This window comes from Frankia sp. CpI1-P, assembly GCF_001421075.1.
In the GTDB taxonomy this organism is placed as follows: Bacteria; Actinomycetota; Actinomycetes; order Frankiales; family Frankiaceae; genus Frankia; species Frankia torreyi.
The window spans coordinates 1-57671 of record NZ_LJJX01000013.1; the positions used below are offsets into that span (position 1 = coordinate 1).

The 57671-nt window shown below is 73.0% G+C and carries 45 protein-coding genes, 26 pseudogenes and 1 riboswitch (1 of these 72 running past the window's edge); of the genes and pseudogenes, 48 read left to right on the forward strand and 23 right to left on the reverse strand.

The window, feature by feature from the left end; all coding sequences use genetic code 11:
- The coding region (locus tag FF86_RS10990) for a zinc ribbon domain-containing protein (RefSeq protein WP_157866940.1) at positions 1-329 on the forward strand (329 nt) is incomplete at its 5' end.
- Positions 330-651: 322 nt separating this feature from the next.
- Here the strand turns inward: FF86_RS10990 and FF86_RS10995 are convergent.
- From FF86_RS10995 to FF86_RS11005, 3 genes are all read right to left on the reverse strand, one after another.
- Positions 652-1419, reverse strand: a complete 768-nt coding sequence (locus FF86_RS10995) for a class I SAM-dependent methyltransferase (protein ID WP_044884442.1) — start codon at positions 1417-1419, stop codon at positions 652-654.
- A 90-nt stretch (positions 1420-1509) separates the two neighbouring features.
- The gene (locus FF86_RS11000) at positions 1510-1824 is read right to left on the reverse strand and encodes a transcriptional regulator (RefSeq protein WP_044884443.1); all 315 of its coding nucleotides are present in this window, start codon (positions 1822-1824) and stop codon (positions 1510-1512) included.
- A gap of 162 nt (positions 1825-1986) precedes the next feature.
- On the reverse strand, positions 1987-2358 hold the full coding sequence (locus tag FF86_RS11005) for a hypothetical protein (protein WP_044884521.1): 372 nt from the start codon (positions 2356-2358) through the stop codon (positions 1987-1989).
- Between the two features lie 192 nt (positions 2359-2550).
- On the opposite strand from FF86_RS11005, the gene FF86_RS11010 reads away from it, so the two are divergent.
- The 4 genes and pseudogenes from FF86_RS11010 to FF86_RS65820 form a co-directional block, all read left to right on the forward strand.
- Positions 2551-3786 carry a helix-turn-helix transcriptional regulator gene (locus FF86_RS11010; RefSeq protein ID WP_044884444.1) on the forward strand — a complete coding sequence of 412 codons (1236 nt, stop codon included), beginning with the start codon at positions 2551-2553 and terminating at the stop codon, positions 3784-3786.
- Complete coding sequence (locus tag FF86_RS11015) at positions 3783-4349, forward strand: GNAT family N-acetyltransferase (RefSeq protein WP_044884445.1); 567 nt, start codon at positions 3783-3785, stop codon at positions 4347-4349. Before FF86_RS11010 ends, FF86_RS11015 begins: the two co-directional genes overlap by 4 nt.
- Before the next feature lie 225 nt (positions 4350-4574).
- The coding region (locus FF86_RS45895; RefSeq protein ID WP_396229832.1) for a lamin tail domain-containing protein at positions 4575-5068 on the forward strand (494 nt) is incomplete at its 3' end.
- 1 nt (position 5069) lies between these two features.
- A pseudogene (locus FF86_RS65820) lies at positions 5070-5942 on the forward strand (hypothetical protein); the annotation flags it as partial.
- A 69-nt stretch (positions 5943-6011) separates the two neighbouring features.
- Here the strand turns inward: FF86_RS65820 and FF86_RS45900 are convergent.
- The 8 genes and pseudogenes from FF86_RS45900 to FF86_RS34710 all read right to left on the reverse strand — a co-directional run.
- Positions 6012-6668, reverse strand: a 657-nt coding sequence (locus tag FF86_RS45900) for a S8 family peptidase (protein ID WP_242418554.1), incomplete at its 5' end; no start/stop codon positions are given.
- Position 6669: 1 nt separating this feature from the next.
- A pseudogene (locus tag FF86_RS64060) lies at positions 6670-6869 on the reverse strand (S8 family peptidase); the annotation flags it as partial.
- 1 nt (position 6870) lies between these two features.
- Positions 6871-7184, reverse strand: a pseudogene (locus tag FF86_RS45910) (protease inhibitor I9 family protein); the annotation flags it as partial.
- 68 nt (positions 7185-7252) lie between these two features.
- On the reverse strand, positions 7253-8230 hold the full coding sequence (locus FF86_RS11030; protein WP_044884523.1) for a hypothetical protein: 978 nt from the start codon (positions 8228-8230) through the stop codon (positions 7253-7255).
- 137 nt (positions 8231-8367) lie between these two features.
- The gene (locus FF86_RS45915; protein ID WP_255355759.1) at positions 8368-8670 is read right to left on the reverse strand and encodes a peptidase inhibitor family I36 protein; all 303 of its coding nucleotides are present in this window, start codon (positions 8668-8670) and stop codon (positions 8368-8370) included.
- 1200 nt (positions 8671-9870) lie between these two features.
- Positions 9871-10248, reverse strand: a complete 378-nt coding sequence (locus tag FF86_RS33225) for a hypothetical protein (RefSeq protein ID WP_128423271.1) — start codon at positions 10246-10248, stop codon at positions 9871-9873.
- Between the two features lie 110 nt (positions 10249-10358).
- Positions 10359-10682 carry a TetR family transcriptional regulator C-terminal domain-containing protein gene (locus FF86_RS34705; RefSeq protein WP_199865354.1) on the reverse strand — a complete coding sequence of 108 codons (324 nt, stop codon included), beginning with the start codon at positions 10680-10682 and terminating at the stop codon, positions 10359-10361.
- A gap of 117 nt (positions 10683-10799) precedes the next feature.
- A complete protein-coding gene (locus tag FF86_RS34710; RefSeq protein WP_199865355.1) occupies positions 10800-10952 on the reverse strand; it encodes a TetR/AcrR family transcriptional regulator in 153 nt (50 codons plus the stop codon).
- A 167-nt stretch (positions 10953-11119) separates the two neighbouring features.
- Positions 11120-11201: riboswitch (cobalamin riboswitch) on the forward strand.
- Positions 11202-11254: 53 nt separating this feature from the next.
- Here FF86_RS34710 and FF86_RS11050 point away from each other — a divergent pair.
- The 6 genes and pseudogenes from FF86_RS11050 to FF86_RS45925 all read left to right on the forward strand — a co-directional run.
- Entirely contained in the window at positions 11255-11467 is a 213-nt protein-coding gene (locus tag FF86_RS11050) for a CbtB-domain containing protein (protein WP_044884448.1), read from the forward strand.
- 14 nt (positions 11468-11481) lie between these two features.
- Entirely contained in the window at positions 11482-12393 is a 912-nt protein-coding gene (locus FF86_RS11055; RefSeq protein ID WP_044884449.1) for a CbtA family protein, read from the forward strand.
- An 82-nt stretch (positions 12394-12475) separates the two neighbouring features.
- The coding region (locus FF86_RS11060; RefSeq protein WP_242418555.1) for an MmgE/PrpD family protein at positions 12476-13485 on the forward strand (1010 nt) is incomplete at its 3' end.
- Between the two features lies 1 nt (position 13486).
- Positions 13487-13885 (forward strand): annotated as a pseudogene (locus FF86_RS45920) (MmgE/PrpD family protein); the annotation flags it as partial.
- A 98-nt stretch (positions 13886-13983) separates the two neighbouring features.
- On the forward strand, positions 13984-14686 hold a 703-nt coding region (locus tag FF86_RS11065), incomplete at its 3' end, for an isocitrate lyase/phosphoenolpyruvate mutase family protein (protein WP_242418556.1).
- A 1-nt stretch (position 14687) separates the two neighbouring features.
- A pseudogene (locus FF86_RS45925) lies at positions 14688-14898 on the forward strand (methylisocitrate lyase); the annotation flags it as partial.
- Between the two features lie 55 nt (positions 14899-14953).
- Here FF86_RS45925 and FF86_RS11070 read toward each other — a convergent pair.
- The 3 genes from FF86_RS11070 to FF86_RS11085 form a co-directional block, all read right to left on the reverse strand.
- Positions 14954-15667: a VIT family protein gene (locus tag FF86_RS11070; RefSeq protein WP_236705415.1), complete on the reverse strand. Its 714-nt coding sequence runs from the start codon at positions 15665-15667 to the stop codon at positions 14954-14956.
- A gap of 185 nt (positions 15668-15852) precedes the next feature.
- On the reverse strand, positions 15853-16359 hold the full coding sequence (locus tag FF86_RS11075; protein ID WP_044884452.1) for a hypothetical protein: 507 nt from the start codon (positions 16357-16359) through the stop codon (positions 15853-15855).
- Between the two features lie 759 nt (positions 16360-17118).
- Complete coding sequence (locus tag FF86_RS11085; RefSeq protein ID WP_044884454.1) at positions 17119-17754, reverse strand: TetR/AcrR family transcriptional regulator; 636 nt, start codon at positions 17752-17754, stop codon at positions 17119-17121.
- A 125-nt stretch (positions 17755-17879) separates the two neighbouring features.
- Between FF86_RS11085 and FF86_RS45930 the strand changes: the two genes are divergently transcribed.
- The 4 genes and pseudogenes from FF86_RS45930 to FF86_RS45945 all read left to right on the forward strand — a co-directional run.
- Positions 17880-18253: aldo/keto reductase (locus tag FF86_RS45930; protein WP_242418557.1), on the forward strand; the 374-nt coding region annotated here is incomplete at its 3' end.
- Between the two features lies 1 nt (position 18254).
- Positions 18255-18400, forward strand: a pseudogene (locus tag FF86_RS45935) (aldo/keto reductase); the annotation flags it as partial.
- A gap of 1 nt (position 18401) precedes the next feature.
- A pseudogene (locus tag FF86_RS45940) lies at positions 18402-18932 on the forward strand (aldo/keto reductase); the annotation flags it as partial.
- Positions 18933-19086: 154 nt separating this feature from the next.
- Positions 19087-19813, forward strand: a 727-nt coding sequence (locus tag FF86_RS45945) for a toll/interleukin-1 receptor domain-containing protein (protein ID WP_242418558.1), incomplete at its 3' end; no start/stop codon positions are given.
- A gap of 6094 nt (positions 19814-25907) precedes the next feature.
- Here FF86_RS45945 and FF86_RS11100 read toward each other — a convergent pair.
- Positions 25908-27167, reverse strand: coding sequence for a globin domain-containing protein (locus FF86_RS11100; RefSeq protein ID WP_044884455.1), 1260 nt, complete (start codon positions 27165-27167; stop codon positions 25908-25910).
- 510 nt (positions 27168-27677) lie between these two features.
- On the opposite strand from FF86_RS11100, the gene FF86_RS63660 reads away from it, so the two are divergent.
- On the forward strand, positions 27678-27756 hold a 79-nt coding region (locus FF86_RS63660), incomplete at its 3' end, for a hypothetical protein (protein ID WP_304438131.1).
- A 1-nt stretch (position 27757) separates the two neighbouring features.
- Positions 27758-28559 (forward strand): annotated as a pseudogene (locus FF86_RS11105) (SDR family NAD(P)-dependent oxidoreductase); the annotation flags it as partial.
- Positions 28560-28820: 261 nt separating this feature from the next.
- Here FF86_RS11105 and FF86_RS11110 read toward each other — a convergent pair.
- The 7 genes and pseudogenes from FF86_RS11110 to FF86_RS45965 form a co-directional block, all read right to left on the reverse strand.
- Positions 28821-29264, reverse strand: a complete 444-nt coding sequence (locus FF86_RS11110) for a carboxymuconolactone decarboxylase family protein (RefSeq protein ID WP_044884457.1) — start codon at positions 29262-29264, stop codon at positions 28821-28823.
- Positions 29265-29393: 129 nt separating this feature from the next.
- Positions 29394-29684, reverse strand: a 291-nt coding sequence (locus FF86_RS45950) for an O-methyltransferase (protein WP_396229833.1), incomplete at its 5' end; no start/stop codon positions are given.
- A 1-nt stretch (position 29685) separates the two neighbouring features.
- A pseudogene (locus FF86_RS45955) lies at positions 29686-30155 on the reverse strand (O-methyltransferase); the annotation flags it as partial.
- Positions 30156-30303: 148 nt separating this feature from the next.
- Positions 30304-31944: a HAMP domain-containing sensor histidine kinase gene (locus FF86_RS11120; RefSeq protein WP_044884458.1), complete on the reverse strand. Its 1641-nt coding sequence runs from the start codon at positions 31942-31944 to the stop codon at positions 30304-30306.
- On the reverse strand, positions 31941-32206 hold a 266-nt coding region (locus FF86_RS45960; RefSeq protein WP_242418559.1), incomplete at its 5' end, for a winged helix-turn-helix domain-containing protein. The genes FF86_RS11120 and FF86_RS45960, both read right to left, overlap by 4 nt.
- Position 32207: 1 nt before the next feature.
- A pseudogene (locus FF86_RS11125) lies at positions 32208-32840 on the reverse strand (response regulator transcription factor); the annotation flags it as partial.
- A 481-nt stretch (positions 32841-33321) separates the two neighbouring features.
- Positions 33322-34446 (reverse strand): annotated as a pseudogene (locus FF86_RS45965) (bis-aminopropyl spermidine synthase family protein); the annotation flags it as partial.
- Positions 34447-34811: 365 nt separating this feature from the next.
- Between FF86_RS45965 and hisD the strand changes: the two are divergent.
- The 19 genes and pseudogenes from hisD to FF86_RS11190 all read left to right on the forward strand — a co-directional run bounded on the left by hisD (position 34812) and on the right by FF86_RS11190 (position 47707).
- Complete coding sequence (hisD, locus tag FF86_RS11135) at positions 34812-36107, forward strand: histidinol dehydrogenase (RefSeq protein WP_044884460.1); 1296 nt, start codon at positions 34812-34814, stop codon at positions 36105-36107.
- Positions 36104-37312: a histidinol-phosphate transaminase gene (locus FF86_RS11140; RefSeq protein WP_044884461.1), complete on the forward strand. Its 1209-nt coding sequence runs from the start codon at positions 36104-36106 to the stop codon at positions 37310-37312. Before hisD ends, FF86_RS11140 begins: the two co-directional genes overlap by 4 nt.
- Positions 37313-37439: 127 nt before the next feature.
- Positions 37440-37958: imidazoleglycerol-phosphate dehydratase HisB (gene hisB, locus FF86_RS11145; protein ID WP_242418560.1), on the forward strand; the 519-nt coding region annotated here is incomplete at its 3' end.
- Positions 37959-38023: 65 nt separating this feature from the next.
- A pseudogene (locus FF86_RS45970) lies at positions 38024-38118 on the forward strand (imidazole glycerol phosphate synthase subunit HisH); the annotation flags it as partial.
- 1 nt (position 38119) lies between these two features.
- Positions 38120-38530 (forward strand): annotated as a pseudogene (gene hisH, locus FF86_RS11150) (imidazole glycerol phosphate synthase subunit HisH); the annotation flags it as partial.
- A 1-nt stretch (position 38531) separates the two neighbouring features.
- Positions 38532-38653: pseudogene (locus FF86_RS45975) on the forward strand (imidazole glycerol phosphate synthase subunit HisH); the annotation flags it as partial.
- An 862-nt stretch (positions 38654-39515) separates the two neighbouring features.
- Positions 39516-39625, forward strand: a 110-nt coding sequence (locus tag FF86_RS45980; RefSeq protein WP_242418588.1) for a HisA/HisF-related TIM barrel protein, incomplete at its 3' end; no start/stop codon positions are given.
- A gap of 1 nt (position 39626) precedes the next feature.
- Positions 39627-40244 (forward strand): annotated as a pseudogene (priA, locus tag FF86_RS11160) (bifunctional 1-(5-phosphoribosyl)-5-((5-phosphoribosylamino)methylideneamino)imidazole-4-carboxamide isomerase/phosphoribosylanthranilate isomerase PriA); the annotation flags it as partial.
- A partial coding sequence (locus tag FF86_RS45985) for a HisA/HisF-related TIM barrel protein (protein ID WP_242418589.1) occupies positions 40241-40384 on the forward strand: 144 nt, incomplete at its 3' end. The pseudogene priA and the gene FF86_RS45985, both read left to right, overlap by 4 nt.
- A 1-nt stretch (position 40385) precedes the next feature.
- Positions 40386-40564 (forward strand): annotated as a pseudogene (locus tag FF86_RS45990) (HisA/HisF-related TIM barrel protein); the annotation flags it as partial.
- Between the two features lies 1 nt (position 40565).
- Positions 40566-40876, forward strand: a pseudogene (locus FF86_RS45995) (HisA/HisF-related TIM barrel protein); the annotation flags it as partial.
- A 1-nt stretch (position 40877) separates the two neighbouring features.
- Positions 40878-41005: pseudogene (locus FF86_RS46000) on the forward strand (imidazole glycerol phosphate synthase subunit HisF); the annotation flags it as partial.
- 52 nt (positions 41006-41057) lie between these two features.
- Positions 41058-41899: ABC transporter transmembrane domain-containing protein (locus tag FF86_RS46005; protein ID WP_242418561.1), on the forward strand; the 842-nt coding region annotated here is incomplete at its 3' end.
- Position 41900: 1 nt separating this feature from the next.
- Positions 41901-43070, forward strand: a pseudogene (locus FF86_RS46010) (ABC transporter ATP-binding protein); the annotation flags it as partial.
- A 122-nt stretch (positions 43071-43192) separates the two neighbouring features.
- The coding region (locus FF86_RS46015) for an ABC transporter ATP-binding protein (protein WP_242418590.1) at positions 43193-44369 on the forward strand (1177 nt) is incomplete at its 3' end.
- Between the two features lies 1 nt (position 44370).
- Positions 44371-45133 (forward strand): annotated as a pseudogene (locus tag FF86_RS46020) (ABC transporter ATP-binding protein); the annotation flags it as partial.
- On the forward strand, positions 45130-45528 hold the full coding sequence (gene hisI / locus FF86_RS11180) for a phosphoribosyl-AMP cyclohydrolase (protein ID WP_044884468.1): 399 nt from the start codon (positions 45130-45132) through the stop codon (positions 45526-45528). The pseudogene FF86_RS46020 and the gene hisI, both read left to right, overlap by 4 nt.
- Positions 45525-47063 carry an anthranilate synthase component I gene (locus FF86_RS11185; protein ID WP_055406181.1) on the forward strand — a complete coding sequence of 513 codons (1539 nt, stop codon included), beginning with the start codon at positions 45525-45527 and terminating at the stop codon, positions 47061-47063. The genes hisI and FF86_RS11185 overlap by 4 nt, the downstream gene beginning before the upstream one ends.
- A complete protein-coding gene (locus FF86_RS11190) occupies positions 47060-47707 on the forward strand; it encodes a Trp biosynthesis-associated membrane protein (protein WP_044884470.1) in 648 nt (215 codons plus the stop codon). The genes FF86_RS11185 and FF86_RS11190 overlap by 4 nt, the downstream gene beginning before the upstream one ends.
- A gap of 3 nt (positions 47708-47710) precedes the next feature.
- Here FF86_RS11190 and FF86_RS11195 read toward each other — a convergent pair whose 3' ends face one another.
- Positions 47711-48079, reverse strand: coding sequence for a hypothetical protein (locus FF86_RS11195; RefSeq protein ID WP_044884471.1), 369 nt, complete (start codon positions 48077-48079; stop codon positions 47711-47713).
- Between the two features lie 242 nt (positions 48080-48321).
- Between FF86_RS11195 and FF86_RS46025 the strand changes: the two are divergent.
- The 12 genes and pseudogenes from FF86_RS46025 to FF86_RS11225 form a co-directional block, all read left to right on the forward strand.
- Positions 48322-48519: pseudogene (locus FF86_RS46025) on the forward strand (indole-3-glycerol-phosphate synthase TrpC); the annotation flags it as partial.
- A gap of 49 nt (positions 48520-48568) precedes the next feature.
- Positions 48569-49125, forward strand: a pseudogene (locus FF86_RS11200) (indole-3-glycerol-phosphate synthase); the annotation flags it as partial.
- Positions 49126-49277: 152 nt separating this feature from the next.
- The coding region (locus FF86_RS46040; RefSeq protein ID WP_242418591.1) for a pyridoxal-phosphate dependent enzyme at positions 49278-49848 on the forward strand (571 nt) is incomplete at its 3' end.
- A 1-nt stretch (position 49849) separates the two neighbouring features.
- Positions 49850-50504, forward strand: a pseudogene (locus FF86_RS46045) (pyridoxal-phosphate dependent enzyme); the annotation flags it as partial.
- Between the two features lie 48 nt (positions 50505-50552).
- A partial coding sequence (gene trpA, locus FF86_RS46050) for a tryptophan synthase subunit alpha (RefSeq protein ID WP_242418562.1) occupies positions 50553-51060 on the forward strand: 508 nt, incomplete at its 3' end.
- A 1-nt stretch (position 51061) separates the two neighbouring features.
- A pseudogene (locus tag FF86_RS46055) lies at positions 51062-51380 on the forward strand (tryptophan synthase subunit alpha); the annotation flags it as partial.
- Positions 51381-51440: 60 nt separating this feature from the next.
- Positions 51441-52060, forward strand: a 620-nt coding sequence (locus tag FF86_RS46060; protein WP_242418563.1) for a prolipoprotein diacylglyceryl transferase family protein, incomplete at its 3' end; no start/stop codon positions are given.
- Between the two features lies 1 nt (position 52061).
- Positions 52062-52544 (forward strand): prolipoprotein diacylglyceryl transferase family protein, encoded by a 483-nt coding sequence (locus FF86_RS46065; RefSeq protein WP_396229834.1) that lies wholly within the window; start codon positions 52062-52064, stop codon positions 52542-52544.
- 267 nt (positions 52545-52811) lie between these two features.
- Positions 52812-54528 (forward strand): glutamate synthase central domain-containing protein (locus FF86_RS46070; protein WP_304438129.1); only part of this gene is annotated, 1717 nt, incomplete at its 3' end.
- A gap of 1 nt (position 54529) precedes the next feature.
- Positions 54530-57248: pseudogene (gene gltB / locus FF86_RS46075) on the forward strand (glutamate synthase large subunit); the annotation flags it as partial.
- 1 nt (position 57249) lies between these two features.
- A pseudogene (locus FF86_RS46080) lies at positions 57250-57395 on the forward strand (hypothetical protein); the annotation flags it as partial.
- Between the two features lie 119 nt (positions 57396-57514).
- Positions 57515-57671 carry part of the coding region annotated (locus FF86_RS11225; protein ID WP_242418564.1) for a glutamate synthase subunit beta on the forward strand (this coding region is incomplete at its 3' end). The annotated region continues 925 nt past the right edge of the window, so 157 of the 1082 annotated nt are shown.

Here is a 57671-nt window from a genome sequence, read left to right on the forward strand (position 1 = left end):
ACGCCGGATGGTCCGCGTTCGTCGGGATGCTGGAGTACAAGGCCACCCGGTACGGCCGGGTGTTCGTCCGGATCGGTCGCTTCGAGCCCACCTCGCAGGTGTGTTCGACCTGCGGTGTGAAGGACGGCCCGAAGCCGCTGGACGTCCGGGAGTGGACGTGCGCGGCCTGCGGGTCGCATCTCGACAGGGACGTGAACGCGGCGGTCAACGTCGCGAAGGCCGCCGGACTGGCGGCGTCTGCCCGTGGAGCGCAGGTAAGACCGGCACCCGTGCCGGCACCGCGCGGCGAAGCGGGAACCCACCCGAAGCTTGCCCCCGTCGGGGTGTAGCAGGCGGGAATCTCCGCCCTTCAGGGCGGAGAGGATGTCAATCGTGCGCCCACTCCACCTGCTGATCGAGTCTCTCGGCGCGCAGGGTGGGAGGGCCGTCGTCACCGGCCTCGGGGCGACGAGATGGTCGCGGTCTCGCGTGAGGGGTGCCCGAACCCGGATCCGCCGGTCCGGCCCACCCGTTCACATACCCTGGACTGATCGACTTGGGGAGCAGATGCCGGACGACTGGCAGCAACTCAAGAATCTTGAACGGCGCCAGCTCGCCTCCCCGAAAGCGTCGCGTTCCTGACGACCGGAAGAATGTCGAGCCGGGCGGAGATCAGCAGGTAGCGGGACGCTGATCCGTGGCTCGCGGGGGCTTGCGCCAGACGGAGACGTGACTTTCGCTGTCGGTGGTGAAAGGGCTGCCGTCCCAGTCGGCGAACCGGCTCTCCGGCTCCAGGCCGGCGAGTTGCGCCATGAGGTCGCATTCGGCCGGCCAGATGTATCGGAACTCGCCGGAGCCGTGGCGCACCGTCCCGTCGGCCTCGTGCCAGTAGTGGTGGGAGGTGCACCGCTGGGTGGCGAGGTCGTAGGTGTCGAGCACGAGGTGTCGATCATCGGTGCGGATCGGGACCGCGGACTGGCCGGGAGGCAGGCGCCGTAGCGGCGGCACCCACAGCTCAACGACAAACCGCCCGCCGGGGGCGAGATGCCGGGCGGCGTTGCGGAAGCATGCCACCTGCTCCGCCTGGGTGCGCAGGTTGGAGATGCTGTTCCACACCAGAAAGACGAGGGAGAACTCGCCGGGCACAGCGGTCGTGGCCATGTCGCCGACGACCACGGGCAGGGTCGCCTCATCGACCTTGCGGCGCAGTCGGGCGGCCATCGAGGCCGACAACTCGATGCCGGTCACGGGAACGCCTCGGGCGGCCAGCGGGATTCCGACGCGACCGGTGCCGATCGCGAACTCCAATGCCGCGCCCGAACCGGCGAGACGGGCCAGCAGATCGACGGTCGGACCGAGCACCTCCGGCGCGAACTTCTCGGCGGAGATGGTGTCGTAGTGCTCTGCCGTTTCGTCGTCCCACACCTCGCTGCTCGTCACGGCGCCGCAGGCTAACGGGCGGAAAGCAGCTCTGTCGACCCATTTTCCATGCCTGGTTCGCCTGCTCCGCGAGGCAGGCACGCTATGGGCTTAGGCGATCTGACGAAGATCATCGCCGTAGTCAAAGATGATCCGCATCCGGGCGCCCAGCGCTCGGGCGTACCGGCTCAGCGTCGCGACCTCATTGACCTCGAGGTCACCGTTTTCGATCTGGCTCACCCGTCCGGGGGAGACGCCCATCAGCTCGGCCACCTGGCGCTGGGTCAGCCCGAGCCGTTTGCGCTCCTCGGCGAGATGGAAGGCGCCGACCCAGGCCTCGGTACGCGCCCGCTCGACGGCGAGCGCCTCGTCGTCGCCGTCATGCAGGTCGGCACGGATGTCCTGCCAATCATGGAACTCGGTCATGAGCCTTCCCGCCGTTTCCGCTCGAAAGCCAGCCATCCGTCGTATGCGGCCTCCGCAGCCGGGATCGCAGTCTTGTACCACCGCGACCAGTCGCTGGCCTTGTTGCCGGCGATCAACAGCGCCGCCTGCGACTCCGCCGCATTGTGACGCAGCCAGTCGGTCTCAGTCGGTGAGGTGGTTGATCGCGCCGGTGCGGACGGCGGCGCAGATCTGGCGCCAGACGGCGGCGGGGATCTCGATGTGGTGGCTGCCGAGGTAGCCGTAGCGGAGGTGGACGTGCCCGTCCCGCTCGGCGGCGAGGCCGCCGCTGGCGGCGGTCCAGGGGGTCCAGGCGGCGTTCAGCCGGTGGAACGCTCCCCGGTCGCCGGCGCGGATCTCCGCCCGCAGGGCGAACCAGATCGCCCTGGGCATCCGCAGGTCCGGGTCGGTGCCGGCCGTGTAGCTGATGGCGACGGTCTCACCGTCACGGGCGAACGCGACGTCGGGACTGACAGCGGGCCGGCGCCAGGCGAGCTGGTCCGGGGGGCTGGCCATGGTCGCTCCTGCGTAGTGGTCTCCGGTGACCCGTCGGCGCGGGACCATCCGGGTTCCTCGCCGACATGGGCAGTCTGTGCACGTGACCGGGTGACCGCCAGGTGTGCGCACGATGCGTGCGGTGCCGTGCCGTGCTGTGCGCCGCTGCGGCCGCGGACCCGACGTCAGGCGAACGGGGAGGAACAGCGACGGGTGAACGAGGACAGGACCGGCGCGGCGGCGCTGGGGCGGCGGATTCGGAGTCTGCGCGGCCGGATGAGTCAGGACACGCTGAGCCGACGGATCGGGTTTCATCGGACCCGGATCTCCAAGGCCGAGAACGGGGAGCTGCCCTCCGCCGATCTGTGCGCCGCTCTCGACGACTACTGGCGGACCGGCGGGGAGATCGCCGCCTGGCAGGCCCGACTCGAGGCGGCACGAGACGGCGACGGCGACGGCGCGGCCGGGACCGACCGCAGGCAGGTTTTCGAGTTCTCCGCGGCCGGGTTGATCGCCGCGGACACCTACCGGCGGCGCGCGCGCCGCAACCCGGACGTGCTCACCCTGACCGAACTCGACGACGAGCTCGACGGTCATGCGGCGGTGTTCACGACCACGCCCCATGCGATCCTCGCCCCGCGGGTGTATCGCACCTGGCAGTCCGCCGAGCGGCTCCTCGACGCGGGCGCCAAGACCAGGGCACAGGCGAAACTCACCCAGATAGCCGGCTACTCGGCGTACATGCTGTCGCGGCTGGCGTTCAATCTCGGCGATCAGGCCGCCTCGCGGCGCTTCGTCACCCAGGCCGGCGACCACTCCGACCAGATCGACGACCCGGTGCTGACCGCCTCCATGGCGGCGATGTCCTCCACCCTGGCGTTCTACGGCCACCAGTACGCCGAAGCCGTCGAAGCCGCGTGCCGGGCACCCGACCATCCCTACACCCGGGCCAGGCTCGCGGCCTATGAGGCGCGGGCCCTGGCCGCCCTCGGCGATCCGGCCGGCACCCGGGAGGCGCTGGAACGGATGCGGCGCGCCGTGATCGATGTCCCGGCCCGGCCGGGAAGCTCGCCGTTCGGACCTGCGACGGCCGAATCGTTCACCGCCGGGGTTCTGGCCCGTCTCGGCGCGGGCGACGAGGCGGAGCCGATCGCCCGCGGCGCCGTCGACGCCTTCGAGCGCGGTCGGGCCGTCGGCTTCGAGGACCACGGCCACGCCGTCATGGTTCTCGCGACCGCCCTCGTGCGCCGCCCGCGACCTGATACGGCCGAGGCGGCCCGGCTCGGGATGCGGGCCCTGGCGATCCTGGCCGCGAGCCCGACCCAGACGCTGATCAGCCGCGCGGGACGGCTCGCGGCCGATCTCGCCGGGCAGGCTCCCCTCCCGGAGGTCGTGGACTTCCGTGAACGGCTCAACGCCGTTACCCGGCCGGCTTTGATGGATGGATGATCCTCGACATAGGCGAGTCGCTCCCCGCGGTCATGGTGCCGACCGTGCGTACCGAGCGGCTCATCCTGCGCGGGTGGACCGCCGATGACATCCCCGCCTACACCCGGATGGCGTTGAACCCGCAGATGAGCCGCTACACCGGATCGCCGTCGAGTGAGGGCGCGGTCTGGAACATGTTCGCGTTGCAGATCGGGCACTGGGCCCTCAACGGCTTCGGTATGTGGCTCGCGCACGAGCGGGCCACCGGGGAGTTCATCGGACGCGCCGGCCTTTACCGGGAGTACGGCTGGCCCGGCCTGGAAGCCGCCTGGACCATCCGCCCGGAGCGGTGGGGGGAGGGATTCGCGACCGAGGGCGGTGCCGCCGCGATCGAGTACGCCTTCGTCGGTCTCCGCGCCGACCGGGTCATCTCGATCATTCACCCGGAGAACGCGGCGTCCATCCGGGTCGCGGGCAAGCTCGGCATGACGTTAGCGGAAGCCACCGAGCGTAACGGTCAGCCGCGGCACATCTACGCGATCAGCCGTCCCGACTGGCGGCCGCTCAGCGCGGGATCTCGGTGAGCTGTCCGTACGTGTGTACCTGTGCTAGGGGCCGTCCGTGCTGTGTGGTCATCCGTGCTATGTGGTCATCCGTGCTGCCCATGCCGTTNGTTGCGTGTTCAACCTCTGGTCGTCGGTGTGCAGGAGGCTCCGCGAGGAGCGCGAGCTCGCCTCCGCCTGCCCATGACGCCTGCCCATGACCCTGCACGAGGAGCAACTGCATTGCGTAGATATTCGCGTGGGAAAATGCGACTCGCTGTCGCCACAGTTCTGGCCGTCGCCGCCCTCGGCCTGTTCGGTATGCCGGCGGTGGCGCAGGGGCCGGCGGACGTGCGGATCAACGAGGTCGAGTCGAGCGGTGGATCGCCCGGCGACTGGGTGGAGCTGACGAACATCGGTTCGGCGGCTGTGGACGTCTCCGGCTGGGTCGTCAAGGACAACGACGACTCGCACGTGTTCACGGTGGCGTCGGGCACGTCGCTGGCGGCCGGGGGACATCTGGTTCTCGATGTCGATCCGGTGTTCGGCCTCGGTAGTTCCGATTCGGTGCGGCTGTATCAGCCGGGTGGTACGACGCTGGTCGATTCCTACACCTGGACCTCGCATGCGTCGACGACCTACGGGCGCTGCCCGGACGGCACCGGTTCGTTCACGACGACCACCGCGTCGACCCGAGGCGCGGCGAACGCCTGCCCCGCCAGCGCGTGGCCCGGCGGCTCGGCCGTCGCCACCGCGGACGANGCGAACGTGTTCGGCACGAACCTCAGCGGCCTGTCGTTCCAGAGCTCCGGTGTTCTGTGGGCGGTGAAGAACGGCCCCGGCACGCTGTACCGGCTCGTGCCGAACGGCGCGAAGTGGCAGCCCGACACGACCGGCGGCTGGGCCTCGGGCAAGGCGCTGCACTACGCCAGTGGGACCGGTGATCCCGACGCGGAGGGCGTGGTCACCACCCCTGACGGCGTGGTCGTCTCCACGGAACGGGACAACAGCAACAACGGCGTCAGCCTGCTGAAGGTCCTGCGGTACGACGGCTCCGCCACGGGCACCTCGCTGAACGCGACCGCGGAATGGAACCTCACCTCCGACCTGCCTGCCGTGGCGGCCAACAGCGGGCTCGAGGCCATCTCGTGGATCCCCGACACGTACCTCACCGCGCACGGCTTCCACGACGAGCACACCAACACCGCCTACGACCCGGGCGCCTATCCCGGCCACGGCAGCGGCCTGTATTTCGTCGGTCTTGAAGCGAACGGCACTGTCTACGCCTACGCGCTCAACCAGAGCGGCGGCGGCTACACCCGGATCGCCACCGTTTCGAGCGGCTTCGCCGGGGTCATGGACCTCGAGTACGAGCCCGCGACCGGCCACCTGTGGGCCGAATGCGACGACACCTGCCAGGGTCGCACCGCGACGCTCGACATCAACGCCGCCGGCCGGCTCGCCGTCACCGCCGTGTACGCCCGCCCCTCCGGGATGTCCAACTACAACAACGAGGGGTTCGCCCTCGCCCCGCAGGACACCTGCTCGGCCGGGCACAAGCCGGTCGTCTGGTCCGACGACGACAACGACTCCAGCCACGCGCTGCGCAGCGGCACCCTGACCTGCACACCCTGACGTCCCGACAGGGGTGGGCGGCCCGGCCGAGCCGCCCACCCCCATCACTCCCGTCGGGCGCAGGGTGGGTCAGCGGGCCGTCGTCCGGGAGTAGAGCAGGGCGTTCGGGGAACCGTCGCCGACGTTGGTCAGCGCGCCTTGGGTGGCGGCGTTCACGATGGCGGTGCGGACCCGGTCGGGGCCGGCGCCGGGATGGGTGCTCAGGAAGAGGGCGGCGGCTCCGGTGACGTGCGGGGCCGCCATGGAGGTCCCGCTGATGGTGTTGGTGGCGGTGTCGGAGGCGTTCCAGTCGGACGTGATGGCGGTGCCGGGGGCGAACAGGTCCACGCACCTGCCGAAGTTGGAGTACGAGATGTCGCGGCTGTCGTCGGCGGTCGTCGCGCCCACGGTGATGGCGCGGGGAAGTCGGGCGGGGGAGAAGTCGCACGCGTCGCTGCCGCCGTTGCCGGCCGAGACGGAGTAGGTCAGGCCGGCGTTGATGGACTGGCGTACCGCCAGGTCCAGCGCCCGGGACGCGTCGCCCTCCAGGCTCATGTTCACCACGGCGGGGCTGGCGTGGTGGGCGGTGATCCAGTCGATGCCCGCGATGACGCCGCTCACTGTGCCGAAACCGTCGCAGTCCAGCACCCGTACCGCGACCAGGCGGACCGACTTGGCGACGCCGTACGTCGATCCACCCACGGTCCCGGCAACGTGCGTGCCGTGGCCGTTGCAGTCGTCGGTGCCNTTACCGTCGCTGATGGACGAGAAGCCGCCCGAGGCACGGCCGCCGAAGTCCTTGTGGCTGGTCCGGATGCCGGTGTCGACGATGTACGCGGTGACGCGGGCACCGGTCGAGTCGTAGGTGTACTTGTGATCCAGCGGGCGGTCGCGCTGGTCGATGCGGTCCAGTCCCCAGTCGGGCCGCCGCTGCGTGATGTCGGCCCGNACCACCTGGTCGGCCTCGACGTAGGCGACGTCGGGGTCGGCGCGCACTGCGGTGAGCTGCTGGGCGTCGAGCCGCGCCGCGTATCCGTTCACGGTCTGGCGGAACTCCCGGTCGACCCGCACGCCCATACCCCGGGCACGGCCGACGGCGGGCGCCGGACCGCTCGGCGACGCGGCGGATTTCAGCACGACGATGTACTGGCCGGCGGGGTCGGATGGGGCTGCGAGGGCGGCGTCCACCGCGGCCGTCTGCGCCACGACGAAAGCGGTGACGAGCCCGCCGGTCGCCGCGAGTCGACAAAGGCTTCTTCTCATTGGTTCTACTCCTCCGGGCCGCGCCGGATCGGCGCGCCGGTCGCGGGGCGGGTGCACCGGGAGGCGGATCAGCCGAGCCCGAGGCCGCGCGCGACCGTCAACTGGATCTGGTTGGTCTGCCGGATGCCCTCCAGCGCCTTCCGGTTGGCGGCGAGGTCGGGGCGTTGGAGCTCCGACTCGACGTCGAACCAGACGCCGACCAGATTGGTCTGTTTCTTACAGGTGATGTCGGTCGCCGCCACGGCGGTTTCCGTCGCCGACACCGGGCCCGTGCGGAACCGCGGATCGGCGGCGGCGTCCAGCGGCGACGAATAGTGCAATCCATGCCTGCCCATGCAGGCCGACCAGGCGCGCAGGACCTCCTGCACGCGCCCGTCGCGGCCGGATGCGAAATAGCTGGTCTGGGAGAGCCGCTGCGCCAGGTCCGGGTCCGTGCCGGCGGGTGCGCCCGCATTCAACCGGCGTTTCGCCTCACCGGCACAGCCGCCGGCCGGGATGGGGCGCCCGTCGACGGCGCCTGGATGCCGGCCGGTGAGGATGTCGAGGGTCCCGGGATCCGGTGTCGTCGCCGATTCCGCGGGCGTCGGGGGTTCGCCGGCCGGTCGAGGCTTCGACACGCGGTAGCCGGCCGTCGCGGCCAGTGCCGCGTCGGTGATGCCGTAGCGGCGTTCGTTCAACGTGGCCGGCAGGTCCGAGGCGACGGGCCGCGGCCGCGGATCGGGCAACCCGAAGCGGCGCGTGCACTGGGCGAGCAACGCCCGGTACGCCCGGGCGACCGACGCGGATTCGCGCGGGCTGAGCAGGTACCGGTCGAGGGGAAGGTGCAGCGCGGCGCCGTCGAGAAGCACCGGCGGCCGGACCGCCGCCACGGCGGCGGGCGCGCTGGAGCGCGTGCCCCCGCAGCCGGCGACGAAGGCCGAGACGAGGGCTACGGAGAGGGCCAGCGCCGCCGCCGGCGCCCACCGGGAGGCGAGGTCGGGCCATTCGGGGGCGGCCCGCCGGCGGGGGGCATGATGCCGGCCGAAACGGCCCGCCTGGTGGGGCATCGGTCTCCTGTCGGTCACCGCGGCCGGCACAGCCGATCAGGGCCGATCCTGATCGTCCGGTTGGGGACGGGACCGGCCCTGAAACGGCGCGTTGTCGGCGGGAGCGGTCTAGCGATTGGATCGGTTTTCTAGCGGGCTCAGACCCAGATGAAGGACTCGACGTTGTTGATGAACGTGCTGGTGAAGTTGCCGCCGCTGCTGGGGGCGATGGTGCCCCAGGTGCCGGTGCTGTTCACGCCGGTGTAGACGCGGGCGGTGAGGTGCTGGTCGTAGTTCCAGGCGGATTCCGAGTTGTTTCCGACCCGGGCGCCCTGCCCGGCGCCGGGCGAGCTGAAGGTGTTGTTGTTGAGGTTGTTGTCCGAGAAGAAGAAGTCCGCGTGGCTGCCCCCGTAGTTCCGGAAGTACCACAGACAGAGGTCGCCGTCGCCGTTGCTGTACAGGTTGCAGGCCCCGTCGAGGTGCTGCGCGCTGACGCCCCCGCCGTNGCGGCCGGACCTGGTCGTCGCGGCGGCGCTGAGACCCGAGCTGCTCTTGGCCACCGGTGCGCTGGTCCCCGGAGTGGTGGCCGATCCGCCGCCGCTGGCGGCGAGGGCGGGTTGCCCGACGGCGACGACGCCGGCGACTGCCACCCCGCCAACGGCGACGGCGAGGCTCCGGCGAAGGGAGGTCCTGTTCATGTCCATGCTCCTTGCGTCGATGAGAAAATGTTTGAACGCCGCTCCCNCAACGACGTNACGTTGCCCCGGACGCCCTTCCCAGGCACGTCAGATGAATCGCCCGCGCGGCACGCGCATCGTGGTCTCCGGGTGCCCCGGCGGGTCTGGTCGTGACCTGATGAAAGTTGCTTCAACAATGAGGCTTCGTCGCTGGACTTGGTTTCGGTGGTAAAGCGACTGCCTGGTTGGGGAGAATGCTGGGTGCGGATTGAAAGTATGGCGTCGGGTCCGCGGTGTCCAGGATGCCGCCGTAGCGCGTGTCGAGCTGGAGTCGCGGGTTGTCGAGTGGCGCATGTCCCGTCTAATCGGGGAAATTCCGGCTGCTTTTCCCGTGCTGGCGGGCGTATCCGGGTGGTGGTCGGGGCAGGAACGGCGGCGGTGACGGATACCTGACACCGCCGGCCGCCGGGAGTTTCGGCAAACGGACTCGTTCCGTCCGTCTTGCCGGCGCACCAGGGTGTCTCGTGTGGCCGATCGGCGGCCGTCGACGGCGCCGGCAGCCTTCTCGAGGCCCCTCTTCCGCTGTCCTAAAGCCCCTGACNAGGCAAGGCGTGAAGCCGTCGAGTGGGCGAGCCGTTCGGCGTGCTCCCGTGGGGCGGATCGCCGACGCGGGCACACCCGGCGTGCCCGCAGCCGTCGGGGATCGGGCATCGAAGGCTGGGCGACTGGGGCCGACGGCGCCCGTCCGCGGTATCCCGTCCGCGGTATCCCGCCCGCGGCATCCCGCCCGCGCCGGGCCCTGTGGTGTGGCGGGCTCTGCGGGTGTGGCGCGTGAACGAGCGTCGATGAAGGAGTGCCGTCCGAACAGGACGGATGCGGGCGTCGTTCGAACGACTATTCGGCGCGGCTTCCGCGCGCCACCGAAGATCGCCGTTCTTTGACTATCGAAATAGTCGGGAACATCTTGTCTGACTCTTTGTATGGTTATACTTTTTCGCGGTCATCCCTGACAACGATGAGAGCGGTGGCGACATGGGCGAGCGTGCTGGCGATCAGTTGGTCGAGGTCCGGTTGTGCGGGCGGCCGACCCGGTCCGGAAAACCGTGCCGGATGCGCCTCTACGGGCCCGAGATCGCCTGCCGCACGCACCTCACCGAGCACGAGCGCGACGTCGCCGAGGCGTACCAGCGGGGGATGGGCGACGGTCATCGTTGCGGCTGGGAAAACGGTCAGGAAATTGGAAAGCAGCAGGTCGAGCGGCTCCAGCGGCGGATCCGGGAGCTCGAGGGGCTGCTCGGCCGCGGGCCGCTGCGCCACGAGGCCGGCGCCGAGCGGATCGTCGAGATCGACGGGTAGCGGCATCGTCCGGCGCCTCGACGAGGGGCGTTCGGAACCGGCACGTGATCGGTCCGCCGGGCCCGGATATCAGCGACGGCTAGTGGCGGGCGCTGGTATCCGAAAGGTCGGTGGTGTCAGCGGCGTCGGCGGGGGGGCAGGGCGAGGACTTGCTCGGCGGCGTCGCGGATCATCGAGGGCGGGGCGCCGCACGCGCCGACCGTCTCCAGCCCGCGCAGCACGACCAGCACGAGGCCGGCCAGCCGGGCGGGATCGTGGCCGGCGGCGAGCTCACCGGCTCGCTGCGCCTCGCTGACGCACTCGGTCAGCAACGCGTGCGCCTCGGTGAGAACCCGGTTCACCCGCTGCGCCACCTCGGGGTCCGTGCCGGCGAGCTCTGCGGCGCTCTTGGCCATCAGGCAGCCGCGTCGCTCGACGTCGCCGACGATGATCGCCACCATCCCGTGGACGTGCCCCGCCAGCCGCTCGAACGGGCTGCCCGCTGCGCGCAGATCGGCCCGGATCGCGGCGGCCGCCTCGTCGCAGTAGCGGTCCAGGGCGCGCAGGAACAGCGCGTGCTAGTCGCCGAAGGCGCCGTACAAGCTGCCCCGGCCGAGCCCGGTGGCCGCCGTCAGGTCGTCGAGCGAGGTGGCGGTGTAGCCGGTCGCCCAGAACTGGTCGCGCGCCGCGCACACGACCTGGTCCTCGTCGAATGTGCGTGGTCGTGCCATGCAATTGAGGCTACCGTATAGTTTACCGTATGGTCCATAACGGGCTCCGGGGTAGGTGGGCATTGTGTGCCCGATCGGTCCGTTACCTGGGCGATTGCGCGCTTCGCGCGGTTCGTCGGCGTTGACAGGGGCCTGGCGCGAACCGCATACTCCGATCGCTTGTGTGAGGAAGCCGGTGGGAATCCGGCGCGGTCGCGCCACTGTGACCGGTCTGCCTGTCCGTGTGGGCGGCGGTACCGGGAGTCAGACCCGAGCACAGGTGGTCCGAACAACCGGGACGCACGATCCCTGAGGGGGCTTCCATGACCACACCCGTTGCCCAGCCACGGCAGCGATCCATCTCCTTCCCGCTGACCGCCCGCCGGGCGGCGCTCGGGCTCACCGCGCTGCTGTCGCTGCTGCTGCTCTACTTCATCGGTGTCGACCAGGGCGCCACGTCGCTGTTCGGCTCGGATACCCACCTCCACGAGTTCGTCCACGACGCGCGCCACTTCCTCGGGTTCCCCTGCCACTGAGCGGGGGCGGGAAGATGGAGTTCCGCTACATCTACCGCGGTCTGGGGGCCGGCCTGCTGGGCGGGCTGCTGGCGTTCGTCTTCGCCCGCATCTTCGCCGAGCCCCTCGTCCAGGAGGCGATCGACTACGAGGACGGGCGGCACGAGGCGCAGGAGGCGCTGGACGCCGCGGCGGGTCTCACCGCCGGCGCCCACGACCACGGCGAGGTCTTCAGCCGCTCGGTGCAGCGCAACCTGGGCATCGGCGTAGGGATGGCGCTGTTCGGGCTGGCGGTGGGCGGCCTGTTCGTCGTCGTCTACCTGATCGTCTCGCGCCGCTACCCGAACATCCGGCCAAGGGTGCTGGCCGCGCTGCTCGCCGGGGCCGGCTTCGTCGGTCTCTACCTCGTCCCGTTCGCGAAGTATCCGGCCAACCCGCCGGCGATCGGGCACGAGGAGACGATCGGCGCCCGCAGCGCCCTGTACGTGACGATGGTCGCGGTCTCGGTGGTCGCGTTGGGGCTCGCGGTCGTGGTGGGCCGGTGGCTGGCGGGTCGCGTCGGCACCTGGAACGCGAGCCTGGTCGCGGGGGTCGTGTTCCTGGTGCTCGTCGGCGTCGCGATGGCCCTGCTGCCCGCCTACGGGCATCTCGGTGCGAACCGGGCGGAGTTCGGTGACTTCGCCACCGAGACCCCGCAGCCGCTCACGGCCCCGAACGGCACGATCGTCTACCCGGGTTTCCCCGCCGACGTGCTGTTCCGGTTCCGGTTCTACTCGGTGGTCAGCCAGCTCGTCCTCTGGGCGACGATCGCGCTCGCCTTCGGCCAGCTTGCCGAACGCCTCGCCGTCGCGCCGGCCCGCCGGCAGGCGCGGACCGCCGCGTCCGCAGCCGACCGGCCCGCCCCCGCACCGACCACCGCCCCCGCACCGACCACCGCCGCCGGCTGAGCCCTGGCCCGTTCCCGGACGCCGGCTGTTGCCCGGGCGTCCGGGAACGGGGAACACGACGGGGAGGACGGGGGCGCGCAGGATGATCGATCACGAGGTGCGGGTACACCGCAGCGCCGAGCGGTTGGAGCGGCCGGACCAGCTTGCCTGGAAGATCGCCGCGGTGGCGGCGGACTCGGTGGAGGTGGTGCCCGAGGTCGCGGAGATGGTGATCAATCGGGTGATCGACAACGCCGGGGTCGCGGCGGCGTCGCTGCGCCGTCCGCCGGTTGCCGCCGCCCGCGATCAGGCGGTGCGCCATCCGGCTGCGCCGGGGCGGGTCGGCTCGACGGTGTTCGGCCTGCCGCGCGAGGTTCGGGTGTCGCCGGAGTGGGCGGCGTGGGCAAACGGCGTTGCGGTGCGGGAGCTGGACTTCCATGACACGTTCCTCGCCGCCGACTACTCCCATCCCGGTGACAACATCCCGCCGATCCTCGCCGCCGCGCAGCATCTCGGTCTCGGTGGCCGGGACCTCGTCCGGGGGATCGTCACCGGCTACGAGATCCAGGTCGCCCTGGTCCGTGGGATCTGCCTGCACCAGCACAGGATCGACCACATAGCGCACCTCGGCCCGTCGGTCGCCGCCGGTCTCGGGTCGCTGCTCGGCCTGTCCACCGAGGTCGTCTACCAGGCGGTGCAGCAGGCGCTGCACACGACGACGACGACCCGACAGTCCCGCAAGGGGCAGATCTCGAGCTGGAAGGCGTACGCCCCGGCGTTCGCCGGCAAGCTCGCCGTCGAGGCGGTCGACCGGGCGATGCGCGGGCAGGGTGCGCCGTCACCGGCCTACGAGGGTGAGGACGGGTTCGTGGCCTGGCTGCTCGACGGACCGGGCGCCCGGTATGTCGTGTCGCTGCCCGGATCGGGCGAGGCCCGGCGCGCCATCCTCGACACCTACACCAAGGAGCATTCGGCCGAGTACCAGAGCCAGGCGCTGATCGATCTGGCCCGCCGGCTCGGCCCCCGCCTCGGTGACCTGTCTCGCATCAGGAAGATCACGATTCACACCAGTCACCACACCCACCAGGTGATCGGCTCGGGTGCGGGTGACCCNGAGAAGTACTCGCCGACGGCCAGCCGGGAGACGCTCGACCACTCGATCCCCTACATCGTCGCGGTGGCGTTGCAGGACGGCGACTGGCATCACGAGCGGTCCTACGCCCCGCAGCGGGCGGCGCGGCCGGACACCGTGGCCCTGTGGCGGAAGATCGTCACGGTGGAGGATGAGGAGTGGACGCGCCGCTACCACGCGGCGGACCCGGCGGAGAAGGCGTTCGGCGGTCGGGTCGTCGTCGAACGGGACGACGGTGACCCGGTCATCGACGAGATCGCCGTCGCCGACGCCCATCCGCTCGGCGCGCGGCCGTTCGGACGGGCGGAGTACCTCGCGAAGTTCCGCCGGCTGACCGAGGGCGTGGTGTCCGCCGAGGAGCAGGACCGTTTCCTCGACGTCNCCGTCCGCCTACCCGAGCTCGCCCCGGACGAGCTCGGTGGGCTCACCCTGGTGCCCGAGCGGCCGCCGGCCACCGGCGAGACGGCGGGGATCTTCTGATGCTGCATGCCCGCACCCCACCCCACGCCCGCCGGGCCGCGCTGCGCGCCGCTTTGGCGTCGGGCCGGCTGCTGCGTTTCCCCGGGGCGTTCAATCCGTTGACCGCCGTCCTCATCACCGAGCTGGGCTTCGACGGGGTCTACGTCTCCGGCGCGGTGCTGGCCGCGGACCTGGCCCTGCCCGACATCGGCCTGACCACGCTGACCGAGGTCGCCGGCCGGGCCGGGCAGATCGCCCGGGTCACCGACCTGCCGACGCTCGTCGACGCCGACACCGGCTTCGGTGAGCCGATGAACGTCGCCCGCAGTGTCCAGGTCCTCGAGGACGCCGGGCTCGCGGGCTGCCACCTCGAGGATCAGGTCAATCCGAAGCGCTGCGGCCACCTCGACGGCAAGACGGTCGTGCGGGTCGAGGAGATGGTCCGCCGGATCCACGCGGCCGTCGTCGCCCGCCGCGACCCGAACTTCGTCCTGTGCGCCCGCACCGACGCCTGCGGTGTCGAGGGCCTCGACGCCGCGATCGAGCGGGCCCGCGTCTACGTCGAGGCCGGCGCCGACATGATCTTTCCTGAGGGGTTGGCGGATGCCGCCGAGTTCGAAGCCGTCCGTGCGGCCGTGGACGTGCCGATCCTCGCGAACATGACCGAGTTCGGCAAGAGCGAGCTGCTCACCGCCGCCACGTTGGAATCGGTCGGGGTCAACGNCGTCATCTACCCGGTCACCCTGCTACGCCTCGCCATGGGCGCCGCCGAGGACGGCCTGCGCCGCCTCGCCGCCGACGGCACCCAGACCGGGCTCCTCGACCGAATGCAACACCGATCCCGGCTCTACGAACTCCTCGACTACGCCGCCTACAACACCTTCGACGACAGCGTCTTCACCTTCCGCATTCCGGGATCGCCCGACGGCGCGTGATTGCAGGCGGGCGCGTGACTCTAGGCTGGCTGGTGACCCGGCGGGGGCCCGGCTCTCAGCCGCCGGCGGCGTCGGCAAGGACGCCGACCAGGGCGGTCACCGCCATCGCCACGCAGCCGCCCAGCACGACGCGCAGCGTGGGGCGCAGCAGCGCGGTGCCCGCGGCGCGCGCCGCCAGCGCCCCCGCGACCGCCAGGCCGAGCACGGTCACCGCGACGATGAGCAGGAGCCGGGCGGTGCCCGCGGGCGCCGCCATCCCGATGAACGGCACCAGCGCGCCGAGGGTGAAGCTACCCGCCGACGCCGACGCCGCCTGCAGGGGCCGGGCCTCGTTGATCTCGTTGTGGCCGAGCTCGTCGCGCAGGTGGGCGCCGAGGGCGTCACGCTCAGTAAGTTCCTCGGCGACCTTCTCCGCCAGGTCACGCGGCAGGCCGCGGCGCTCGTAGATGCCGACCAGCTCCGCGAACTCCGCCGCCGGGCTCGCCGCGAGCTCCGCCCGCTCCAGGGCGATGTCGGCGCGCTCGATGTCGGCCTGGGCGCTGACCGAGACGAACTCGCCGGCGGCCATGGACAGCGCCCCCGCCGTCAGCCCGGCGAGGCCCGCGGTGAGGATCGCGCCGCTCGACGCGCCGCTTGCAGCCACACCGACGACGAGGCTGGAGGTGGACACCAGCCCGTCGTTCGCGCCGAGGACAGCCGCGCGCAGCCAGCCGGCCCGCTGCGCGCCGTGACGCTCCCGGTGCCGGGCCATCGTGCTCGCTGCCGCCATGCCGAGCATTTCAGCATGGGCAGACCGGACCGGACACCCGCGAATGCCCTTCCTCACTGTGACAATCGCCCCGCGGCGCGAGGCCGTTGCCGGCTCTGCCCGCCGCTGCTCACTGGCCGCGCCACCGCTCACTGTCGGTGCCGCCGCTCACTGTCGGTGCCGCCGCTCACTGTCGGTGCCGCCGCTCACGCGCGGTCGGGTCGACCCATCCCCCTGCTCGCCGGCCGGCGGTCGAGCCAGGTTACGTACTGGCGCAGCCCCATGACCTCCCACAGCGTGTGCCGGCTCCAGCCACCACCGTCATGCACCCGGGCGTGGTGGGCGACCATGCGCAGCCCCTGCCCGCCGGCCGACTCGGGTCGCAGGGCGGCGCCGAGGGTCACCACCGGGGAGTTCCAGCCGGCTGCGGACCGCTCGATCCGCAGTTGGCGCCCGATGAAGAACGCCAGCCGGGTCCGTGCCGGCGGATGCCGGCGCGGGTGCACGGTGACGGATCCGACGTGCGGCCAGGCGGCGGCGTCCACCGCGGCCCGCAGCAGCACGTCCGGTTCCACCGGCAGGAAGTCGACCTCGACGCACGCCTCGCCGGCCGGGGCGGCGGGCGGGCCGGCGAGGATGAGGCCGTCGGTGTCCGGCAGCACCAGGGTCGGCAGGTCGGCGCCGTCAATCTCCCATTCCGTGCCGGCGGTCATGCCGGCCGGCCGCGGCCGGGGGAGCGGTCGTGTCGGCGGGTCACCTCCAGCATTCTGCCGACCGGCAGCTGTCCCATCCGTCACCTTTCCCACAGCGTCCATCGAGCATGGCAAACATCGGTCGGCCGGCCCAAGGGGGAAAACCCGGGGCGTCGCTCGTCCCGACCGGGACGATCCGGGCGGTGCCCCACGCGGCCGCACCGGCGGGTCGGCGTCCGGGTGGTGGAATCGACAGCCCTCCCGGCTGTTTCCGGCCACCCGACCGCACGGACGGCGCCCCCACCGATATCACCCGCCGTCAGCGCCAGGCCGATTCCGTTTCGACCGCGCCGTGCTCCCCGCCACCGATCGAATCCGCCGCCCCGAGACCGGGCTCTGCCGCGCCGGAACAGNGGCCGGAATCAGCGCGGTGTGCACTGATCCGGACCGATGCCGATCCGGACCGATGCCGACAGTGTGGATCCCCCAGGACGAACAATAGGTTCACCACCGTTTCGCACTGAGGATGCCGGGGTGATATCGCCGTGTCCCTTCACGACCCGAAGGGGTCTGACCCGTATCGGTCCGGCGCGGCGCCGGTCCCAGCCGGCCCCAGCAACCCGTACGAGCAGAGCTGAGTGGCCGGCGCCGACCGGGGCAACGCGCTCGCCGCCGGGTGGCAGCCCCGGCCGCAACCCGCCCCCATCGCGCTGGCACCCGGCGAGGTCGTGCTGGCGCAGGGGGCCGTCCGCCTCGACCGGCTCGACCGGCTCGACCGGCTCAGCCGGCCCGCTCCGGTCGCGCGCGGGCGGTGTCGATGAGCACGGCCGCGGCCGCCCTGGCGTCGGCGAGTGGCGCGGGATCGTTGAGCGAGGTCGCGAGCGCCGTCGCGCCCTCGAACAGGACGGCGAGCTGACGGCCGAGCGCGGCCGGATCGGTGGCGCCGGCCGCCTGGGCGGTCTCGGTCAGCAGGCGCGTGAACGCCTCCTTGTGCCGGACCACCGCCCGCTCGACCGCCGGCACCGTCCCGGCGGTCTCGACCGCGGCGTTGTGGAACGGGCAGCCCCGTAGCCTCGCCTCGCCGGTCGCGGGGCCCGCGGGGTCGGCCGCGAACAGGGCGAACAGGGCGAGCAGGCGGTCGCGGGGGAGCAGGTCGTCGCGGGCCAGGGCGCGCTCCCGCGGCGGCGCGGCGATCGTGTCCAGCCGGTGCAGGTACTCCTCCACCAACGCGTTCTTGCTGGGGAAGTGCTGGTAGAAGGTCCGCTTGGAGACCTGGGCGACGTCGGTGAGCCGCTCCATGCCGGTGGCGTTGATGCCCTCGGCGTAGAAGAGCCGGTCCGCCGCCCGCAGGATCCGCTCCCGGGCGCCGCGCCCGCCTCGCCTACCCGGCGTGGCCTCGCCCCGATCGTCCGACATGTCGTCAAGGTAGACCGGTCGTTGTACTTCTGTCGAGCGCCCTGCTACCGTCGCAGAAGTACACCGATCGTTCTACTTTGGTGGGCGTGCCGGTCCCCGCTGCGTTCCGCCGCCGGGAGGACCCCATGCAGCACACGACCTTCGGCCGCGCCACCGGCCTGCGCGTCAGCGAGCTTGCGCTCGGCACCGGCAACTTCGGCACCCGGTGGGGCAGCGGCGCCGAGCCCGCGCAGGCGCGCAAGATCCTCGACCGGTTCGCCGAGGCCGGCGGGACGGCCCTCGACACCGCGGAGAGCTACCAGTTCGGCGAGTCCGAGGAGATCCTCGGCCGCCTGCTCGCCGGCACCCGGTCGCACTTCACCATTGCGACGAAGTTCAGCCTCGGCGTGGCCGGCGACGGCGGCGTGCTCGGCACCGGCAACGGCCGGCGCAGCATGGCCCGCGCCGTCGAGGGCAGCCTCGCCCGCCTCGGCACCGACTACCTCGACCTGCTGTGGGTNCACTTCCCCGACACCGTCACCCCCGTCGAGGAGATCATGCGCGGATTCGACGACCTGGTTCGCGCCGGCAAGATCCTCTACGGCGGACTGTCGAACTTCCCGGCCTGGCGCTCGGCGCGGGCCGCGACCCTGGCCGAGCTGCGCGGNCTCGCCCCCCTCACGGCCGTCCAGTGCGAGTACAGCCTCGTCGAACGGACCGCCGACCGCGAGATCCTGCCGATGGCGCAGGCGCTGGGCCTGGGCGCCGCCCTGTGGTCCCCGCTCGGCGGCGGGCTGCTCACCGGCAAGTACCGCACCGGCAGCGCGGGCCGACTGACCGACCTCGGCCGGCTCGTCCACGTCGAGGACGAGGCCCGCAAGACCGCCGTCGTCGACGCGCTGCTCGCCGTCGCCGCCGACCTCGGCGTGCCGCCCGCCCGGGTCGCCACCGCCTGGCTGCGCGAGCACGCCGCCCGCGCGTCGACCGCCCTCGTCCCGATCATCGGCCCGCGCACGATCGAGCAGCTCGACGACTACCTCGCCGCGCTGGACATCCGCCTCGACGAGGCCCAGTACCGCCGCCTCGACGAGGTCAGCCGGGTCGACCTCGGCCAGCCGCACGACCAGATCGCCGCCCAGCGCGCCGCGACCCTGGGCGGCGACGCGACCGCGTTCCGCTCCTTCCTGCCCGTGGCCTGACCGCCTCCTCGACGCCCTGACGCATCTCCCGGCCCCCTGATCGTCGGCTTCGTCACCGTCTCCGGGGCGCCGGCCGCCGCCCGGCGGGGGCCCGTCGAGGCTGGGCAGTATGCGCGGGGCGACCGGTCTGATGCCACGTGTCACAATTCGGGGGATGGCTACCGGGGGACTGGACCGGCCGTACACCGACGGCCGGTGGGATTTCTTCATTTCCTATACGGCGCGGGACCGGGCCTGGGCGGAGTGGATCGCCTGGCAGTTGGAGGCCGCGGACTTCCGGGTGCTCGTGCAGGCCTGGGACATGGTGGCGGGTTCCAACTGGTCCGCCGCCATGCAGGACGGCATCCGGTACAGCACCCGCACCCTGGCGGTCCTCTCCGCCGCCTACCTGGAGTCGGTATACGGCGAGCAGGAGTGGCAGGCCGCGTTCGTCGCCGACCCGGACGGCGCGGCCCGCCGCCTGCTCCCGGTGCGGATCGAGAACTGCGCGCGCCCCGGAGTGCTCGGCTCGAGGGTGTCCGTCGACCTGTTCGGCCTGGCCGCGCACGGCGCCCGCGACGTCCTCCTCCATGCCGTTCAGGCCGCGATCTCCGGCCGGGCGAAGCCCCCCGCCGAGCCGCATTTCCCGGGCGGCGGACCCATCCCCCCGAAAGCCCCGACCGCCCGCCGTGCGCCGTTCTTCCCCGGTTTCCCGGACGGCCCGTCCACCGCGTTGACCGGCCCGTCGATCATGCCAGCGTCTGCCGCGCCGCCGACTGCTACAGCGGAGCGCACGCGCAACGATCCGTCCTGGCTGCCGGCCGGAGCGCGGGCGGAGGCGTCCGGCGGTTCCCAGACGGCGCCGCCGATGCGCGCGGAGCCCGAGACGCCGGGGGAGTGCCNGGCACTGCTCATCGGCGTGCCCGGTTACGACGACGAAGGGCTGCCCCCACTGCCGTGGCTCGCGCCGCTCATGGATGCCACGGCCGAGTCACTGGAGCGGGTCGGCTACCGGGCTGACGTCCACGACCGGTCGCGGCTCGGTCTCAGCGCGATCAAGTCCGCGATCCATGCCTTCCTGCGCGACGCGGCGCCCGATGACACGCTGCTGCTGGTTCTGGCCGGCCACGGGGTCCACCACGACGGTCGCGACTTCCTCGTCCCCGCCGACGCCGACCTCGGCTACCAGCCGTTCTGGGACCTGTGCGTGCCCCTGGACTGGGCTCGCACGATCTCCCGCAGCGCGGCCGGCCGCGTGCTGGTGATCGTCGACGCCGCCGCCGACCTCGCCGACGACGAGGTGCGCGCCGCCATGACCGAGGACGGCTGGGCGGAGGGGCGCCTGCCCGCGGCCGAGGGCACCGAGGTCGCGTACCTGATCCGGCAGACGCGGTCGCCGGGCGTGCGGTCGCCGCTGCTACGGGCCCTGGTGGATGTCCTGGCCAGCCCCGTTGTCCCCGGCGACCTGCGGATTCTTGAGGAGGCGCTGCGCCGTCGCCTGGCCCTCGCCGGGCCGACCGACTCGGCGGCCGACGGCCCGGTCAGCCTGGCCGGCGCGGCGGGAGCGGCGGGAGCGGCGGGAGTGATCGACCCGGCCGTGGTCGCAGACTGCGTCGCCGGCTCGGCGAGTCCGGGCGGTGCCGGCGTCGGATCGCCGCCCTGCGCGCTGCGACTGGTCCTGTACTGCGACCCGCGCGAGTTCCGGCCATTTCCGGCCGCCCCGTCCGCCGGCTCGCCGGCATCCCCGGAGCATCCCTGGCGCCGCGCCGCCGATCGGCACGCCGCCTGGACCCTCATGGGGGACGGCCCGGCCGCCGAAGAGTTGCGCGCGCAGACCATCGACCTCGTCGCCCGCCTGGGTATCGGGCGCGACCGCGCCGCAGCCGGTCTGAACGCCGATCCCTGGCTGGACCAGACGCTCGCGCTACGACTGATGAAGCGGATCGAGTTCCTGGTCAGGCGGCTGCCAGTCGACCCGCCACCGCTTTCGCCTGCCGAGGCCGGCCTGCTGGTCGCGGTGCCGTTCCTGCACGAAGCCCTCTGGACGACCTTGGTGGCACGCGCGTCCGTCGCGCACCCGGCCGGGTCCGACCGGGATGGCTGGACGGCCGGACGGGACGTCGAGCGGACGGAGTTCGAGAACTTCACCCGGCTGCACCCTCGGCTGCTGCGCCGCATCGACCGGGCCCGACGGGCAGGAGACACCGGCGCGGCCGAGGCAATCGGCTGGTGGCTCGCGCACCGCTGGGTGGCCCGGCGTCCGGAGTCCTACACCGGCCCGGTGCTCGCCGGCCTGCTCGCCGGGGTCGATCCCGAGACGCCGGCCGGGGATGTTTTCACCGCCGCGCGGGCGAGTGCCCTGCTCACCGCGGTGCGCGCCGACCCCGCGTACCTGAACCGGCCCGGCCAGGCCGCGGCGCTGCTCGATCTGGTCACGGTCGCGCCCGCGACCGGGGACGAGATGACCCTGCGGGAACGGTTCGTCGGCTACCTGCTGACCATCGGCCAGCGGATGGCCCTCGAACCCGCGGCACTGCCGGACGTCATCGTCGAGCACCTCGGCGTGGGCGACCCGGTCGACCTCGGCGTGCTGGGCGAGACCATCCGCCAGGCGCAGTGGCAGCATCGGGGTCGGTCCGGCCGGGCGCTGTCCGCCCGCTGCCAGCACCAGGCCGTCCAGGTCGCTCTGGAGCGGCACACCACCGAGCTCGACAGCCTGCTCGCCGAAGCCCATCGGGTCACCGGCGAGATACCGGCGCTGGCCCACCTGCCCACCCATGCCACCGCCGACGCCGTGCGCGCCGTCGAGGTCGACGGGCAGCCCGCCTACAGCTCGGCGGGTGCCCAGTTCCGGCTCGCCGAGGACAAGGTGCAGGAGCTGCTCATGGGCGAGCAGCTCTACACCAACCGGGGCCTGGCGATCCGCGAGCTTTACCAGAACGCCCTCGACGCCTGCCGCTACCGCCGGGCCCGCGAGGAGTATCTGGCCCGCACCACCGGGCGGGTGAGCCCGTGGACCGNGCGGATCAGCTTCACCCAGGGCTTCGAGCCGGACGGTGGTGCCTACCTCGAATGCCACGACAACGGCATCGGGATGGGCCTGCGCGAGCTCACCGACGTCTTCGCGGAGGCGGGAACCCGGTCGGTGGATCTGCCCGAGGTCATCGAGGAGATGGTCGCCTGGAAGTCCTGCGACCCGCCGATCGAGTTCCATCCGAACAGCCNCTTCGGCGTCGGCGTGCTGTCCTACTTCATGATCGCCGACGAGATCACGATCGAGACCTGCCGCCTCGGCCTGGACGGCCGGCCCGGCGACCGGTTCCGGGTCATCATCGCCGGCCCGGGAAACCTCTTCCGGGTCCAGAACCTCGGGCCCGGCGCCGCCGCAGGGACCAGCGTGCGGCTGCATCTGAGCCGCGGGGCGGGCCAGGCCACGGTGTCCTGCGTCGACCTGCTGCGTCGCATCCTCTGGGTCGCCGAGTTCGAGACGCAGGCCACCGAGGGCGTCGCCCGCGCCCACTGGTCCCCCGGCGAGNTGGCCGACTTCGCTCCCGTCGGCGACGTCGGGCCGCTGGATGGGCTGGCGCGCCGTTGGACCTCGCCGATCGTGCCCGCGGGAGAGGGCGTCTGGTGGGCGAATGGTCGTGGTGCGCTGCTGGCCGACGGCCTCTGGGTGGGCCAAATCGTGTTCGGCGTCGTCGTCAACCTCACCGGCCGGCTCGCACCCGAACTGTCGGTCGACCGCAACGAGATCCGCGAGCTGGTCGACGAGCCGGCGGTGGACGAGCGGCTCGCGGCCGCGGTGCCCCGGCTGCTCGCCGCCGGCGCCTTCGAGCTGACGTACGAGTGGCTGTCGTCCCTCGCACGCCACTTTCCCCTCGTCGCGGATGTCATCCTTGCCGCGCTGCTGGCCGGCGGCGCCCGGACCTGGCCAACCGCGGACGGCGCGGCGGTGCCGATGGACCGGGTCGGTTGCTTTCCACTCGACGGTGAGCTCCTGCCGACGGTGCCGCGTCAGCAACTGGACATCAACACCGGGTACTGGTACCTCCCCGATGCCCTCGTCTTCCGTCGGCTCGCGGTGTGGGCGACCGCCACCAGGCCCGGACCACCGCCCGAGTCCCGATCCGTGCCGAGCGACCTCGTGCTGGCGGGCATGCTCAACGTCTTCCTCCTCGCGGAGCCGCCGCGCGAACTGAGCGTCGTCCTGTTTCTGGCCGGCCGGCTGCGCCGCCCTCCCGACGAGATCCATCGGCGCATCGGCGCGCTCGGCCTCGGCTCCTGGAGTGGCAAGGCCACCACCGTCTCCGCCGTCACCCGCGGCGACCTGGTGCTCCTCAGCGCCGAACTGGACGGCGGCCAGCCGTTGCTGCTGCCGCAGATGCCTCTGGGCCACGCCGTTCTCGCCGCGCAGAGCCTCGGCCTCGGGCTCGGTGAGGTCGTCCGTCGGTTGCGGGAGCTGGGACTGGAGATCTTCCCCGNCGGAACGGGTGAGGTGGACCTGCTCGCTCTCGACCTCGTCCTGCTCAGCACCGATCTCACCGGCCGGGCCCCCTGGCTGTCGCGGGATCGGGTCCCTCTGGCCCACGTGCTGCGCGCCGCGCTGCACACCGGCCTGACGATCGACGCGCTGTCAGCCCGCCTGCGGACTCTCGGGCACCGCGCCCATGTACTGTCCGGCGTGTCGGCCACCCCGTTCGAGCAGGACGACGTTCTCCTGTTCAACGCGGACGACCGCGATGCACTCGCCGGGTGGCCGGTGCCNGTCGGCTTCGTCCTGCTGGCAGCCGTGCGGACCGCGCGCTCTCCCCGCGAGGTCGCGCGCCGGCTCGCCGCACTCGGTCTCCCCGCGGCGCGGACCAGCCATCTGCCGGCGGCCGTGGACGCCTTCGAGCCTGAACTGGTCGAAGCCGACTTCTCCCGGGACTTCCGCCAGGCGGGGGTGCCGGTCTCCCGGATAGCGGTGCTGCGCACCGCGCAGCAGACGGCCACGCCTCCGGAGGAGGTGATCACGCAGTTGCGCGGCCTTGGCTTCACGGTCGCGGAGCTCGCCGGCACCGACCTGGCGGACGCGCGGATGTTGATCGGCGGGGACGGTTCCGGGCTGCGGCGTCTCGCCCATGGCGACCGGGTCGGCCTGGTCGACGTGCTCGGGCTCGCCGGGACGCTGGGCCTGCCGGCGGAGTCGGTGGCGGGGCTGTTCGACCGCGTCGGTATCGCTACGCCCGACCTCATCGGTTTCGCGTCGAAGCCGGAGGACGCCGTCCTGTTCAGCTACCGTCTCGACGGCGCCGTGCTGTCGTTGGCGCGGGACCGCGGCGACGCCTTCCCGGTCGCCCAGCTGCTGGCCGCCGCCGCGCGGCTCGGGCGCAGTCCCGCCGAGCTTGCCGAGCGGGTCCGCTATCTGGGCGTCGCTGTTCCCGATCCGACCGGTTGGGACGCCTCGCCGCTGGCCACCGAAGATGTTCGTCTGCTGTCGCACGACGCCGGTCTCGACGGCCCGTGGCTGCCGGCGGGAACGGTGTCGAGTGCCCATCTGCTGCGCGTCGCGGCGGCGACCGGCCGGTCGCCGGGAGAGACCGCGCGTCGCCTCGGCGACCTCGGTTTCCGCGCCGGCCCGGTACCCGAGACCGCCCTCACCGCGGCGGAGGATCGGGTTCTCACCGCGTTGCTGAGTCCGGCGAAGTACTGGAGTGCCCTGCGGATCTGGACCGAGCCCACCCGAGCGGGACTACTTGCCGTCGCGCGACTGTCGGGCCGTGCGCCATCGGACCTCGCGCGCTGGCTGCGCGGCCTCGGATTGCGACCGGACGCCATGACCGTCGAGCCGGACGGCGTTGTGCCGTGGGACCGCAACCTCGACGTGGACGTGACCGGCGACGACCTCGACCTCGACCTGTTGAGTCGGGACGTCGACGGGCAGGCGCCGTGGCTCACCGACGGAGCCGTCCCGACGGGGCATGTCCTGGCCGTCGCCGGGCTGACTGGTCGGCGCCCGGCGNACCTCGTCGACACGCTGCGCCGGCTGGGCTTCGCGACGGCGGACGTCGGCCGCGAGGCCGCCACCGGGTACGCGGGGCCGGCGGCCGTCGACGCAGTGGATGTAGTGTTGCTCAGCCGTGATCTCAACGGAGAGTCGCCGTGGCTGGCCGGCGGGCGGCTGCCGCGGGCGCACCTGCTGCACGCGGCCTGCGTGCTCGGCTGTGACGTCGCCGAGGTGCGGGAACGGTACGCCCGGCTCGGGTTCGCAGTGCCGGACAGGACGCAGGAGATGGACCGCGTCGAGCGGGCCGCGGTGACCGTCGCGTTCTACCGCGCCGACACCGCCGACCCGCAGCTGACGCCGGTGTCGTCCGCCACGACGCTCGGGGTCGCCGAGTTCACCGGCCGGGCGCCCGGCGAGGTCGCGCAGACCTTCGCCGGCCTCGGTCTGCGCGTCGACCACGACCGCCTTGACACCGCTGTGCGCTGCCTTGATCCGCGCCTTGATCCGGACGGGACGGCCTTGACGGGGCTGACCGCGCGGGATGTGCTGCTGCTCAGTGCCCGGCTGGACGGGTGCGGGCCGTGGCTCGGTCGCGGGCCGGTGCCGCTCGCCCACGTCATCGGCGCAGCCGGCTACCTGCGGTGGACGCCGGGCCGGGTCGCCGACCGGCTGGCCGCGCTCGGCTGTCACGTCCCGATGCTGGTCGACGCGGCCCGGGAGGCGTTCATCGACGGTGTCGACGGCGCGCTCGTCGACCTCCTGCGCGATCACCAGAGCCGGCATGTCGACCGGGCGTTCTCCCGCGCCGAGGTCCTCGTCGCGTCCTGGCGCTACCGCTGGACGCCGCGGCGCATCGCCGACCGGCTCGCCGAGCTGGGCTTCGCGGTACCCGCCCGGGCGACCTTCGACCGCTGACGGCGGCCCGTCCGCCGACGGCCGGCCGACGGGCCCGGCCGGCCGCCATCCCGCGCGCCTGTCCGCGGCAGGTCCGTGGACCCGGGCACGTCCCGTCAGGTCGGGGAGCCGGCCCACAGGTCGGGGCCGAAGACCTCGTAGCGGATGCGCTGCGCGGGCACGCCGCGGCGCAGCAGGCCCGCGCGCGCGTCGCGCAGGAACGGCAGCGGTCCGCACAGGTAGGCGCGGGCACCGTCGGGCAGGGGAACCGCGTCGAGGTCGACCGTGCCGGTGTGGCGGGACTCGCCCCGCGCCCCGCCGGCGCCCGGGGTGGCGCCGGTGCCCGCCGCGGTGCCGATGCCCGCCGGCCTGCCGGTGCCGGACTCGTACCAGGTGTGCAGGCGGAAGTCCCGCAGGAGGGCGCCCATCTCGAGCATCTCGGAGCGCAGCGCGTGGTGGTCGGGGGAGCGGTCGGCGTGTACGGCCACGACCGGGCGTTCCGGCTGCAGCCGGGCCGTGTGGCCGAGCATCGCGATCATCGGGGTGACACCGATGCCCGCGCTGATCAGCACGAGCGGGTCGGCGCCGGTGGCGAGCGTGACGTCGCCGGTCGGCGGGCTCACGTCCAGGATGTCGCCGACCTTGACCTGGTCGTGCAGATGGGAGGAGACGACGCCCGCGGGCGCGCCGGCGGTGCCCGGCACCCGGCGCACGGTGATCCGCAGGCTGCCGGCGCCCGGCGCCCGGGACAGGCTGTACTGCCGGGCCTGCCGTCCGCCGCCGGGCAGGTCCACCGCGACGGAGATGTACTGGCCGGCCAGGTACGTCGGCAGCGGCTCGGGGCCGGTCGGCACGAGGTCGAAGGAGATTACCTCGGCGGTCGCCACGGTGCGCGCGGTCACCCGCCAGGGCCGCCAGACGTGATCCGGGTCCGCGCCGACGCGCTGGGAGATCCGCCCCTCCTCGGCGATGAGTGCGGTGGCGAACAGCCAGTAGACCTCGTCCCAGGCGTCGTGCACCTCGCGGGTCACCGCGTCGCCGAGCACCTCGCCGACCGCGGCGAGCAGGTGCTGACCGACGATCGTGTACTGCTCGGGCCGCACCCCCAGCGAGACGTGCTTGTGCGCGATGCGGCGCAGCACCGGGGCGAACGACGACCCCGACCCACCGAGCAGGTGCCCGGCGTAGGCGACGATGGCCGCGGCCAGCGCCTGCCGCTGCTCGCCGGTGGCCTGGTTGCCCTGGTTGAACAGGTTCAGCAGCTCGGGATGGGCGGCGAACAGGCGCGGGTAGAACGCGGCGGTGATCTCGACGGCATGCTCGGCGACCACGCCCGCGGTCGCTCCGACGACGGCGGCGGAACGTTCGGACAGCATGGGATGACCTCCGGACTCGGACATGGCGGCGCCGCACGGTGTGGGGAGGTGCCGCGGGGAGATCTCCAGTGGCGGCCAGCTCCACTTCTACGTGTCGTAGTAGCTGGACGGCGCAAGCATAGTGAAAACCCGTCCCCAAGACCGCTTTTCGGGCCTCATGGTGTCGTTCACAGCCCGTGCCCGTCCGGCCTCACCCGGCGTCGGCGGGATCCGGGCCGTGTTCGGCCCAGGTCCCCACGTGAGATCGAGTGGCGGTGTTCGGTCGCGCGCTGACCGCCCGGACCAGGGGAGATGCCCCCTGCGGCGCGATCGGGACAGCGTCCCCGGCGATGATCGGACGCCGGCCGGCGACGGGCTCTACGGTGAGGGCACGTTCCCCTACCGGCTTGGCCTGCCGACGGCGGCGTCCGGTTGCCGCCGGTCGGTGCGTGATGGTTTGGTGTCTCACCAGGTGTTGCTGCTGTCTAGCAGCGCCAGATTCCGTCCAGCCGTGCCAGAGGAGCAGCGACGATGACGCAGGCGATCCCGGAGCAGTCGTTCGAGCTGGGCCTGGCCGGGAAGGCCGCGGTGGTCACCGGCGCCGGGGCCGNCATCGGGCAGGCCATCGCGGTGGCGCTGGCCCGCGTCGGGGTGTCGGTGGGGCTGGTCGAGATCGACCCGGAGCGGGCCGCGAGCACGCGCGAGATCATCGAGAAGGCGGGCGGCACGGCGCTGACGCTGCCCACCGACGTGATGGACACCGCGGCGCTGGCCGGCTCGATCACCGCCGCGCACGGGGAGTTCGGCCGGCTCGACATCCTCGTCAACAACGCCGGCGGGGTGAAGGCCAACCGCTTCCTGAAGCAGAGCGAGCGCAGCTGGCGCCGGCACATCGACATCAACCTGGTCAGCATGATCGCGGCGACGTCGACCGCCGCGCCGCTGATCGCCGCGGGCGGTGCCGGCGGGTCGATCCTCAACATCACCAGCATCGAGGGGCAGCGCGCGGCGCCGCTGTACGCCGTCTACGCCGCCTGCAAGGCCGGCATGATTTCCTTCACCCGGACGATGGCCCTGGAGCTCGGCGAGGACCAGATCCGGGTCAACGCCCTGGCGCCCGACCACACCGCCACCGCCGGCATGCGCGGCATCTTCGCCGGCCCGGTCGACCCCGACAACCTGCCGCCGCTGGCGCCGCAGCGCCAGTCCGACGTGGAGCGCTACGTCCCGCTCGGCCGGGAGGGCCACGCCGACGAGGTCGGGGACGCCGCGGTGTTCCTCAGCTCCGACCGGGCGAAGTACATCACGGGCGTCACGCTCAACATCGACGGCGGCGCCTGGGCGTCCAGCGGCTGGGGGCGCGCGGGCGACGGCTGGACGCTCTACCCAGGAGACACCTCCGTCACCCTGTGACGCCGTCCGGAGGTGACGGCGTCCGGAGATTCAGACGGCGAGGCTCTCCCGCCTGGTGAGCCGCCCGTCGACCGTGCTCGGCGTCCCGGGCCGCCCGGCGCCGGACGACCGCACCCGGTGGCGGTTCGCCCTGCGCCGGACGCCCGACGGCCACGCTAGGACGACCAGCCACCCGCGGCTGTTTCGGCGACGCAAACACCGCATCTCGCGGGACACGGCTGCGCGGGCGCGGCGGGTGGGCTCAGACGCGGGCGGGCTGGCTCAGACGTCGATGGGCGGGCTCAGGCGACTCGGGATCGCGATCCGGTTCCACGCGTTGATGGTCACGATGGCGAGGATCAGGTCCGCGGCCTCCTTCTCCGACCAGCTCTTCGTGACCAGTGCCCAGGTCTCGTCGCTCACCCCGTCCGGGCCGAGCCGGGTGGCCTCGTCGGTGAGCGCGAGCGCCGCCCGTTCGCGCTCGTCGAAGAACGGCGCCTCCCGCCAGGCCCCGACCGCGAACAGCCGGCGCGAGGACTCCCCGGCCGCGAGGGCGTCCCGGCTGTGCATGTCCACGCAGAACGAGCAGCCGTTGATGATCGAAGCCCGCAGTTTGACCAGCTCAAGGACCGTGTCGTCGACGTTCTCCCGGACGTAGCGCTCCAGGCCGAGCATCGCCCGGTACCCCTCCGGCGCAACCTCCGCCACGTTCAACCGCTGGGTCATCTCTCGATCCCCTTCCCGACTGGCCGGGGCCTGCCGCCCCGGGCGGGGCCGCCCGAACGGCGACCCCTGTGGGGAGGGACGGGGCCGCGGGCCGCGGTGTGACATGCCACGGGCCGGCCGCTTCCCGCGTTAGTCGCCGCTGCGGGGGGAGGGCAGCTTGCGGGCGATGGTGAGTCCGTCGGCGATCGGCAGCATCACGACTTGTACCCGGGAATCGGCGGCGAGCAGCCGGTTGAACTCCTGGACGGCGACCACCGCCGGATTTTCCGAGCGTGGGCGCACGACTGCACCGTATTGCAGAACATTGTCCACGATGATGACCCCGTTGGGGTTCATACGGGGCACAAGCAGGTCGTAGTAACGCTGATAGGAGACCTTGTCCGCGTCGACGAAGGCCAGGTCGAAGGTGGGTTCCTCGGCNAGGTTCGCGAGGCTGTCGGCGGCCGGCCCGAGGACGAGGTCTATCCGGTCGGATACGCCGGCCCGATCCCAGTGCCTGCGGGCGATCGCGGTCCATTCGTCGCTGACGTCGAGGCAGAGCAGCCGGCCGCCGGCCGGCAGACCGCGGGCGATGCACAGGGCCGAGTAGCCGGTGAAGGTGCCGACCTCGATGGCCCGACGGGGGGCGATCGAGGCGGTCAGGATGGTCAGCAGGGTGCCCTGCTCGGCCGGCACCTGCATCTCCGCCTCGGGCAGCGCGGCGGTGAGCGCCGACAGGTCGCCGAGGACCTCGTCCGGTGGCGAGCTGTGCTTGGTCAGATATGCGCCGATTTTTCCACTGAGAAAGGCGGATTTCGAGCCCCGGCCGCCGCCTCTGATGACCTCGCGGCGGACCGTCTCGGCGCTGAGCGCCGTGGCTTCCCGAATGCGTTGTGCCGGACTTCTCGACATGATCAGTGGGTGCTCCGTCTCTGGTCGCTCGGTGCGAAAATAGCCGCCCGGCGGCGAATTGCCGGCGCGCTACCGCGGTTCGGCCAGGAAAGAAACGGTAAAGATCACAGATGGACCTCGGGTGGCCGGCGAGCCCACCGCGTGCTCGTCAGGGTTCTCGTCCGGCCTCGCGGTCTCGGTGGGGATCGTCGACGATTTCCAGGAGCCCGAGTTCCGGAGGATGCCGGAGGTGGCTGGCCTCGGCCCGCTGCGGCGGCACCGCCGCGACGCTCTCGCCGGACTGCGGGCTCGCCCACGGCAGGTCGAGAACGACACACAGGCCACCGGCCGTGGCGGGGACCAGCGCAATCGTCCCGCCGTCGGCGGTCACCAGGGCGTGCACGATCGCGAGACCGAGCCCGTGGCCACGCCGATCGGCGCGGCGCGGCGTCCGGTCCCGGTCGGCGACCTGCCCGTCCGAGCCGCCCCGCTCGTTGCCGCTTCCCCGCTCGGCGCCGGTTCCCCGCTCGGCGCCGGTTCCCCGCTCGTTGCCGGATCGCTGCGCCTGGCTCGGCTCGCGTCCGCCGGCGGCGCCACCGAAGCGGCGGAAGGCCGCCTGCCGCTGCTCGGCACTCATGCCGCTGCCGCTGTCGGTGACGGTGAGGCGGATCGCCGGCCCGGCCGAGGCCGCCGGGGCCGGGCGCGACTCGATCCGGATTTGGCCGCCGGGCGGGGTGGCCTCGAGGGCGTTGCTGAGCAGGTTGTCGAGGATCTGCTCGAGATGGCCGGGGCCGCTGGCCACCGTGTGCGCGTTGTCGACGTCCCAGGTCAGCGCGATGTCCGCGGCGGCGGCCACCGGCCGCCAGATCAGGCAGCGCTGCGCGGTCACCGGCGCGAGCGCAACCGGCCGGGCGGCGGTCGGGGCGTGCTCGGCCCGGGAGACGGCGAGCAGCCCGTCGACCATGCGGGACAACCGGTGCACCTCGACCAGGGTGCCGGCGACCTCCGCGGCGACCGTGGCGTCGACGTCCTGTTCCAGCAGCTCCAGGCGCAGCCGCATCGCGGTCAGCGGGGTGCGGATCTGGTGGGAGACGTCGGCGAGGAAATGCCGCTGGCTGTCGACGAGGGACTGGATCCGGTCGGCCATCGCGTCGAAGGTCGCCGCGACCTCCCGGACCTCGGGCGGCCCGCCGACGGCCCGGGCCCGGATCGTCAGGTCACCCGTGCCGAGCTCGCCGGCGGCGTGCCCGAGCCGGCGCAGTGGGCGGCCCACCCAGCGGGCCAGCAGGATGGAAATCGCCAGGGCCGCCAGCGCGACCAGCATGCCGCCGACGGCGATCATCGTCCACCGCTGGTTGATCGAGGTACGCAGCCCGTAGTCGCTGCGCGCGACCACGAGGACGCCGACCAGTCCGCCCGCGTTGGACACCGGCGCCACGAGGATCATGCGGTGCCCGTTGGCGTTGCTCGGCTCGATCGTCACGCTGTGGTGGTGCGCGCGGGCGAGGTCCTGCGGCGTGACCGGAATGTCCTCGCCGGTGTCGGCCACGGGGCTGTCGTCGGTGCGGTAGAGACGCAGCTCGTCGGGCGGCACGTCCGCGCTGTCGCGGCGGGGCACCGGCAGCGGCGCGGCGTCCGGCGACAGCCGCCGCCACTTCACCTCGGCGACGTAGGCGTCGGTCGACGCGGACAACCGCAGCCCGAACAGGGCCCGGTCATGCCGAGTGGCGTCCAGGCCCATCGGGACGCACAGCCCGACGAGCAGGGCCGCGGTCAGCAGGAGCTGGGCGGCGAGGATCCGCCGGCTCATCGGCCCGGCAGCTCCTGCCGCCGATCACCCTGCGCCGGCAGGCGGCTCGGATCGGCCGGCCCGGCCGCGGCCTGTGTCCCGGCGGCCTGTGTCCCGGCGCCCTGGGCCCTGGCGCCCTGGGCGCCGGCCAGTCGGAAGCCCACTCCGTACACCGTCTCGATCAGTTCCGGTTTGCCTAGTTTGCGGCGTATCGCGCCAATGTGCACATCGAGGACCTTCGGCGAGCCGAACCAGTCCCCCCAGACCCCGGTGAAGATCTCCTNCCGGGTCCGCACCCGGCCCGGATCGGCGGCGAGGAACGCCAGCAGGTCGTACTCGCGAGCGGTGACGGCGACGGGGCGGTCGTCGACGGTGATCCGGCGGCTGCGTCGGTCAAGGGTGAGCGGGCCGTGCCGGAGCAGGTCGGCGTCCCCACCGCCCGCCCGCCCGGCGGTGCGCCGGCGCACCGCCCGCATCCGGGCCAGCAGTTCGGCGAATCCGAACGGCTTGACCAGGTAGTCGTCCGAGCCCAGGTCGAGCGCCTCGACCCGGTCGGCCTCGTCCCCCCGGGCCGTCACGACGATCACCGGGATGTCGGTGCGCTCGCGGATGCGTCGGCACACCTGCGCGCCGTCCATGTCCGGCAGGCCCAGGTCAAGCAGCACGAGGTCGGGCGGGGAGGGACCGGCGACCTGGTCGAGGGCGGCTGCGCCGCTGCGCACCCGGCTCGCCGTGTAGCCGGCCCGGTCCAGCCCGCGGACGAGCTGCGTCCCGAGCCCGTCGTCGTCCTCGACCACGAGGATCCGGGCGCCGGCCGGGTCGGGCTGGCGGGGCGGGTCGAGCTGGCGGGACGGGTCAGGCTGGCGTGGCGGGTCCGGCACCTGTCCCGAGAAACGGTGGCCTGCGGGCGTCGCCATCTTCCCAGCCTAGGGCTCCCACTCAGACAGGTGGTGGCGCCCCGGCAGGCGTGACCGCCGCGTCGCCGACCCCTCACCCACCTGCGGCGGACTCGCCCCCGGGCTGCGGGTCGACGCTGGCCACCGCCGCGGCGAGCGTCGCGGCGAGCGAGTGGCGCGGCAGGTCGATCAGCCGGGCGGCGAGCAGATCAGGGTCGGCCACGGCCCGGCGCACGGCGGCCAGGGCCTCCCGCTGGGACGGCGCCCGGCCGTCGGCCTTCCGAACGATCCGGATCAGGCCGTCGCGCCAGACGTTGCCGATCTTGCCGTGCGGACGGTCCAGCAGCCAGCGGGCGAGGCGCGGGCCGGGGTCCAGGACGGCGGGGTCGACCGCGGCGAACGTCACCAGGCGGGTCGCCTCCCAGACCCCGTCCCCGCCGCCGTGGTGGTTCTGGTCGGCGGCGGCTGCGTCGTGCTCGGGCGTGGGGACCCACTTCGCCCNCAGCGGGTGGAGGGCATCCCGCGGGCCGCCCCCGGCGCCCAGCACGGGATGGTCGGCGGTCACGATCACGGCGAGCCGGTCGGCGTTGACCGCCAGCAGCAGCCGCGTCAGCCACGGGCCGGGATCGTCGGACAGGTCGGCGACGGCGGACAGCGGCCCGCCCGCTCCGGCGGCGGCCGTCGGCAGCCCGCGTTCGACGACCGTCGCGAGGTGCGCGTGAGCCGCGTCCAGCGCGGGGCGCTCGCCGACGAAGACCGCCCGGCCCGGCGCCGCCGCCAGGAACCCGGTCGCCGCGGCGATGACGGGTTCGGCCAGCGGCACCGGCCGGCTCTCGGTGGACTGCCGGCCGCGGGTGTAGATCGCCGTCGTCGCCGGCCCGCGCGCCGGTGCCGGCCGGTCCAGGTACTTCCAGGTGGCCGGGGTCGGCTGGCAGACGTACATGTCGGCGCGGGCGCCGACCGCCTCCGCGCCCTCGTAGGTGTGGAAGGCCGGCCAGATCGCCTCGAAGACGAGCCCCTGGTCGAGCAGGGCCCGCTGCACCTTCCAACCCAGGGTGGGTACCCGATCGCTGAACCCGTAGGCGACGAGGACCCGACCGCGCTCCCGGTCGGCGAGGCCCTGGGCCCCGCGCGCGGCGAACAACGACACGCCCTGCGGGGTGTAGGGCGGGTCGGTGAAGGCGAGATCGGCGCTGCCCGCCACCGACGGCGGCAGCCCGAAGCGCAGGTCCGCGTACAGACATCGCAGCCGTACGCCCCGCGACCGGGCCGACCGGTCGAGGAACTCCAGCAGGTCCTCGTCGATGTCCACCACCGTGACGGTCGGTCCGCGCCGAGCCGGGTCCGGGGTCGCGGCGGCGGCGAGCAGAACGACGGCCAGCGAGGTCAGGTCGTGGTCACCCACGCACAGCAGGTGGGCCCCGCGCAGGTCGTAGTGCGTCGCCAGCCAGACGGCCCGGCGGACCACCGTCGCCGCCGTGGCCGGCACATGGTCCAGCTCGGCCCGGGGGCGCGGAGCCGAGGCGATGAGCTCGTGCATCGTCGTGACCAGGGCGCCGTTGCGGCCGATCTCCGCGGCGAGGGGGTCGAGCGGGGTACTCGCGCGCAGCTCGGCATAGTCGATCATGGTGCGGTAGCGGTCGACGGCGCCGGGCCGCAGCACGAAGGTCCCGCCGGTGGCGGTCCGCAGATCGTCGCCGAGGCAGCCGAGGATCTCCTCGACCGAGCGGCGCGGCAGCCCCGAGTCCTGGATCAGGGCGCGCAGGGTCCGCGGCCGCTCGGTCAGCGCCGCCACCACGCCGCGGGGCGCCCGCGCGTGCACCCGGTAGGCGTGCAGCAGCGTCGCCAACGACTCTCCGGGCGCGCTCGCGGGCCCCGCCGGCGGATCGGGGGCGGGCGGCGGGGTGTGGGGATCGGTCACGCGGATGAGCGTGACACCCCGCCGCGAGCTGTGATTTCACCGCCCCCCGGCTCGGCGGCTAGTCTCGTATCGTGCTCAGAAGGCTTGATCTGCGGGCTGCGGTGCCCGCTGCGGTGGATGTCCGGCGTCTGCTGCCCCGGGCCGCGATCGACGTGGACGCCGCCGTCGACGCGGTCCGGCCGGTCTGCGAGGACGTGCGGACCCGTGGCGACGCGGCCGTCCTGGACGCCGCCGCCCGGTTCGACGGGGTGCGTCCGGCCAGCCTGCGGGTGCCGCAGGCGGCGCTCGACGCCGCCGCCGACGCCCTCGATCCGGCCGTGCGCGACGCGCTCGTCGAGGCGATCCGCCGCAGCCGGGTGGTGCACCGTGCGCAGGTCCGCGAGGCGGTCACGATCGAGGTCGGGCCGGGTCTGACGGTCACCGAGCGGTGGGTGCCGGTCGAGCGGGTCGGACTGTACGTGCCCGGCGGGCGGGTCGCCTACCCGAGCAGCGTCGTGATGAACGTGGTACCCGCCCAGGAGGCCGGGGTCGACTCGCTGGCCGTGTTCTCCCCGCCGCAGCGGGACAACGACGGCCTGCCGCACCCGGTCGTGCTCGGCGCCTGCGCCCTGCTCGGGATCGACGAGGTCTACGCCGCCGGTGGTGCCCAGGCGGTCGCGATGGCCGCCTACGGCACCGCGAGCTGCCCGCCCGTCGACGTCGTCACCGGTCCGGGCAACGTCTACGTGACGGCCGCCAAGCGGCTGGTGCGCGGCGTGGTCGGGGTGGACGCGGAGGCGGGCCCCACCGAGGTCGCGATCCTCGCCGACGCGACCGCGGATCCGGCCTTCGTCGCCGCCGACCTCATCGCCCAGGCCGAGCACGACCCGATGGCCGCCTGCCTGCTCGTCACCTCGTCGGTGGAGCTCGCGGACGCCGTCGACATCGAGCTCGGCAAGCAGGTGCCCGCGACGCGCCACCGCGAGCGGGTCGAGGAGGCCCTGGCCGGCCAGGGCGCCGTGGCGATCGTCGCCGACGTGGACGCCGGCCTCGCGGTCGTCGATGCCTGGGCGGCCGAGCATCTGGAGATCCTGACTGCCGACGCGGCCACGGTCGCCGCCCGGGTGCGCCACGCCGGGGCGGTGTTCGTCGGCCCCCACGCCCCCGTCCCGCTGGGTGACTACCTCGCCGGTTCCAACCACGTCCTGCCCACCGGTGGGACGGCGCGCCACTCCGGCGGTCTGGCCGTGGCCGCCTTCCAGCGCCAGGTCCATGTCATCGAGTCCACCCGCGACGCGCTGCACGCCGTCGCCCCGCGCCTCGCCGCGCTCGCCGGGGCCGAGGATCTCACCGCACATGCCGACGCCGTGGAGGCTCGATTCCGATGACGATCCAGGCGTCCCATCCCGCCGACGCCGGCCCCGCCGGGGACGACCGGCCCTGGCGCCCGCTGGACATCGACGGGCTGCCGCTGCGCGACAGCCTGCGTGGGCTGTCCCCCTACGGGGCGCCGCAGCTCGACGTGCCGGTGCGGCTCAACACCAACGAGAACCCGCACCCGCCGTCGATCGGTCTGGTCGACGCCCTCGGCAAGGCCGCGACCCTCGTCGCCACCGAGGCCAACCGCTACCCCGACCGCGATGCCGAGGCCCTGCGCGCCGACCTGGCCTACTACCTGACCCCGGACGCCGGGTTCGGCGTGCACACCGCCCAGGTCTGGGCCGCCAACGGCTCCAACGAGATCCTCCAACAGCTCTGCCAGGCGTTCGGCGGGCCCGGCCGGGTCGCGGTCGGCTTCGAGCCGTCCTACTCGATGCACCGACTCATCGCCCTGGCCACGGCGACCGAGTGGGTCCGCGAGGAACGCGCCGCGGACTTCACCCTCTCCGCCGAGGCCGTCACCGAGGCCATCGAGTGCCACCGCCCGGCGCTGCTGTTCCTCTGCTCGCCGAACAACCCGACCGGCACGGCCCTGCCCCTGGACGTCGTCGTCGCCGCCTGCGAGGCGATGGCGCGCGTCGGCAGCGGCATGGTCGTCGTCGACGAGGCGTATGCCGAGTTCCGCCGGGCCGGGGTGCCCAGCGCTCTGACGCTGCTGCCCCGCCACCCGCGCCTCATCGTCACCCGCACGATGAGCAAGGCCTTCGCCCTCGCCGGCGCCCGGGTGGGCTACCTCGCCGCGCACCCCGCCGTCGTCGACGCGCTGCAGCTCGTCCGGCTGCCCTACCACCTGTCCAGCTTCACCCAGGCGGTCGCCCGCACCGCGCTCGCGCATGCCGACGAGCTGCTCGCCACGGTGGAGGCGGTCAAGGCGCAGCGGGACCGGATCGTGCTGGAGCTGGGGGCCCTCGGCCTGCGGCTCGCGCCCAGCGACGCGAACTTCGTGTCCTTCGGTCTGTTCGCCGACCAGCGCGCGGTGTGGCGCGGCCTGCTCGACGCGGGGGTGCTCGTCCGCGACGTCGGCCTGCCCGGCTGGCTGCGGGTCACCGCCGGCCTGCCCGCCGAGGTCGACGCGTTCCTCGCCGCGCTCGGTCGGGTCCTCGCCGGCAGCGACGTCGCCGCGGACGGCATCGTCACCCTGGCCGGGGGCTGACCCGCCGCTGCCCCTCCGCCCGTCCGCTCCGCTCCGTCTCGCCGCGCGGCCTGCGATTCGCCGCGCGGCTCCGCCGCCCCCGTTCCGCCGGTCCCCACCGTGACCGAGAAAGACCGAGGAAGCCCCGATGGCCCGCACCGCGCGGATCGAACGCAAGACGCTGGAGTCCGACGTGCTGGTCGAACTCGACCTCGACGGGACGGGGGTGGCGAGCTCCGACACCGGCGTCCCGTTCTTCGACCACATGATGTCCCAGCTCGGTAAGCACGGCGGGTTCGACCTGACCGTGCGCACCCGCGGCGACCTGCACATCGACTCCCACCACACGGTCGAGGACACCTCGATCGCGTTCGGTTCGGCGCTGCGCGAGGCCCTGGGCGACAAGGTCGGCATCCGCCGCTTCGGCGACGCGCTGGTCCCCCTCGACGAGGCCCTCGCCCAGGCCGCGGTCGACCTGTCCGGCCGCCCGTACTGCGTGCACGTCGAGCCGGACCTGGTCGGCCTGATCGGGACGTACGACACCACGTTGACCCGGCACATCTTCGAGTCGATCACCGCGTCGGCCCGGATCGCGCTGCACGTGCGGGTGCTGTCCGGCCGCAACGCCCACCACGTCGTCGAGGCCCAGTTCAAGGCGGTCGCCCGGNCCATGCGCGACGCAGTGGCCCGCGATGCCCGGGTGNCCGGCGTGCCGTCCACCAAGGGCGTGTTGTGACGGGCCCATCGGGTCGGCGTGCGCGGGTGGTCGTTCTCGACTACGGGTCGGGGAACCTGCGTTCGGCGGAGCGGGCGCTTGCCCGGGTCGGNGCCGACGTGACGGTCAGCGACGATCTCGACGCGGCCCTGGCGGCCGACGGGCTCGTCGTGCCCGGTGTCGGCGCGTACGCGGCCTGCATGGCCGGCCTCGACCGGGTGGGCGCCGCGCCCGTCGTGCGGGAGCGGGTGGCGGCGGGGCGGCCGGTGCTCGGCATCTGCGTAGGCATGCAGGTGCTTTACGAGCTCGGCGACGAGCACGGGGTGCGCACGGCCGGGCTCGGCGTGCTGGCCGGCGAGGTGCGCCGCCTCGCCGCGCCCATCCTGCCGCACATGGGCTGGAACACGGTGCGCCCGCCCGCGGAGTCGGTGCTGTTCGCCGGGCTGCCCGCGGACACCCGCTTCTACTTCGTCCACTCCTACGCGGCGAAGGCCGATCTCGACGCCGGCGACACGGTCGGCGAGNACGGCGAGCCGTTCGCCGCGGCCGTCGAGCGCGGCGCCCTGGCCGCCACCCAGTTCCACCCCGAGAAGTCCGGCGACGCCGGCGCGCACCTGCTGACCAACTGGCTCGCCACGCTGTCCTGATCCTGCGGCGGGCCTGTCGGGCCTGTCGGGTGCAGCGGATCTGGGGCGGCGGGTGCGTCGGGTTCGGCGCGGCGGTTCAGCCGGCGTGGGCGGGCACCCGGCCGGTGGTGAGGGCGTCGGGTACGGGGATGTCCAGGTGCTCCAGCAGGGTCGCCAGTTTGAGGTCCAGCTCGATGCCGACGACGGTGATCGCGCGGTTGCCGTAGCTGCGGAAGTGCGTGCTCGGCTGGTCGACGCTGAATCGGGTCACGCCCCGGAGGTCGGTGTGGATCGTGGTGCGCAGCGGAGCGTGCAGCAGTACGCCGGGATCATGACGGAACATCCGCTCGGCGATGACATGGTTGCCCATGAGGTACTCGACGCACCGGCCCTCGTCACCGGCCGCCCGCAGCATCCAGGTGAAGTCGCCGCGCCAGTAGNGGATGAAGTCGTGCGGCGCGTTCGGCGCGGTCGCGATGCGGACGTCGTCCCAGGTCGGCTGCCCGACGGCGAGGGCGGCGAAGCGTGCCTCGTCCAGGGCCGGGACCGCCTGCTCGTAGCGGCGGACCGTCTCGTCGTAGGGCAGGCCCGTCGCGATGGACAGCCGCTGCACCTCATAGCGCACGCTGACGGTGTCGCCGAGCTCGTGATCAGGACTGGTCATGGGACTACCTCCCTCGTCGCTCGTCGCCGCGGCGGCTCGGGCCCACCGCGAACCGCCGGAATCCCCACCGCCCGCCCGGTTGAAACCGCGGAGCCCGATCCGTGGGTCGCAGGTGTCGCCCAGTGGGTCACTGGTCCCGTTCTGACCGGTCGCGGCGCGTCGGGTCGGGGGCCNCTGCGGCCGGTCGGGGATAAAGGCGCACCCCAGTAGGGTTGCGGCATGGCTCTTACTCTGCTGCCCGCCGTCGATGTGGCCGACGGGCGGGCCGTCCGTCTCGTCCAGGGCGAGGCCGGATCCGAGACCTCGTACGGTGATCCGCTCGCCGCGGCNCTGACCTGGCAGCGTGACGGCGCCGAGTGGATCCATCTCGTCGACCTCGACGCCGCGTTCGGCCGCGGCTCGAACCGCGAGCTGATCGCCGAAGTCGTCCGGTCGGTCGATGTGGCCGTGGAGCTCTCCGGCGGCATCCGCGACGACGACTCCCTCGACGCGGCGCTGGCCACCGGCGCGGCGCGGGTCAACATCGGCACGGCCGCCCTGGAGGATCCCGACTGGGTGCGCCGGGCGATCGACCGGGTGGGCGACCGGATCGCGGTCGGGCTCGACGTGCGCGGCACGACGCTGTCCGCCCGCGGCTGGACCCAGGACGGCGGCGAGCTGTTCGAGGTGCTCGCCCGCCTCGACGCCGACGGCTGCGCCCGCTACGTGGTGACCGACGTGCGCCGCGACGGCACGCTGACCGGCCCGAACGTCGAACTGCTGCGCTCGGTGACCGCGGTGACCGACCGACCGGTCGTCGCCAGCGGGGGCGTGTCCGCGCTGGCCGACCTTGTGGCGATCGCCGCGGTGCCCGGCGTCGAGGGCGCGATCGTCGGCAAGGCCCTCTACGCGGGCGCCTTCACCCTCCCCGAGGCCCTCGCCGTCACCTCGACGGTCGTGGCGGGGTGAGCGTCGCGGTCCGGGTGATCCCCTGCCTCGACGTCGACGGCGGCCGGGTGGTGAAGGGCGTGAACTTCACCGACCTGCGCGACGCCGGGGACCCGGTCGAGATGGCCCGGCTCTACGACGCCGAGGGCGCCGACGAGCTGNCGTTCCTCGACATCACCGCGTCGAGCGGCGACCGGGAGACCACGTACGACATCGTCCGGCGTACCGCCGAGCAGGTGTTCATCCCGCTCACCGTCGGGGGTGGGGTCCGCTCCGCCGACGACGTCAACCGGTTGCTGCGCGCCGGAGCCGACAAGGTGGGGATCAACACGGCCGCGGTGNCCCGACCCGAGCTGGTCCGCGAGTGCGCGCACCGGTTCGGCAACCAGTGCATCGTGATCTCGGTGGACGCCCGGCGCTGCCCGGATCCGGCCGGCCCCCGCTTCGAGGTGACTACGCATGGTGGTCGCCGGGGGACCGGAATTGATGCGGTCGGCTGGACTTCGCGTGTGGTCGAGCTCGGTGCCGGCGAGATCCTGCTCAATTCGATGGACGCCGACGGGACCCGGGACGGATACGATCTGGAGATGATCTCCGCCGTGCGCGCCGAGGTCGACGTTCCGGTGATCGCCAGCGGCGGGGCCGGTGACCTCNCTCATTTCGCGCCGGCGGTCGGCGCGGGCGCGGACGCGGTGCTCGCGGCCAGCGTGTTCCATTTCGGGCAGCTGCGCATCGGCGAGGTGAAGGCGGCACTGCGGGACACGGGCGTTCCGGTGCGCTGACCGCCGCCACCACGCCGACGCCGCTGCCGTGACGTGTTGACGGAGGGTGACGATGGCGGAGCGGGTGTCGGAGCCGGGGCGACAACCCGGGGTCATCGGCCAGGGCTTCGCGAACCTCTGGCGGGGCATCCGTGACGAGCCCCGCCTGTTCGCCGTGGCAACGGTCGGTGGCTGCCTGTTCACGTTGACGGGGGTGGCCAGCTCCCTGGTGCTCGGCGAGGCCACGGACCGGGTGGTGATCCCGGCGATCCGGCGGGGGCACGCCGACTGGTCGGCGGTCGCCCTGGCCGCGGTGGCGCTCAGCCTCGTCGGTCTCGCTCGGGCGCTCGGCATGTTCCTGCGCCGGCTCGCCGGCGGAACGGTCGTGTTCCGGCTGCAGGCGCGGCACCGGCACGCGGTGACCCGCCAGTACCTGCGGTTGCCGCTGTCCTGGCATCAGCGGCACTCCACCGGCACGTTGCTGTCCAACGCCAACTCGGACGTCGAGGCGGCCTGGGCTCCGGTGATGCCGCTGCCGTTCGCGCTGGGCGCGCTCGTCATGCTCGTGGTGGCGCTGGTGCTGCTCGTGGTCACCGATCCGGTGCTGGCCCTGATCGGCTTCGTGATCTTCCCGACGTTCGGCGTGCTCAACGTCTGGTACGGGCGGCGGGTATGGCCGCTGTACTCCCGAGCGCAGCAGTTGCGCGGGGAGGTCAGCGCGGTGGCACACGAGTCGTTCGACGGCGCCCTGGTCGTCAAGACCCTCGGCCGGGAGGAGGACGAGACCGCCCGCTTCGCTGTCCGCGCCGAGCGCCTTCGCGACGCGATGATCCACGCGGGCCGGTTGCGGGGCCTGTTCGATCCCGTGATGGAGGCCCTGCCGAACCTGGGGATCCTGCTGGTGCTGCTGGTCGGNGCGATCCGCATCGACGCGGGGGCGATCGACGTCGGGCAGCTCGTCCGGGTCGCCTACCTGTTCACCCTGCTGGCCTTCCCGCTGCGGGCGTTCGGCTGGGTGTTCGGGGACCTGCCGCGGGAGGTCGTCGGCTACGAGCGGGTCGAGGCGGTGCTGCGGGCCCGAGGACACGAGGAGTACGGGCCGCGCACGCTGACCGCGGCCGGCCCCGCGTCGCTGCGCCTCGACGCCGTCACCTACGCCTACCCGCCGGCCGACGCCACCGCCGACCCGACGGTTGACGCCACCGCCGACCCGACCGTTGACGCCGCCTCCGACCCGAGCGGCGAGCCGGCGGTGCCCGCGAGCCCCGGCGATCCGCCGCCGCGGCCGGTGGTGGATGCGGTGAGCTTCGAGGTGGCCGCGGGCAGCGTCGTCGCGATCACCGGCCGCACCGGCTCCGGCAAGTCCTCCCTGGTGAACCTGCTCGCTCGGCTCGTCGACCCGCAGGCCGGCACCGTGCTACTCGACGGTGTCGACCTGCGTGAACTCGCCGCCGGCGAGGTGAGCCGAGCTGTCGCCGTCGTCGCCCAGCAGGCGTTCCTGTTCGACGACACCGTGCGCGCCAACGTCACCCTCGGCATGGACGCCGCCGACGACGAGGTCTGGGCGGCGTTGCGTCGCGCGCAGGCCGACGGCTTCGTCGCCGCCCTGCCCGACGGCCTCGACACCATGGTCGGCGAGCGCGGGACCTCCCTGTCCGGCGGCCAGCGCCAACGCATCGGCCTGGCCCGCGCGCTCGTCCGCGCCCCGCGGCTGCTCGTCCTCGACGACGCCACCGCCAGCGTCGACCCCCGAGTGGAGGCGGCGATCCTCGCCGACCTGCGGGAAAGCGCCGGCGCCTCGACCGTCGTGGTCGTCGCCCAGCGCCGCTCCACGATCGCGCTGGCCGACGAGGTGATCCACCTCGACGCCGGCCGAGTCATCGGTCGCGGTCGACACGAGGAGCTGCTCGCCTCCTCCCCGCGCTACGCCGCACTGCTCACCGCCTACGAGGCCGCCGCCCGCGCGGCCGGTGCCCTCCCGGAGCCCGCCGTCCGGGAGTCCGCTGTCCGGGAGTCCGAGCCTGCGCTCCCGGAGCCCGCCGTTCCCGAGCACGTCCGGGAGCTCGAACCGGAGGCGGCTCCGTGACGCCTCCTGCCTCCCCGCCTCCTTCCTCCCCGACCCGCCGCTCGCAAGCGGCTCCCGAACCTGGGGCCCTCGGGCGTGCGGCCACGCCTGGCCAGCCCACACTCGCGGCGACGTTCCGCCGGCTGCGCGCGCTGTCCCCCGAACTGACCCGGGGCCTGCTCGGCACGCTCGCGCTCGCCCTGGTGGCCACCACGGGGAAGGTCGTCATCCCGGTGGTCGTGCAGCAGACCCTCGACCGCGGGCTCACCGACGACGGTGCCGACGTCGGCCTGGTCGCCGTGGCCGTCGGCGCGGCCGCGGTCATCATCGTGTTGACCACCGTCGCCACCTATCGGATGAACCTGCGGCTCTACCGCCTGTCCGAGGGCACCCTCGCCACCCTGCGGGTGCACGCCTTCCGACACATCCACGACCTGTCGATGCTCAGCCAGTCCGCCCAACGCCGCGGCTCGCTGACCTCCCGGGTGACCAGCGACGTCGACCAGATGTCGCAGTTCCTCCAGTTCGGCGGCGTGATGCTGCTGGTCTCCTCCGGCCAGATGCTGCTGGCCACCGTGCTGATGGTCGTCTACTCGTGGCCGCTGACCCTCCTCGTCTACGCGTTCTTCGTCCCCCTGTTCGTGGTGACCCGACTGGTGCAGCGTCGGCTGGCCGGCCGGTACGCGATCGTGCGTGAACGGGTCGGCGAGCTGCTGGGCGCCGTGTCCGAGGCGGTCGTCGGCGCCCCGGTCGTGCGGGCCTACGGCGTCCAGGAACGGACCGGGCGACGCATCGACCGGACCATCGGCCGCTACCGGTCCGCCCAGATCGAGGCGCAGCGGGTTGTCGCCGGGGTCTTCTCGCTCAGCGAGCTGGTCGCCGCGTTGGCCACCGCCTCGGTGGTGACGGCGGGAGTGGCGCTCGGCGTCGCCGGCTCGCTCAGCACCGGACGGCTGATCGCGTTCCTGTTCCTGATGACCCTGTTCGTCATGCCGATCCAGTCGATGACCGAGGTGCTCAACGACGCGGCCAACGCGCTGGCCGGGCTGCGCCGGGTGCTCGACGTCCTGGACCTCCCGACCGACGTCCGCGATCCCGCGCTCGGGCCGGCCGTCGGCCGGCTGCCCGTGCCCCGCACCGGCGGCACACCGCCTCCCGGCGGGCGACGCGGTCCGGCCACGGTCCCGGCCGGCCCGGCCACGGCCCAGGCCGGCCGGGACCTGCCGGCCGGACCGCTGGGGGTTCGGTTCGACGGGGTCGGGTTCGCCTATCCCGACGGGCCGCCTGTGCTGCGCGACGTCGACCTGGAGATCGTCCCGCNCACGCGGGTGGCGGTGGTCGGCGAGACCGGATCCGGCAAGACGACCCTGGCCAAGCTGCTCACCCGGCTCATGGATCCGACCACGGGAACCGTGCGGATCGGCGGCGTGCCGCTGCCCGAGGTGCGGTTCGCCTCGCTGCGCGGCCGGGTGCTGCTCGTGCCGCAGGACGGCTTCCTGTTCGACCTCACGATCGCCGACAACGTCCGCTACGGCCGACCTGGGGCCGACGACAAGGCTGTCCGCGCCGCCTTCGAGGCGCTGGGCCTCGCCGACTGGCTCGCCGGGCTGCCGGCGGGGCTGTCGACCCGGGTGGGGGAGGGCGGGGCGCGACTGTCGGCCGGCGAGCGGCAGCTCGTCGCGTTGGCCCGCGCCCGGCTGGCCGATCCGGACCTGCTGGTCCTGGACGAGGCGACCTCCGCGGTGGACCCCGAGACCGAGGTGCGCCTGGCGGCGGCGCTGGCCGAACTGACCCGGGACCGCACCTCGGTGACGATCGCGCACCGACTGTCGACGGCGGAGGCGGCGCAGGACGTCGTCGTCGTGGACGCCGGGCGCATCGTGCAACGGGGCCATCACCGTACGTTGGTCGCTGTGCCCGGGGTGTACCGCCGGATGCACGAGTCCTGGGCGGCGGGTGTCGGGGCGGTCGCGGTGGGTCCGGTGGCGGCTTCGGAAGCGGGGGTGGTAGCCCCGGCGGCGCCGGTCGGGTCGGTCGACGTGCACCCTGCTCCGCCGCCACGGACGAGCAGAATGGAGCCGTGACCGTACGTCCATCCGCTCTGGATCCCGCCATCGCCAGCCGCCTGCGTCGCAACGACGCCGGTCTGTTCCCGGCCATCGCCCAGCAGCACGACACCGGCGAGGTGCTGATGCTCGGGTGGATGGACGACGAGGCGCTGCATCGCACGCTGACCACCGGGCGGGCCACGTACTGGAGCCGCAGCCGCGGGGAGTACTGGGTCAAGGGCGATACCTCCGGCCACCAGCAGTGGGTCCGCTCGGTCGCCCTCGACTGCGACGGCGACGCCGTCCTCGTCCGGGTGGACCAGGTCGGCCCCGCCTGCCACACCGGCACCCGGAACTGCTTCGTTGCCGATCCGCTGCCCGCGCGCGTGGGTAACCCGGGCGTCACGGCCGACGCCGGGCCGGCCCGATGACCACCGGGCGGATCCTCCCCGACCGGGCCGCCTTCCACGCCGCCGCCGGCAGTCGCCCGGTCGTCGCCGTCACCCGCCGGCTGCTCGCCGACGGGGAGACCCCGGTCGGGATCTACCGCAAGCTCGCCGGCGGCCCGGGCACGTTTCTGCTCGAATCCGCCGAGCACGGCGGGGTGTGGTCGCGGTACTCCTTCATCGGGGTGCGGGCCGCGGCGACGCTGACCGAACGCGACGGCGAGGCGATCTGGGTGGGCACACCGCCGCCCGGCGTGCCCACCGAGGGCGACCCGCTGGACATCCTGCGCGCGGTGGAACGCTCCCTGCGCGCGGCGAACGATCCGGACGCCCCTCCGCTGATGGGCGGCCTCGTCGGCTACCTCGGCTACGACATCGTCCGCCGCATCGAGCGGCTGCCCTCGCACGCTGTCGACGATCTCGGCCTGCCCGAGCTGCGGATGCTGCTCACCACGGACCTCGCCGTCCTCGACCACGCCGACGGCTCGTGCCTGCTGGTCGCCAACGTCTTCACGGGGGCCTCGGCCGCGCCCGGCGGTGATCTGGCCGAGGCCACCCGCCCGGACCTCGACGCCCTGTACGACGACGCGGTGGCCAGGCTGGACGCGATGACCAGCGACCTGGCGAAGTGGAGCGAGCCGACGGTGGCGACGACCAGCGGGGCGGCCACCGGGGTCGGTGACTTCGTCTCCGCCACGCCGCCCGGTGCCTTCCAGGCCGCGGTCGAGCGGGCCATCGAGGAGATCCGGGCCGGGGAGTGCTTCCAGATCGTGGTCTCCCAGCGTTTCGAGCGGGCAACCGCCGCCGATTCCCTCGACGTCTACCGGGTGCTGCGCACGACGAACCCGAGCCCGTACATGTACCTGCTGCGGTTCGGCGACCACGACGTCGTCGGCTCCTCGCCGGAGGCGCACGTCAAGGTCACCGGGCGACGGGCGCTGCTGCATCCCATCGCGGGCAGCCGCCCCCGGGGCGCGACGCCGGAACGCGACGCGGAGCTCGCGGCGCAGTTGCTCGCCGATCCGAAGGAGCGCTCGGAGCACGTGATGCTCGTCGATCTGGTCCGAAATGATCTTGGTCGGGTCTGTGTGCCCGGTTCGGTGCGCGTCGTCGAGTTCGCCGCGGTGGAACGGTTCTCGCACATCATGCATATCGTCTCCACGGTGATCGGTGAGGTGGCACCGGAGCGCAGCGCCGTCGACGTGCTCACCGCGACCTTCCCGGCGGGCACGCTCTCCGGGGCGCCGAAGGTGCGCGCGATGGAGGTCATCGACGAGCTGGAGCCCACGCGCCGCGGCCTCTACGGCGGCGTGGTCGGCTATCTGGACTTCGGTGGCGACCTGGACACCGCCATCGCGATCCGCACCACCGTGCTGCGCGACGGCGTGGCCTACGTCCAGGCCGGCGCCGGGATCGTCGCCGACTCCGATCCCGACGCCGAGGACCTGGAGAGCCGCACGAAGGCGGCGGCGGTCCTGCGCGCGATCGAGGTCGCCGAGTCGCTGCGGCCTCCGGCATGAGCGCCGGCCTGCCGGCGGACTCCCCGCCGGCTGCCGTCGACGATGCCGGCGCGGCGCGGGCGGCCCGCCGCGGGCGCCGGGAGCGGGTGCTCGCCGTGCTCGGCTGCCTGCTCGGCGCGGGTCTGGTCCTGGTGTGCGGCGGGGCGACCTGGGTCTCCGCCCGGGTGGGCACCCCCCGCGGCGAGCGGGACGCCACCGCCGTGGCGGCGCCGCTCGCCGTGCACTGGACCGGCGGCGACATCGCCTCGGCGGCGACCGCACTCGCCCTCGTCGGCCTCGCCGCCGCGGTCGCGATCGTCGCAACCCGGCGGATCGGCCGGCCGGTCGTCGGCCTGCTGGCCGTCGCCGCCGGGATCGGCATCGCCTACGTGGCGGGGAACATCGGCTTCGATCCGCTGTCCGCCCTGCGCGACACCGACCAGGTCCGCCAGTTCACCCCCGGCGGGCAGGCAGAGATCAGCGGTGTGCACCGCACGGCCGCGCCCTGGCTGGCGATGCTCGGCGGCGTGCTGCTCACCGCCGCCGGTGTCCTCGCCGTCCTGCGAGGCCGCTCCTGGCCGGGGATGTCCGGCCGCTACCAGGCCCGCGAGGCCCGGCCGGTCGACGCCTGGGACGCGATCGAGCGGGGCCACGACCCCACCTGATCATCACTGGCCGCCGCGGCCGGACACGCCGGCACCGTCCGGCAGATCGGGATACGGGGGGAAGTCGAGATCCGGCGGCATGGCCACGGGTGCAAGCTGCGGAAGCGGGTCGGCCAGCGCGGCGAGAACCCGTGTGTGGCGGTCGAGGTCGGCCTCTACCATCGCCATGAGCGCGTCCATCCGAGCCAGGCAGCGGGCGAGCGCGTCAAGCTGCTCCACCCAGGCCGGTGCCGCGGCACTGGCCTGGGCGCAGTCCCCGGCCTGGGCGGGGGCCGCCGCCGGCCCGGCGCCGGCCACCCGGCGCGGCGGGGCCTGGTCGGGGACCGGGGGGATGCCCTGGATCAGCGGAAAGGAGGTGCGGCGAGTGTCCATGAGAACTCCCTCGATGTCGAACGCGTGTTCGACTATAGGGGATCGAAGGCGACTGGCGCCACTGCGCCGCGTGCACGGCGTGGCGCGGACCGCCGCAACCGCCGGCCGAGAGGCGGGCCGTCGTTGCCCGACTGTTGGCTACGTAGCGTTGCGGGTCGTAGCAAGTTGTGGGGGCCTCGGGTCGGGTCGCCGGGCCTGGCCTACCATCGCGGCATGACCGCGACAGCCGCGAGCGCGGGTCGATGAGCGTCCTCGCCGAGATCCTCGACGGGGTCAGGGCCGACCTGGCCGCCCGCGAGCAGCAGACCCCCCTCGCCGACCTCAAGCAGCGCGTGGAGCGCGTCCCCGATCCCAAGGACGCGCTCGCCGTGTTCCGCAACTCCCCGGTATCGGTGATCGCCGAGGTCAAGCGCAGTTCCCCGTCGAAGGGGAAGCTGGCGNCCATCGCCGATCCCGCGGCCCTCGCCCTNGACTACGAGGCCGGCGGCNCCGCCGCCATCAGCGTTCTCACCGAAGGGCGCCGCTTCGGCGGGTCGCTCGCCGATCTCGACGCCGTGCGCCGCGCGGTGGACGTCCCGCTCCTGCGCAAGGACTTCATCGTCTCGCCCTACCAGGTCTTCGAGGCGCGCGCGCACGGGGCGGACCTCGTGCTGCTCATCGTCGCCGCGCTCGACCAGCCCCGGCTGGTCGGCCTGCGCGAGCGGATCGAGTCGCTGGGCATGACCGCGCTCGTCGAGGTGCACGACGAGGCGGAGCTTGGCCGCGCGCTGGACGCCGACGCCCGGCTGATCGGCGTCAACGCCCGTGATCTGCGCACTCTGGAGGTCGATCGCGCCACGTTCGCCCGGCTCGCGCCGATGGTGCCCGCCGGCGTGCTCGCCGTGGCCGAGTCCGGCGTGCGCGGCCCACGCGACCTGCTCGCCTACGCGGCCGCCGGGGCCGACGCGGTGCTGGTCGGCGAGGCGGCGGTCACCGGCGATCCCCGCCAGACCGTCGCCGACCTCGTGGCCGCCGGGGCGCATCCGGCGGCCAGGGTCGGCCGCTAGCGGCCGGGGGCCGGCGGATCGACCGGCCTGTCGGTGCGGACCGATACAGTCGCACTGTGGCCACCCGAACCGCTGCTCAGCCAGCTCCCGCNGAGACCGCGACCTCGACGCCGTCCGCCGGCGCCGTCCGGGAGCAGGCGGAGAACTGGCAGGTGTTTCCCGATCCCGCGGGGCACTTCGGCCGGTTCGGCGGGCGGTTCGTGCCCGAGGCGCTCATGGCGGCCCTCGAGGAGCTGACCGAGGCCTATGACCAGGCCCGGGCCGACGAGGGCTTCGTCGCCGAGCTCGACGGCCTGCTCGCCACCTACGCCGGCCGGCCCACGCCGCTGACCGACGCTCACCGGCTCACCGAGCACGTCGGCGGCGCCCGCATCCTGCTCAAGCGCGAGGATCTCGCCCACACCGGCTCCCATAAGATCAACAATGTCCTCGGGCAGTGCCTGCTGACCAGGCGGATGGGCAAGTCCCGGGTCATCGCCGAGACCGGCGCCGGTCAGCACGGGGTGGCCACCGCCACCGCCTGCGCCCTGCTCGGCCTGGAGTGCGTGGTCTACATGGGTGAGGAGGACACCCGCCGGCAGGCGCTCAACGTCGCCCGGATGCGCCTGCTCGGCGCCGAGGTCGTCCCGGTCGCCTCCGGCAGCCGCACCCTCAAGGACGCGATCAACGAAGCGATGCGCGACTGGGTCGCCACTGTCGAGCACACCCATTACTGCATCGGTTNGGTGATGGGCCCGCATCCGTTCCCGATGATGGTCCGGGACTTCCAGCGCATCATCGGCGTGGAGGCTCGGGCCCAGGTGCTCGACCGCACCGGCCGGCTGCCCGACGCGGTCGTCGCCTGCGTCGGCGGCGGCTCCAACGCGATGGGCATCTTCCACCCGTTCATCCCTGACACCGACGTCGCCCTGATCGGTTGTGAGGCCGGCGGGGACGGGGTCGCCACCGGGCGGCACGCCGCGGCGATAGCCGGCGGCTCCTCGGGCGTGCTGCACGGCATGCGGACGTTCCTGCTGCAGGACGAGTTCGGTCAGACGCAGGTGTCCCACTCGATCTCCGCCGGCCTGGACTACCCCGGCATCGGCCCCGAGCACGCGCTGCTGCACGAGACCGGCCGGGCGAGCTATCGCGTCGTCGACGACGCCGCGGCGATGGCGGCGCTCGCGCTGGTCGCCCGCACCGAGGGCATCCTGGTCGCGATCGAGAGCGCGCATGCCTTCGCCGGCGCGTTCGACGTCGCTCGCGAGCTCGGCCCGGACGCGATCGTCGTGGTCAACTGCTCCGGTCGCGGCGACAAGGACGTCGACACGGCGGCCCGCTGGTTCGGCCTGCTCGACGACGCGGGCGGCGCCGCCGCCGACGTGGACCCGCGCGGCTGACGCCGGCGCACAGGCAGCCCTCGGGCCCGACGGAACGGACGCAGTACGGTGCAGAGTCGGTTGGACGAGCGTTTCACGGCCGCCCGCGAGGAGGGCCGATCCCTGCTGGTCGGCTACCTGCCGGCCGGCTACCCGACGGTCGACGGCGCGATCGCGGCCATGCGGGCGATGGTCGCGGCGGGTGTCGACGTCGTCGAGGTGGGCCTGCCCTATTCGGATCCGACCATGGACGGGCCGGTGATCCAGGACGCCGCCGACGCGGCGCTGCGCGGCGGGGTGACGACCGCGGACGTGCTACGCACCGTCGAGGCGGTCGCCGCCACCGGTGCGCCGACCGTGGTCATGACCTACTGGAACCCGATCGACCGTTACGGCCCGGCGCGATTCGCCGCCGATCTTGCCGCGGCCGGCGGGGCAGGGGCGATCACTCCGGACCTGCCGCCCGAGGAGGCGGCCCCGTGGCTCGCGGCGAGCGCGGAGCACGGACTGGACCCGGTGTTCCTCGTCGCGCCGAGCTCCTCGGACGCCAGGATCCGGCTGGTCACCGGGATCTCCCNCGGGTTCGTCTATGCCGCCTCCCTGATGGGCGTCACCGGCACCCGCGCTGCGGTCGGTACCCGGGCCGCCGACCTGGTCGCCCGCGTGCGGGCCACCACCGAGCTACCGGTCGCGGTCGGCCTCGGGGTGAGCACCGGCGCGCAGGCCGCCGAGGTCGCCGGGTTCGCCGACGGGGTGATCGTCGGCTCGGCGTTGGTCAAGGTTCTGGTGGACGCGCAGCGCTCGGGCGCGGGCGACGCCGCCGCCCTCGACGGCATCGGCCGGCTGGCCGCCGAGCTCGCCGAAGGGGTGCGCGCCCCCGTCCCGGCCTCGGCCTGACCGGAGTGGCGCCGCGGCCCCCCACCGGGTCGCCGCGGCCGCCGGGATAGCCTGACGACCGTGGTATTCGCCGCCATCCCCAGCCCCTCCCGCGGTGTGGTGCATCTCGGGCCGGTGCCGCTGCGCGCCTACGCCCTGATGATCATCATTGGCATCGTGGTCGCCGTCGTCGTCACCGGACGCAGATTGCGCGCCCGAGGCATGGACCCGGCGATCGCCGGGGAGATCGCCTACTGGGCCGTCCCCTTCGGGATCGTCGGCGCCCGGATCTACCACGTGCTCAGCACCCCGGACGCCTACTTCGGCGAGCACGGGCACGTCGCCGACGTGGTGAAGATCTGGAACGGCGGGTTGGGGATCTGGGGGGCCATCGCCGGCGGCGCGCTCGGCGCCTGGCTCGCCGCCCGGCGTCTCGGGATCAGCCTCGCCCTGTTCGCCGACGCCGCCGCGCCCGGGATCATCCTCGCCCAGGCCATCGGCCGCTGGGGTAACTGGTTCAACCAGGAGCTCTATGGCAAGCCCACCACGCTGCCCTGGGCGGTGCGCATCGACCCCGAACACCGGGCCGACCCGGGGGTGGCGACGTACCAGCCGACGTTCCTCTACGAGTTCCTGTGGAACCTCGTCGTGGCCGGCATCCTGCTGGTCGTCGACCGGCGCCACCGGCTCGGCCGCGGCCGNCTGTTCGCCCTGTACGTCGCGCTCTACACGTTCGGTCGGCTGTGGATCGAGATGCTGCGCATCGACACCGCGGACGAGATCCTCGGCCTGCGCGTGAACATCTGGACCTCCGCGATCGTGTGCGTCGGCGCGGTGGTGGCGCTGCTGGTCGTGCGCCGGCCGGTCGATCCGGACGTGTCACCTGAGGAGCAGCGGGCGTTGGGTCTCGTCCAGGAGCGTCCCCGGCGCCAGCCGACGGACGCCGGGGGCGAACCCGGCAGCGGAACCCGCACGGCCGGTGCCGCCGATGCCAGTCCCGCCAGTGCGGGCAGTGCCGCCAGCGCGGGCAGTGCCGCGCATGCGGTCCGTGCCCCCGCGAGAGAGGGTGGTGCCGAGGGGGCCGAGGACGCCTCCCGCGCAGAACAGCCGGTCGCGGGGGCCGAGACCGGGGCGGGCGCGGTGCCCTCGGGGCGGGCGCGGGTCGAAAGACCGCCCGCGACCTGAGCGTTTACGCCGCTGCCCCGAGCGGCGCGCACGAGTTCACGGCGCGGGGGCGCCGCACTACTCGGGCCACCCGTGGTCATGCCCGGAAATGTGACGTTATACGGCCGTGATCTCCTGGACATATATGATCACGGCGCATCGACGCGGCGCGTGGCACACTCGACAGGAGGCAGCCGGCGCTGGGCCAGCGCTGTCATGTCTCGTTTCACCTCGGACAGCGTCGTCCGCACCTCCTTCAGCCCTTGAAGATGGACAGGACTTCGCCGGATGCCGAGTGCGCAAGGTCTTTACGACCCCACCTTCGAACACGACGCCTGTGGTGTCGGCTTCGTCGTCGATGTGCGCGGCCGACGTAGCCATGAACTGGTCGACCAGGGCCTGACCGTGCTGCGCAACCTCGATCACCGGGGTGCGTCGGGCAGCGACCCGGACACCGGCGACGGAGCCGGCATCCTGGTCCAGGTCCCTGATCTGTTCCTGCGCGACGTGGTCGATTTCGCCCTGCCCGCACCCGGGCGGTACGCGGTGGGCATCGCCTTCCTGCCGCAGGTTGCGGGGGAGCGCGACGACGCGGTGCGCACGATCAGTCGCATCGTCCGCCAGGAGGGCCTGCGGGTCCTCGGCTGGCGCGAGGTGCCGACGGTCAGCCACATCGTCGGGCACGCGGCCCGCGAGGTGGAGCCGCGGATGCGCCAGCTCTTCCTCGCGCTGCCAGGCAGTCTGCCCGGCGCGGGAGCGAAGGGCGTGGCGAACGCGCAGGGGCCGGCCGAGGGCGGCGCCGACGACGGCTTCGACGTGGGTGACCTGGAGCGCCGGGCGTTCTGCGTGCGCAAGCGGATCCGGCGGGAGACCGGCGTCTACCTGTCCTCGCTGTCGTCACGGACCCTCGTCTACAAGGGCATGCTGACCACGCATCAGCTCTCGGCCTACTTCCCCGACCTCGACGACCCGCGGTTCGCCAGCGCCATCGCGCTCGTGCACAGCCGTTTCTCGACGAACACGTTTCCGAGCTGGCCGCTGGCACACCCGTACCGGTTCGTCGCGCACAACGGCGAGATCAACACGGTCCGTGGCAACCGGAACTGGATGCGGGCCCGCGAGGCGCTGCTGGCCAGCGACCTCATCACCGGCGACCTGGCCCGGTTGTTCCCGATCTGCGCGGACGGCGCGAGCGACTCGGCGAGCTTCGACGAGGTGCTGGAGCTGCTGCACCTCGCTGGGCGCAGCCTGCCGCACTCGGTGCTGATGATGATCCCCGAGGCGTGGGAGAACCACGCCGAGATGGATCCGGCGCTGCGGGCCTTCTACGAGTTCCACTCCACCCTGATGGAGCCCTGGGACGGTCCGGCGTCGATCGCGTTCACCGACGGCACGGTCATCGGCGCGGTCCTCGACCGCAACGGCCTGCGCCCGTCGCGCTACTGGGTGACCGACGACGGGCTGGTCGTGATGGCCTCCGAGGTCGGCGTGCTCGACATCCCGCCGCACAAGATCGTCCAGAAGGGCCGGCTCCAGCCGGGCCGGATGTTCCTCGTCGACACCGCGCAGAAGCGCATCGTCAGCGACGAGGAGATCAAGTCGGAGCTGGCGAACGCCGCCCCCTACGCCGAGTGGCTGCACGCCGGGCTGATCTCGCTGGATGACCTTCCCGACCGCGAGCAGGTCATCTACGGCCACTCCTCGGTGCTGCGCCGCCAGCAGGTGTTCGGCTACACCGAGGAGGAGCTGCGCGTCCTGGTCGCGCCGATGGCGCGCTCGGGCGCCGAGCCGATCGGCTCGATGGGCACCGACACCCCCGTCGCCGTGCTCTCCAGCCGTCCCCGGTTGCTGTTCGACTACTTCACCCAGCTCTTCGCGCAGGTCACCAACCCGCCGCTGGACGCGATCCGGGAGGAGCTGGTCACCAGCCTCGGGCGGACCCTGGGCCCGGAGGGCAACCTGCTCGCGCCGTCGCCGGCGTCGTGCCGGATGGTGCACCTGCCCTNCCCGGTGATCTCCAGCGGCCAGCTCTCGAAGATCATCGGTATCAACGACGACGGGGACATGCCCGGCTTCGCTTCCGTGACCGTGCGTGGCCTCTACGACGTCGACGGGGGCGGGGCGGCGCTCGCGGCGCGCCTGGCGGAGATCTGCGCCGGGGTCAGCGAGGCCATCGCCGACGGCGCGCGCATCGTCGTGCTCTCCGACCGTGATTCCGACCAGCGCAAGGCGCCGATCCCGTCGCTGCTGCTCACCGCGGCCGTGCACCACCACCTGATCCGGGAGCGGACCCGGACGAAGGTCGGCCTCATCGTCGAGTGCGGCGACGCCCGCGAGGTGCACCACATCGCCCTGCTCACCGGCTACGGTGCCGCGGCGGTCAACCCGTACCTGGCGTTCGAGTCGATTGACACCCTGATCGCCGAGGGCGAGATCGCCGACGTGTCCCGGGAGCAGGCCGAGAAGAACCTGATCAAGGCGCTCGGCAAGGGCGTGCTGAAGGTGATGTCCAAGATGGGCATCTCCACCGTCGCCAGCTACACCGGCGCCCAGGTCTTCGAGGCGATCGGCCTGTCCCAGGAGCTGGTCGACGCCTACTTCGTCGGCACCCCCTCGCGCCTGGACGGCGTCGGGCTGGACGTCATCGCCGACGAGGTCGCCGCCCGGCACCGCCGCGCGCATCCGCGGGTCGCCTCGGAGCTCGCCCACCGCGGCCTGGAGGTCGGCGGCGAGTACCAGTGGCGGCGCGAGGGCGAGATCCACCTGTTCAACCCGGAGACCGTCTTCCTGCTCCAGCACGCCACCCGGACCCGCCAGTACGACGTTTTCCAGGAGTACACCGGCAAGGTCGACGGCCTGTCCCGGGAGAACTCGACCCTGCGCGGGCTGTTCGAGCTGCGCACCGGGGTGCGCCCGCCGGTGCCGATCGAGGAGGTCGAACCGGTCTCGGAGATCGTCAAGCGGTTCGCGACCGGCGCCATGTCCTACGGGTCGATCAGCGCGGAGGCGCACGAGACCCTGGCGATCGCGATGAACCGGCTCGGCGGCAAATCGAACACCGGCGAGGGGGGCGAGGACGCCCGCCGCTTCGTCCCCGACGCCAACGGCGACCTGCGCCGCTCGGCGGTCAAGCAGGTCGCCAGCGGCCGGTTCGGCGTGACCAGCGAGTACCTGGCCAATGCCGACGACATCCAGATCAAGATGGCGCAGGGGGCGAAGCCCGGCGAGGGTGGCCAGCTGCCCGGGCACAAGGTCTACCCGTGGATCGCGAAGACCCGGCATTCGACGCCGGGTGTGGGCCTGATCTCCCCGCCGCCGCACCACGACATCTACTCGATCGAGGACCTCGCCCAGCTCATCCACGACCTGAAGAACGCGAACCCGAAGGCGCGGGTGCACGTCAAGCTGGTCGCCGAGGTCGGCGTCGGCACGGTCGCCGCCGGCGTCTCCAAGGCACACGCCGACGTGGTGCTGATCTCCGGGCACGACGGTGGCACCGGTGCGTCCCCGCTGACCTCGCTCAAGCACGCCGGCGCCCCCTGGGAGCTGGGGCTGGCCGAGACCCAGCAGACGCTGCTGCTCAACGGGCTACGCGACCGGATCGTCGTGCAGGTCGACGGCCAGCTCAAGACCGGCCGCGACGTCGTCGTCGGCGCGCTGCTCGGCGCCGAGGAGTTCGGTTTCGCCACCGCGCCGCTCGTCGTCGCCGGCTGCGTGATGATGCGCGTCTGTCATCTGGACACCTGTCCGGTCGGAGTGGCCACCCAGAACCCGGCGCTGCGGGAGCGGTTCACCGGCAAGCCGGAGTTCGTCGAGGCGTTCTTCACCTTCATCGCCGAGGAGGTCCGTAGCTACCTCGCGGCCCTGGGCTTCCGGACCCTGCAGGAGGCCGTCGGCCGCGTCGACCTGCTCGACGCCCGCGCGGCGATCGAGCACTGGAAGGCGTCCGGACTGGACATCACCCCGCTGCTGCACAGCCCCGAGCGGCCGTTCGGCGGCTCGCTGAACTGCACCTCCAGCCAGGACCACGGACTGGACAAGGCGCTGGACAACTCGCTGATCCAGCTCTGCGAGGGGGCCCTCGACGACGGCCGGCCGGTCTGGCTGGAGATGCCGATCCGCAACGTCAACCGCACCGTCGGCACCATGCTCGGCTACGAGGTGACGAAGCGGTACGGCGCGGCCGGGCTGCCCGACGACACGATCCAGTTGCGCTTCACCGGGTCCGCCGGGCAGAGCTTCGGGGCCTTCGCCCCCAAGGGCATGACGCTGACGCTCGAGGGCGACGTGAACGACTACACCGGCAAGGGTCTGTCCGGCGGCAAGATCTTCGTGTTCCCGCCGAAGGAGTCGCCGCTGCGCGCCGAGGAGAACATCGTCGCCGGCAACGTCCTGCTCTACGGGGCGACGGCGGGAGAGGCGTTCTTCCGCGGGATCGTCGGCGAGCGGTTCTGCGTGCGCAACTCCGGGGCGACCGCGGTCGTCGAGGGCGTCGGCGACCATGGCTGCGAGTACATGACCGGTGGAACGGTGCTGGTCCTCGGCTCGATCGGGCGTAACTTCGCCGCCGGCATGAGCGGCGGCGTGGCGTACCTGTTCGACCCGGTCGAGGCCCGGATCAACACCGAGATGGTCGACGTCGAGGATCTGGAGGCCGCCGACGAGGCGGTCGTGCGCGACCTGCTCGTCCGCCATCGCCGGGAGACCGGCTCGACGGTGGCCGCGNGGCTCTACGCCGACTGGGAGAACGTGCGCGGCGCGTTCCGCAAGGTCATGCCGCGGGACTACAAGCGGGTGCTCACCGCGATCCGCCAGGCCGAGGAGCAGGGCCTCGTGGCCGAAGACGTGATCATGGCGGCGAGTCGTGTCTGAGCGGCGCGCGGTGNGCGGCGGCCGGCCGGCCGCGGAGACGCTGATCGCACCGAAGGTGATCTCGCCGAAGATGATCGCGCAGGGGGCCGGGCGGCCCGGACGGATCCGACAGGAGTGTCATGGCTGACCCGACAGGCTTCCTCAAGCACCGCCGGGAGCTGCCGAAGCGCCGGCCGGTCGACCTCCGCCTCCAGGACTGGCGGGAGGTCTACCAGCCCTTTCCCGAGGAGCACCTGCGCGAGCAGGCCAGCCGGTGCATGGACTGCGGCATCCCGT

Bases quoted from the DNA above. Each gene is read 5' to 3' on its own strand.
- FF86_RS11100 (WP_044884455.1), bottom strand. From the start codon at position 27,167: ATGCTGTCCGAACGTTCCGCCGCCGTCGTCGGAGCGACCGCGGGCGTG.
- FF86_RS11075 (WP_044884452.1), bottom strand. From the start codon at position 16,359: ATGACCGCCGGCACGGAATGGGAGATTGACGGCGCCGACCTGCCGACC.
- FF86_RS11085 (WP_044884454.1), bottom strand. From the start codon at position 17,754: ATGTCGGACGATCGGGGCGAGGCCACGCCGGGTAGGCGAGGCGGGCGC.
- FF86_RS11000 (WP_044884443.1), bottom strand. From the start codon at position 1,824: ATGACCGAGTTCCATGATTGGCAGGACATCCGTGCCGACCTGCATGAC.
- FF86_RS34710 (WP_199865355.1), bottom strand. From the start codon at position 10,952: ATGGCACGACCACGCACATTCGACGAGGACCAGGTCGTGTGCGCGGCG.
- FF86_RS11190 (WP_044884470.1), top strand. From the start codon at position 47,060: ATGAGCGCCGGCCTGCCGGCGGACTCCCCGCCGGCTGCCGTCGACGAT.
- FF86_RS11055 (WP_044884449.1), top strand. From the start codon at position 11,482: ATGGAGTTCCGCTACATCTACCGCGGTCTGGGGGCCGGCCTGCTGGGC.
- FF86_RS11140 (WP_044884461.1), top strand. From the start codon at position 36,104: ATGACGATCCAGGCGTCCCATCCCGCCGACGCCGGCCCCGCCGGGGAC.
- FF86_RS11110 (WP_044884457.1), bottom strand. From the start codon at position 29,264: ATGACCCAGCGGTTGAACGTGGCGGAGGTTGCGCCGGAGGGGTACCGG.
- FF86_RS11015 (WP_044884445.1), top strand. From the start codon at position 3,783: ATGATCCTCGACATAGGCGAGTCGCTCCCCGCGGTCATGGTGCCGACC.
- FF86_RS11050 (WP_044884448.1), top strand. From the start codon at position 11,255: ATGACCACACCCGTTGCCCAGCCACGGCAGCGATCCATCTCCTTCCCG.
- FF86_RS11005 (WP_044884521.1), bottom strand. From the start codon at position 2,358: ATGGCCAGCCCCCCGGACCAGCTCGCCTGGCGCCGGCCCGCTGTCAGT.
- FF86_RS34705 (WP_199865354.1), bottom strand. From the start codon at position 10,682: ATGGTGGCGATCATCGTCGGCGACGTCGAGCGACGCGGCTGCCTGATG.
- FF86_RS11070 (WP_236705415.1), bottom strand. From the start codon at position 15,667: ATGGCGGCAGCGAGCACGATGGCCCGGCACCGGGAGCGTCACGGCGCG.
- FF86_RS11120 (WP_044884458.1), bottom strand. From the start codon at position 31,944: ATGAGCCGGCGGATCCTCGCCGCCCAGCTCCTGCTGACCGCGGCCCTG.
- FF86_RS11185 (WP_055406181.1), top strand. From the start codon at position 45,525: ATGACCACCGGGCGGATCCTCCCCGACCGGGCCGCCTTCCACGCCGCC.
- FF86_RS33225 (WP_128423271.1), bottom strand. From the start codon at position 10,248: ATGCCGCTACCCGTCGATCTCGACGATCCGCTCGGCGCCGGCCTCGTG.
- FF86_RS11030 (WP_044884523.1), bottom strand. From the start codon at position 8,230: ATGCCCCACCAGGCGGGCCGTTTCGGCCGGCATCATGCCCCCCGCCGG.
- FF86_RS11195 (WP_044884471.1), bottom strand. From the start codon at position 48,079: ATGGACACTCGCCGCACCTCCTTTCCGCTGATCCAGGGCATCCCCCCG.